The sequence below is a fragment of the Maribacter luteocoastalis genome (genome assembly GCF_048890225.1).
GTDB lineage: Bacteria > Bacteroidota > Bacteroidia > Flavobacteriales > Flavobacteriaceae > Maribacter > Maribacter luteocoastalis.
The window spans coordinates 57,672-115,342 of sequence record NZ_JBMFZG010000001.1 but is presented as its reverse complement, the minus strand read 5'-3'; the positions used below and the strand labels follow the sequence as shown (position 1 = coordinate 115,342).

Genomic DNA, 57,671 nt, shown 5'->3' with positions numbered 1-57,671 from the left:
GCATTTGATTTTGAAATTTTGATTTTAGTGGAGCCGGAGGGATTCGAACCCTCGTCCAAACAAGCAACGTCAGTGCTTTCTACATGCTTAGGATCTGTTTGGTTTTCGATGTGTACCTGACCAGAAACCGCCTAATACACACTTATCTTCTTTAGGTTTTAGAGGTGTCGCCAAAGCGAGCGGACACCCTTGTGTTGACTTTTCTGGTGCTCCTAAATGAATCGCCGTCAACAAGGGCTATTCAGGAACATCTCGCTTCCCTACCTTGTAGGGACGAGGCTAATCCTACTATAATTCGGATTAAGCGGCAAGAGCGTAATTATTTTCGCCAATTAAAAGTGTGAAGTATGATATTAACGAGCTGTACCCCAGCGCTCGGCATGCTTACATTGCCATTGGTCTCGCTGTCAAAACCAGTCGGCCCCATAATGAAATAGTAAATCCTAGATTTACGTAATTGAATTATGACCTGTGTACTTCGTCTATGCTCAACATAAACTACGTTGAAGGTCCGAATTCATCCCACTTTATTTTCAAAGAACATTTTCCTAATTTTAAAAGGGCGTTCCCTTTTTCAAAAGGTCGGGCTACCGGTAGTACACGCCTGCTCGTACCTAATGGTCCGTCCGGGCGGGGTACCTTCCTTTATCCCTAACGCGGGCCGCAAAGCTAACAAAAGTTTGTGAACCGCTATAATTCCCTTTACATTTATGCAATATTTATACCAAAGATCTTTATGAAGTTCGGAATCATCAGAGAACGTAAAAATCCACCAGACCTAAGGGTGGTACTGTCTCCAGAGGCCTGCCAAAAAGTCTTGAAGACTTATCCAGATGCCAAAATTGTAGTAGAACCTTCACCAATTCGAGCGTATCCAGATGAAGAATATAGCAAAGCGGGAATAGTGGTTAAGGCTGATATGGAAACATGTGATGTACTTCTCGGGGTCAAGGAAGTACCAATTATATACCTCATTCCTAATAAAAAATACTTTTTCTTTTCACACACCATTAAAAAGCAACCCTATAATCGCGATTTGCTTAGGGCCATTTTGGACAAAAACATAGAGTTATATGATCACGAAGTTATTACCAATACAAAAGAACAACGCTTGGTTGCCTTTGGTCGTTACGCGGGCATTGTTGGTGCTTATAATGGTTTTAGGGCATACGGACTAAAATTTGATTTGTTCCAATTACCAAAGGCCAATGACCTACCTAACCAAAAGGCACTTATCACCCAATTAAAAAAAATTAAACTTCCTAAGATTAAGGTACTCCTTACTGGAAGGGGTAGGGTAGGTAACGGTGCTAGGGAAATGTTGGATGGCATGGGGATGCGAAGGGTGAACGTTGCGGAGTATTTGGAAGAAAAGTTTAATGAGCCTGTATATTGCCAGATAGATGCTGGAGAGTACAATAAACGAAAAGATGGAGTTCGAGGTAACAAGGCCGATTTTTTCGCACACCCAGAGGAATATAAATCCAATTTTTTTAGATTCGCCAAAGTATCGGACTTTTATATTGCAGGTCATTTTTATGGTCAAGGTGCACCATATTTATTTACTCGGGAAGATGCTAAACATCCTGAATTTAATATTAAAGTGGTGGCAGATGTCAGTTGTGATATAGATGGTCCTGTAGCTTGTACCATACGACCTTCAACCATTGCAGATCCAATTTACGGTTATGACCCAATTACCGAAAAAGAAGTCAATTTTAAAGATGAAAATGCTATAGCCGTAATGGCTGTGGATAACCTACCCTGTGAGCTTCCGCGTGATGCTAGTGAAGGGTTTGGCGAGGCATTTGTAAAAAATGTGATTCCGGCATTTTTCAATAATGACAAGGACGGGGTGCTAGAACGGGCAAGGATGACCAAAAACGGTATACTCACTGAAAGATATTCATATTTGCAGGATTATGTTGATGGCAGGGAATAGGTATATTTTAAACGAAAACAAACAGGAAATAAAGCTTAATTTTACGTTTAGAGTTATTTTGAATTGTTTTTAATTTTTTAACCTTTGACTTTTAACTGGATTATTACCCCCGATACCAATGAAGAACAAAAGGAGCGCTATTTACATCTTGAATATCAATTGAGACACAAGATTACTAAATACCTATTGGAGCGTTTGGAGAATGAATGTGAAGGGGATTTTTCTTCTTTTTATTTTGATGTGGATATGCTTACCAAAAAAAAATCCATTTCAGAACAAACGCCACTGAAATATCGTAAAATACTGTTGCCAGATTTTGATCAAGAAATCAGTAAAAAGTGTTGTTGATCAATCCTTTGTCGTTTCAACAGTCCAAGTAATAACCGGCTGCACTTTTGGTGCAATAAAACAGCCTAAAGCTTTCAATTTTAATTCTATGGAAGACTTATGGTCCAAGGTTTTTAATAACAATGTTTTTGTTTGCCCAGCAGCGATGGTAAATACAGGGGAGCTATCATAAAAACTATAATCCATCTCATTTTGAAACAATAGGTCGCTACTGGATACATTTTTAAGAATGAGCTCCAAAACTTCAGATTTTGGTCTATAAATGGCTTTAGTTACTTTAACGCTGTTTTGTATTAGCGGTATTAAATATTCAGACTTACCAACCAATAGATTATTATACACAGCTACCGTTCTACCTGTAAATAAAGCTTCATGTAAACTTTCAAGGGTTTTTTCCTTGGCAAAGACCAAAGTAATAGGTCGGTGATTACCTTTTTCCGTATAGTCCCAATCTATTAATCCATGGATGTCACTTGTGCCCATTATAGTAAGATTTTCTTCTAGGGCCAAGGCCAAAGCTTCTTCAGAATAATCTGTTGTGTTTATTACTTCAATGCCGTGAAGTTCATTATGTTTTATTCTTTCTTTTTGGAATTCACTTAAAATTGGGGTGCCTTTTGGGCTTTGCGCATACCAAGCAGGATGGTTCCAAAATACAAAGGCATTTTGTTTTTTAGCTTCGGCAAAAGCTGTTTCTGCCTTATCTTGTAAAAGGGGATTTGCATTTTTAATAAAAACGGCATTGTTATGTCCCATTGGTGCCGAACGTGTAATTTCAGAACCATGCACAAGCAATAGATTATGTTCTTTGGCTTCTTCAAAAGCCAATTGATAAGACCTATTTCTAACAGGATGTGGAATATCTGTCGAATGGGGTTGATATTCCAAGTGCTCTGTTAAAGAAATGGCATCCAAATTTTCTCGTAAAGCTTCCATTACCCTGATATTTGGCCAAACATTCCCATCAGAGAAAACCGTATGTATATGTAAATCGGTTTTTAAGGTTTTATATCCTTCAATATCTGGGTACTTCATTGGTTTTGCGCCCCCATGTGAATGGTCTTGGGCGAAAAGGTTAATCTGTAATGTCAATGCAATAAAAAGTAGGGTTCTGGTCATTTTAGGACTTTTAAATAAAAATAACAAAAATGAACGCTAACTAATTATAAAAGAACATTAAGGAATTATGAATTTTATGTAGAAGTGGTCTAAAGGTTTCTAATACCCCTAAGAAATGGTTTAAGTACCCAGAAAGAAATCCAGATAAAGCTACCAAAACCAAACATCCAAAGCCTTGCTTCTGGTAGTAAAAGAGATTTAAAAATGCATTCTAGTAAAAATTGTGGTCTAAAAAATATATCCCATGAATTAAATCGCAGAAACCTTCCCAAAAATATGCCATAACCACTCAATAGCGATACCCCTAAAAGTATACCATTTGCAAGTATAGGATGATTGCGTTTTTGTAGATATGAGAAAACATCCATCATAGATAAAGTTCCCAATAATACACCATTCAAGGCAAAGACAAAAAGCATCAACAAATCTACCCATAAAGTTGGTTTTGAGGTGTCTAGATGCATTAAGTCGGTAATGATATATGGGCTATTGGGTAAAAATAAAATCCAGAAGAGTAAAGTAGCGAATCGTATATATTTTGATTTTTCTTGCCAGTTGTGAGTAGTTATTTGTTTAGAGATAAGGAGTGGAATTGTTGCCAAAAAGAGATTCCATAGCAAGAAAGTGAAATCTGAAGATTTCGTAATAAAAATACGGTATATCAAGATAACAATGCCTAACATGGATAATTGCAACAGTCTATTGTAGAACAGATTGGCTTTTAAAAAATGAAGTTGCATGGGTAACTATGGATTTGGCCCTATTCTACAAACGAATTATTGTTTATGATGTTGTAATACAAGTGTATTTTTGATGGTGCTCGTTAAATTTTTATGACCTAAAAAAGATTATTTCTTTTCAAAAACCAATAACGAATTATCCTGAACGGTCATCATTGCATCAAACAAAGACTTTAATTCTGTATATAGCTCAACGCTATAAAAGGTCTTTGCGAGATCAAACTCAAAGATGATTGACACTTGATTGTTGGATTCTTGACAAATAAATTTTAAGGTTGATAAATTATCGCCTAAAGTGTGAATTTTACTTTCAGGGAGTTCTTTTACTTTATACGCTTCAGGTAGTTTAATATAAATACGATACTTGTAATTTCTAGTATACCCAAAATCCACTGGATATGAGCGCTTTTCCATTATAAATGGATTTGCATCAAAAAATTGAAATAAAAATGGATTAAAGTACACAACATCGTTAGTGAACATGTCCTGTATTTCAAATTTTAATCTTTGTGATACTCTAGTATCATTAGATTTATCTTCATTTAACTCATATTCGGTTATTTCAATTATATCATTAGCATCATCTTCCAAACTATCTAGGAATTCCTGATCGTTGCTTTGGTCCAACATTTTTCGCATTGAAACGGCTTCATAACCATAACTATTTAAATCCAATACTCCTTTTGCTTTTATATCTTTTGTGTTGAAATCTATAAAACCATTAATTTGGATCATATTATCAGAATGCGCTTTTATATCATACCAATAACTTTCGTTTTTAAAATCCATTACCCTTCCGTAATAATTTAATGCCCTGTATGGCAGATATCCAAAAGGCAAATATTTGTCTGTGGCGTCCAATAAGTATTCTTTGCCATCAATAGTGGTTTTGGCAATCATATAATTAAAATCGGACATTACAGGGTGTACCTTTTTTGGAAGTCCTTCAGTACGTGTAGATAGCAATACTAGCTGTGTTGGTATTTCTGCAGCATTTAAAAGGTTGATTAGGGACATGTTTATTTCTCCAACGTTTCCTTTTTTTTCTTCATATGCTTCCTTTACCCTTACCTTGCCATAAATGCCATATTCCTCATTCCAAGTATATCGCTGTTGAATAAATTTAAAAATGTTTTTTGCCTTTGTTAAATCATCCCCATTACTCAAAAGTTCACTGGGAACATTTTTTTCAAAAAAATCCTTTTTGGTTAGTTGTCGTCCTATATCCTTATCGCTTCTAAATTCTTTATCAACATCATCCCAAGTTTTGGTATATCTTTCTAATCTACCATCAAACCTGCGTAATTCAGAGAGTTCAAAATCTAATTTAGACTTGTAATTGGACTCAGATAGCATGAAGTCTTCATCACCCGTAAATGCGGGAATATCACTCATGGCATATTTAAGAATCTCACAGTCGGCAGAATTAGGAAAACCAGGAACGTGGAAACAGTTTTTTTGTACTCTTGATTCATTGATATCAAGAGGTAGATTACCTATGAGTGCTCTGTTGTAAATGTAATTTCCAGGTATTTTAGCGTTAAATTCACTGTAAATTTTGGGTATGTCAGATTGGAATTCCCATCCATTAAAACCATATATAAAAGGAGAGTGTAACGTATACTTATATTCCAATATACTACCTACTTTAACTTTTGGAAAAGTAAAGGTTAGTACATTTCTGTTTTGGTTTAATTCTTTGGTATATATCTCATCTGGCAGCACAAAGGATTTTGTGCCATTATTATGGGTTACGGCTTCAATATTAATTATTTTTTCAGATGAATTGTCACTTTTATAAAAAGGAATGCTAATGGTTGCCTGATCAAACCCTTGTTCATTTAAGATTTTAACCTTTACATGATATTCTTTTACTAAACGAATGTAATTATTTACAACCTTGAAGTAATTGTTTCCAATTTCATAAAGAAATATGGCATTTGCCGATGGATCTTTTTCATAAATCACCAGCTCTTTTTCCTTATTGGTCACTTGGCCAAAAGGAATCTCACTTTGGGAGCATAATGAAAATGATAGAAAAAATAAGGCAACTATTGGGATACTCAGAATTTTGGAATTCATATGATTGGTTAGGATTCCTTTTTAGAACTCAAATTCATGAGATATATTATAATTGGTTAATAGTAGTTCTAATGGCCACCAAGTCTTTTAGTAATTTTTCAAGCAAACTTAAGTCCAGCATATTGGCCCCATCACTCTTGGCATTGGCGCAATCATAATGGGTCTCAATAAAAAGTCCGTCAACGCCTGCAGCAATTCCTGCTCGGGCCATAGTCCCAATTAAGGCTGGTCTACCTCCCGTAACACCTGACGACTGATTGGGCTGTTGAAGGGAATGTGTTACATCCAAAACAACTGGGGCATATTGTTTCATCGTGGGGACACCCCTAAAATCTACAATCATATCTTGGTAGCCGAACATAGTTCCACGATCTGTAATGATGGCCTGTTCGTTTCCAGTTTCAGTGACTTTATTTACGGCATGCTTCATGCTCTCCGGACTCATAAACTGACCTTTTTTAATGTTTACCGTCTTACCGGTTTCAGCTGCAGCAACAATCAAATCTGTCTGTCTGGCCAAAAATGCAGGGATTTGCAAAACGTCCACATATTCCGCGGCCATAGCTGCATCTTGCTCTGTATGGATATCTGTGACCGTGGGTATATTAAAAGTCTCAGATACCTTTTTCAATATTTTTAATGCCTTTTCATCTCCAATACCAGTAAAAGAATCAATACGACTTCTATTGGCCTTTTTAAAACTACCTTTAAAAACATAAGGTATTTCCAACGCATCGGTAATTTTCACAATATGTTCTGCAATACGCAGGGCCATATCTTCACCTTCAATTGCACAAGGGCCTGAAAGTAAAAAAAAGTTGTTGCTGTCGGTATGTTTTATCTGGGGTATTTTGGTAAGGTCCATTTCTTAAATTTTATATAAAGATAGTACTATTACATGATTTTGTTTTTAGATTTAAATCGAACATCCAACCTAAAACATGAAAAAAATAACTTGCTTCTTCTTTTTTATTGCCGGGTTTCTGGTGCAAGGTCAAGTTAGCGGAATTAATGAACAAGGCTCAGGAATTATCAATTTAGAAAGACATCAAATCGCCTTCAATTTGTTTGCGCCAGGGATATCCTATGAACTAGGGCTCTTTAGAAACCAAAGTGTTTCTAGCAGTTTGGGTCTTGGAATGGCCACTTTTGAGCCTGGGTATGTTATAGGTTTGGCTATGAACAACCGCTATCGGTACTATCATAATTTTAAAAGAAGGATTGATTCTGGGAAAAATGTCTCTGGAAATTCTGGTAATTATATAGCTGCAGCACAAGCTATATTATTTTCTCAATTAAGGCTTACAACAAACGTTCTTGGCCCTGATGATTTTAATCTTGGTTTTTATGGGATGGCGTATGGGATTCAGCGAACATATTCAAAAGGCTTTAATTTTACCGCTGAGATAGCTGCAGGGTATTATAAAGGTGATGGCATACCTTCCGGATTGGGTCCCATGTTATCATTAAATTTTGGCTGGGTTGCTACCAAACAAAAATCTAGAAAGCCAGTTTTTGATTGATGATGTTGGCTTGATAACTAATTTAATGGAATAAGTACAAATCTAACTTAACTGTAAAAGCTTAACACTTTTAATCGCTTTACTTTTAGGTGAATTCTATGTAAACGCACAATCTTCTTAAAGTGTGGATGACTGTCAAATAACAATAAATACCATATTTACTGGTGTTCTAAAAACAGGGTTTAACTTAAACAAAACGTAGCGTTTTGATGCCGGGGCTAGCAATTTGGAATCGGCTTAATATCTGTTGATTTTTCTGAATCTAATAGTTTCGTAACCCTTTTGGAATAGTATTCTGTGTACCCAAACTTGAAGGTTACCTTGGGCTGGATTATTGTTAATGAAAATTTAAAATAAATCGCTCATAATCAATAAGATAAAAATATCAAAAGAAAAACTGTAGCTAAAGAAAATAGAAGTATCTTTGCACGCTTAAAATAGACCTTATGTCCAATACAAAAAATATTGCGATCATCGCACACGTAGACCACGGTAAAACCACCTTGGTAGATAAGATTATGTATCACTGTAGTTTGTTTCGTGAAAACGAGAATACAGGGGATTTAATTTTGGATAATAACGATTTGGAAAGAGAACGTGGTATAACCATTACTTCCAAGAACGTTTCCGTTATATATAAGGATACTAAAATTAATATTATCGATACTCCAGGTCACGCCGATTTTGGTGGTGAAGTTGAACGTGTATTGAATATGGCAGATGGTGTTTTGTTATTGGTTGATGCTTTTGAGGGACCAATGCCACAAACAAGATTTGTACTTCAAAAAGCTATAGACTTAGGTTTAAAACCATGTGTCGTGATCAATAAAGTGGATAAGGAAAATTGTACTCCGGATGAGGTGCATGAAAAAGTCTTTGACCTAATGTTTGAGCTAGGCGCTGAAGAATGGCAGTTAGATTTCCCGACAGTTTATGGTTCGGCCAAGAATAATTGGATGAGTGATGATTGGCAGAATGAGACGGATAATATAGAGCCATTGTTGGATATGGTTATAGAGCATGTACCATTGTTTGAACCTAAAGAAGGGAACACACAAATGCTGATTACCTCTTTAGATTTCTCTTCCTTTACTGGGAGGATAGCTATAGGTAGATTACAACGTGGCACCTTAAAAGAAGGTCAGCCAGTTTCTTTGGTAAAAAGAAATGGCACTATAGTAAAATCTAAAATAAAAGAACTTTTCACGTTTGAAGGACTTGGTCGTAAGAAAGTAGAAAAGGTAGAAGCAGGTGATATCTGTGCCTTGGTAGGTGTGGAAGGATTTGAAATTGGTGATACTGTGGCTGATTTTGAAAATCCTGAAGCTTTAAAAACAATCGCTATTGACGAACCCACAATGAGCATGTTGTTTACTATTAATGATAGTCCGTTCTTCGGTCAAGATGGTAAATTTGTTACCTCGAGACATATCAAGGATCGTTTGAATAAAGAATTGGAGAAAAACCTTGCTTTACGTGTAAACGAAACAGATAGTGCCGATAAGTTTTTGGTTTTTGGTCGTGGTGTATTACACCTTTCAGTCCTTATTGAAACAATGCGTCGTGAAGGTTATGAACTACAAATTGGACAACCACAGGTTATTATAAAAGAAATTGACGGCGTTAAATGTGAGCCTATTGAGCATTTGACTATCGATTTACCGGAAGAAGTTTCAGGTAGAGCTGTTGAAATGGTATCTATCCGTAAAGGGGAGATGACTAAAATGGAGGCAAAAGGTGATCGTATGTTATGTGAATTTGAAATTCCATCACGTGGGATTATCGGTCTTCGTAACCAATTATTAACGGCTACTGCTGGGGAGGCGATTATGGCACACCGTTTCTTAGAGTATCAGCCTATGAAAGGTGATATTCCACAGCGTCAAAATGGTTCATTGGTATCTATGGAGAAAGGTAAGGCAATTCCTTATTCTATTGATAAACTTCAGGATAGGGGTAAATTCTTCGTTGATCCAGGTGAAGATATTTATGAAGGTCAAGTAATTGGGGAAAACTCAAGAGGTGATGATATGACCGTAAATATTACAAAAACCAAGAAGCTGTCAAACGTACGTTCTTCAGGAGCTGATGATAAAGCTAAAATTGTACCTGCCATAAAATTCTCATTAGAGGAAGCATTGGAATATATACAGAAAGACGAGTATGTTGAGGTTACCCCAAAACATCTTAGACTACGTAAAATATACCTTACGGAGAACGATCGTAAGCGTAACAAAATCGCATAATACATAAGCCCCATTTTATGGGGCTTTTTTTTACTATTTTTTTGGACCTTATTCAAGGAATTATCTCAATATTTAACTTGGAATCCTTTAAGTAGCTAATTGTACTTTACCTATCCATTCATAAATTTCAATTGGTTTTATGAAATTGTCAAAATTTTCACATCCATTTTAAATTCTTCGCAATAATTGTTTTTTAGCTATTTTATATGTGGGTCGCCTACATTTTTTATATAATTTAAATGATGCAAACCTACTCAGGTATAACATTTAAATCAAGCAGATACTACTATGCAATTGGCAGGAAAAAAAGTTTTAATTACAGGCGGTACCAGGGGTATCGGTAAATGTATTATTAATGAATTGGTGGATCAAGGTGTATCCCATATAGCGGTTATTGCCCGAGATAAAAAGAATATTAAGTTACTTTCGGAACAACATGAAAATGTCAAGTTTATAAAAATTGTAGGTGACATTGCCAATATTGATGTTTTGAGGGAAGCTGCCGCCCGTATTGAAGATAAATGGGGACATTTAGACCTCTTGATCAATAATGCTGGTATTGTTTCAGCAGGGCCCTTGGAAGAATTACCAGATGAGGAATTATATGATCAAGTGGCTGTGAATTTAACAGCTGTACTATTATTGACCAAATATTGTATTCCATTGCTCAAGACCTCCGGGGAAGGAGGTATCTTGAATATTTCATCGGGTTTAGGTTTGATAGGTATGCCATTTTATGCAGTCTACAGTGCAGCCAAAGCAGGTGTGAAACAGTTTTCAGATGCCATGCGCAGAGAATTGGCCCCAGACAATATTTGGGTCACCTGTTCATTTCCAACGGCTACCGATACCGAAATGATGCAAAAGTTTAAAGGTATGGAAATGGATAGCCCAGAAATGGTCGCAAAAAAGTCATTGGAAGCATTGTTGAAGAAGCAACCCCATGTCATCTTTGGTGGGGACGACCGCATTAACGAGAACATACTTAATTTTGAACAACCTCTAAAATTAGACGAAAAAATTCTCAAGAACTACGAGGACAGAAAAAGTGCCAGTTTAGATCATAAGGCCTTATAGTGGTTCTTTGTGTGTCAAAAATAATTTAAACTTTCGGTGAACTGTGAAGTGCCGCAGCTGCCGCTCCAATTATTCCAGCTTGGTTTCTTAATTCGGCAGGAATAACCGGGGTATCTATTTTAATGTATTTTTTGAATTTGTTAAAATCTTTGGAAGTGCCACCCCCTATAATAATTAGATCAGGAGCAATGATAAGGTCAACATATTTTAGAAACTTATTAAATCTTTTTCCCCACTTTGCATAACTCAAACCTTCGCGCTCTTTGGCTGAGGCTGCGGCCCAAAGTTCTATTTTCTTATAACCCTTATATGGAATTTGTCCCAACTCAAAATTAGGGATTAAACGACCGTCCAAGAAAGCACCACTTCCCAATCCAGTACCAATGGTAATCATAACCACTAAGCCCATTTTACCTTTCCCAATACCATAGGTCATCGTGGCATAACCAGCTGCATCCGCATCATTTACTACAGTAAAGTCTAGGCCCGTTTTTTCTTCAAATAATTTTTCAACATTTACATTTAACCAACTCTTGTCCAAATTACCTGGAGATTTGCAGACTCCTTTCTTTATAACCGTTGGAAAGCCACATCCAACTTTACCCTTATAGTCAAAATGGTCAACAAGTTGTTTGACAACCTCCGCCATTTCTTCTGGTGTTCTACTTTTAGGCGTATTTATTCTATATCTTTCAGTTAACATTTTACCTGTTTCCACATCTACAAGTGCACCTTTTATTCCAGATCCACCTATATCAATACCTAGTATAGTCATTTTGTCCATTTATAAGAGGTTACAAAGAAACGAAAAAAGAATGGCCCCATTAAATTTTAGTCATTTATCATTTTTTAGGGTGACTTTTAAGTGTAACAAGAGCACAAAAAAAAGGACCATAGGTCCTTTTGTACTTGTGTAGATACAAGTACTACTCTAGTTTCTTCAAAGATTCAATAGTAAATATTTCCAAGTCTTCATCATCTTCGTCTATATCGGTAGTATAAACTACTTGGAACAACATACCTTCGAATTTTTTATCGGTAAGGTCATAAACATCCAGTGCATCACTGGAAATATCTTGAAATTCAACGTTATTGCCTTCTTCATCCGTAAAAACATAAACCTCATTTGCATAATGGTTAAATGTACCGGTCATGGTTAAGGTTTCTTGCGAATACCTTGAAGTGATGGAAGATGCAATCAAAAAAAGTGTTACAAAAATAGTTTTCATAGTTATGGGATTATTTAATTATTTAGAATAATTATTTGGTAGAATACACGATAATTTAACTTCACGGGGAAGTTTGCTTATAACTACTTTTTATTTCATTGATTGTATAGGTTTAGTTGTACACTATAAATGTAGCGAATCACTTCATTCGGAAAAGTTAAATTTTCTATAGATATAAATATTTGAAACGTATAATAAATTGAGCTAATTGAGCACTTTACTAGATGAATTATTGTTAAAAATCAGTTATCTCTGGTACTTATTTGCTCAATAAGATTTGCCACTAAGGCGGTCCATCCTGTTTGGTGTGAGGCACCTAAACCTCTACCGTTTTCACCATGAAAATATTCATAGAACAAAATAAGATCCTTGAAATCATCTTTTTTGTAATGGCCATGGTATAGATCATTAATAGGCCTATTCCCATGTTTGTCCTTTTCGAACATATTTATTAATCGCTTACTTAACTCATCACTTATTTGGGATAAATTTAGTTTAGTGGGGCTGCCTGTTGGATATTCGAACATAAGCTCATCTCCACAATATTGGTGATATTCCCGTAGTGCCTTTATGAATAGGTAATTCATTGGCATCCAAACAGGGCCTCGCCAGTTGGAATTCCCCCCAAATAACGATACAGTAGATTCTCCAGGTTCATAATTAATGGAATAATGTACCCCATTGATATGTATTTCATATGGGGTTTGGTGTATTTTCGATAAGGATCTTATGCCATACGGGCTTAAAAATTCTTTTTCGTCCAAAAGGCTTTTGACCAACATTTGCATTCGGTCTCTAGGCACCAATGACAATAATAAGTCGTCACCATCCGTATATTCCTGAATAACGTTGTATTTTAAATTCTCCATCCTATATTTTTTGAACCAAAGCACACCTGCCTTAAATTTAGGGAACCTGTCCATGGTGCTCTTCTTAAGGTTAAGAACTGCCGCAATGGATAACATTCCTGCAATGGATCGAATTTTTATAGTGGTGGATTGTCCGTTTGGTAAAATTAATCGGTCATAGAAAAAACCTTCAATATCATCCCATGTGTTCGCTTTATTGGTATCCATCTTATTCAATGCTTCTGCTATAAAAATAAAATGCCCAAAATATTTTGTCGCCATATCTTCATAAGTGTCATCGTCCATGGCTATCTCTAGACTAATCTCCAACATATTCAAGCAATACAAGGCCATCCAAGCTGTACCATCTACTTGTTCAAGGATTCCATCTCCTGGTACACCATGGCTTCTATCAAAAACACCGATATTATCCAAGCCAAGGAAGCCACCTTGGAAAACATTGTTTTCATTTCTATCCAATCGGTTTACCCACCATGTAAAGTTCAATGACAGTTTATTAAACATGCGCTTAAGAAAATTAACGTCTCTTTTTCCTGTCATATCCCTATCGGTCTTAAAGATTTGTAGGGTTGCCCATGCCTGTACAGGTGGATTAACATCACTAAAGTTCCATTCATACGCAGGTATTTGCCCGTTAGGGGCCATATACCATTCCTTGGTGAACAATAGTAACTGGTCTTTTGCAAATTCTGGGTCAATGGAAGCAAAAGAGGCACAATGGAATGCGGAGTCCCAAGCGGCATACCATGGATATTCCCATGCATCAGGCATAGATAGTACATCATGGTTACGTAGGGTTTTCCAACCACTGTTTCTTCCATGGAGTCTTTCTGCTGGTGGGTTAGAATTTTTAGAGTCCCCTTCTAACCATTTTTCGACCTCATAATTATAATATTGCTTACTCCATAATAACCCAGCAAAAGCCTGTTTCAAAATAGCACGTTTGTCGTCCGATGCTTTAGGCGCTAAATTGTTGTAAAAAGTTGCACACTCCTCTTGCCTTTGGGTAAAGATGGTATCAAATTTGTCACCAAGGGGTTGGTTGGTTTTTTTATCTGTTAACCTAAGTTTTATAGTTATAGTTTCCCCGCCTTTGAGGCTAAGTTCGTAAAGCGGTGCAAATTTGGTTCCTTTCTTTTTTTTAGTAGCTATCTTATAATTATTGTTCACTACAGCGTGGTGAAAAAGATCCTTTTTAAAGGGATGGTTGTTGGTTTGCAGATAAACACTCTCCCTATTTGTTTCATTTTCAGTGAACAATAACTTATCTGCAGCATCAAAATAAAGTTTATAGTCACCAACATAAGGGTGCTCTACCGCTACATGTGGTTCACCTTTTTTAACCTTCTTTTTAATGATAGGTTTTTGCGACATATCCTTAAATGTCCAGTGATTTCTCATGGTTAAGGTTGGTAATAGATGCAGTTGTGCCTTTCTTTTGTTTCTGTTGGTGATGGTAATTTTTATTAAAATGTCCTTTTCATCAGCTTTGGCATATTCTGTAACCACATCAAAATAGGCATTGGTATCAAAAATTCCGGTATCCAATAATTCATATTCCAAATCATTTCTACCCCGTTTTTGGTTTTCCGATACCAACTTATCATAAGGGAACATTTTTTGTGGATACTTGTACAAATGTTTCATATAGGAATGTGTGGGTGTATTCTCTAAATAATAATAGAGTTCTTTTACATCTTCCCCGTGATTTCCTTGTGGTCCTGTTAAACCAAATAAGCGCTCTTTTAAAATAGGGTCTTTTCCATTCCATAAGGCAATATTGAAGCAGATATTACAATACCTATCGGATATTCCTGCAAGGCCGTCTTCGCCCCATCTAAAAATCCTACTCCTTGCATGGTCGTGTGGAAAATAGTTCCAAGCGTCACCATGTGCACTGTAATCTTCCCGAACGGTTCCCCACTGGCGCTCACTCAAATAGGGACCCCATTTTAGCCAGTCCTTTTCTTTGTTTTTATTTTGGGTGAGTCTATCTTTTTCTATATTGTTCATAATTGGAAGCTTTATGGCAATAGTTTTGCCGGCTTGATATACTAATTGAAAATATTATGGAATTACGATAAGATTATACAGCTCTTTGTACAACTTCAAAAACGCGATTGGCATCGCATTTAATGGTTTTGGATGGATATTTTAAAATGAGGGCATAATCATGTGTTGCCATTAAAATTGTGCGGCCAGATTTATTAATTTCTTGTAGGACTTTCATGACTTCAACGCTGGTTTGTGGGTCCAAGTTACCGGTAGGTTCGTCTGCCAAGATAAGTTCTGGGTCATTGAGCAGTGCCCTTGCAATGGCTACCCTTTGTTGTTCACCACCAGAAAGCTCATGCGGAAATTTAAAGCCCTTTGTCTTCATGCCCACCTTTTCCAGTACCTCTGAAACTTTTGCATCCATTTTGGCTATGTCTTTCCAACCTGTTGCTTTTAATACAAATAGTAGATTTTGGTTAATATTTCTGTCGGGCAATAATTTAAAATCTTGAAAAACGATGCCTAATTTTCTTCTTAAGAACGGAATATCTTTCTCTTTTAAGGTCTTAAGATTGAAGTTAACAATAGTGCCTTCGCCCTTTTTTAACGGCAAATCGCCATAGAGTGTCTTCATAAAACTACTTTTTCCACTACCTGTTTTTCCAATCAGGTATACGAACTCACCCTTAGATATCTCAATGGTTACCTCATTGAGTACGAGACTTTCCTTTTGAAAAATAGCGACATCTTTAAGTTCTAGAACGGTCTCTTCCATATTGTATTTGTTGACATAAAAGTAATAAGTTCCTGTTGATATCAAATAACGCTTCAACAAATTCTTTTCTTTTGTATGAAACATTTACATACTTAGGTACAATATTTGCCGTTATCCTTTGTAATACTACGGTAATTCAAAAATAGTTAGAGAACGCTATGCATAATAAAATGACCGCTTTTATTCCTATTTTCATAGGAATGGTTTGGATGGGTACTGCCCAAGAATCCAAAATTTATACTCACGCACAAAAAGAATTTCAAGATGCACTTACACTGTACAATAATGAACAGTATCAAGCTGCACAGACCATTTTTCAAAAGGTTAAGGCAACTACAAAAGACGAAGAAACGGCCGCTAATAGTGCTTACTATGAGGCCAATGCCGCGGTACGTTTAAACCAGCAAGGCGCCGACCGCTTAATGGAGGATTTCGTAGAAAAATATCCTACCTCAACTAAACGTAATTCGGCTTTTGCCGATGTGGCCGAATATTATTTTGAAACGGGAAAATATCCTTATGCCTTAAAATGGTACAATAAAGTTGATCAAAGTGCACTTTCTAGAGGAGAAATGGATAAGTTTAACTTTAATTATGGCTATTCCTTGTTTTCATCGAAAAAAACAAAGGATGCTGAAAAATATTTGGAGAAGGTAACCAATTCCCCAATATATGGTTCCCAAGCAAAATATTATCTGGGTTATATATCTTATCAAGAAGATGATTATGAAGCTGCTAATGAACGATTTGACCAAATCACAGATCAAAATGTTTTAGAGGAAAAATTGAGTTACTACCAGGCCGATATGAACTTTAAGCTTGGAAAATTTGAGGAGGCCATTGCTTTGGCTAAAAAACAGTTGGCAAAATCGGATAGAACGGAAGTATCTGAACTTAATAAAATAATTGGTGAAAGTTATTTTAATCTCAAACAATACGATAATGCCATTCCATATCTAGCAGAATATAAGGGTAAACGCGGTAAATGGAACAATACGGATTATTACTTTTTAGGGTACTGTTACTACATGCAAGGAGATTATGCCAATGCCATTGCCCAGTTCAATAAAATTATTGGAGGAACAAACAGTGTTTCTCAAAATGCCTACTATCATTTGGCGGAATGTTATCTAAAACAAGACCAAAAGCAAGAGGCCTTAAATGCGTTTAGAAATGCCTCACAGATGGAGTTTACACCTGAAATTCAAAAAGATGCATTTTTAAATTATGCCCGTTTAAGTTATGAGGTTGGCAATGCTTACGAGCCGGTTCCGCAGGTAATCACCAATTATTTACAGACGTATCCCAATGATACGCATCAAGAAGAAATGCAGACCTTATTGGTAGATTCTTTTATCACATCAAAAAACTTTGCTGGCGCTATGGAATTGTTGGAAAACAACAAAGGTTACGCCAGTAAGGAGACATATCAGAAAGTAGCCTACTACAGGGGTATTGAACTTTTTATGGATGCGGATTATATAGGTGCTTCAGAAAATCTAGGTAAGTCATTGTCCAATGCCGTAGATATTACATTTAAGGCACGTGCTAGCTATTGGAAGGCCGAAGCGGATTATTTGTTGAATAGGTTTGCTGATGCCGTATCCGGTTTTACCTCCTTTAAGCAAAATCCTAATACAGGTTTGATAGTGGAGGCTAAAGATGTAGATTATGATTTGGCATATTCTTATTTTAAACAAAAAGAGTATACGAATGCCATAACTTATTTTAATGCTTTTACTAATCAGAGTGGGAACGAGGTAGAGAAGCAAAACGATGGTTTTCTGCGTTTGGGGGATAGTTATTTTGTAACAAGGAAATATTGGCCCGCCATTGAAACGTACAACAAAGCTTTGGCGTTGTCGGGTCCGGAAAAAGATTATGCTTCCTACCAAAAAGCAATGAGTTATGGCTTTGTAGGAAGGGGAGCCAGCAAAATTGAAAATTTAGAACTTTTTGTCGCCCAATATTCAAGGTCTAGCCTTAAGGACGATGCCTTGTTTGAATTGGGGAATACCTATGTAAATGATGGTCAGGAAACAAAAGGTTTGGAAGCTTATGATAGATTAATAAAGGAATATAGGGGCAGTTCCCTTGTGCCACAAGCGTTAATGAGACAAGGTTTGGTACATTACAATGCCAATAGAAATGAGGAGGCCTTGGCCAAATACAAGACTGTTGTTAGGGATTATCCTAAAACCCAAGAAGCCATACAGGCGGTTGCATCCGCTAAATTGGTATATGTAGATTTAGGTAGGGTTAACGAATATGCAAATTGGGTGCGAGACTTAGACTTTGTTGAGGTTACTGATACTGAGTTGGACAATGCAAGCTTTGAGGCGGCACAAAAACAAAATAGGGATGGTAATGTTGATGCTGCCATCCGTGGTTATAGAAATTACATAACAGAATTTTCCAATGGCCTGCATGCTGTTGATGCTAATTTTAGTTTGGCACAGTTATATTTTGGTAAGGCTGATAAAGAGGCAGCCCTGCCACATTATAAATATGTTGCCGATAGAAGTGCAAGTGAATATGCTGAACAGGCATTGACAAGGGTTTGTGAAGTATATATTGGAAAACAGGATTATATTACTGCGGTGCCCTATTTGTTAAAATTGGAAAATCAAGCCAATATTCAACAGAATAGGACTTTTGCACAATCTAATTTAATGAAAGGATTTTATCAACAGCGGGACTACGCTAAAACCTTGGCGTATGCAGATAAGGTATTGTCCACGCCTAGTATAGATGATCGTATTAAGAGTGATGCACAAATAATGATTGCCAGATCTGCCATAGCCACCAATGATATTTCAAAGGCAAGAACAGCTTATGGTGAAGTACTTAAAATAGCATCTGGTGCAACGGCCGCGGAAGCATTGTACTATGATGCATATTTTAAAAATGGGGATGATGATTACGAATCCTCTAATATTTCAGTGCAAAAACTTGCCAAGGATTATGCAACTTATAAAGAATGGGGAGGAAGAGGATTAGTGCTTATGGCCAAAAATTTCTATGCCTTAGGTGATGCATATCAAGCCACCTATATTCTAGACAGTGTCATTGCCAATTTTGGGCAATATCCTGAAATCATAGCCGATGCAAAAGCAGAGTTGGCAATTATCAAATCAAAGGAATCACAAAGCAATTCCTCAGTAGACCCAAATCAAAATTAATGTACCATAGTAATAGAACACAGATGTACAAAAAAATAGCAACACTTATCATTATAATTATAATTGGTAATCAAGTGTCCATAGCCCAAGATAACGATACAGATGATTTGGGAACAGAGACGGTTACAGTCACCAAAGCATATACACCAACAGTTTCAGATGCCTTTAAGATTAAGTCGGTTCCTAACCTTAATGACTCCATCGTATTACAGAAAAAGAAAATAAACTATAGTATTTTTTCGGTACCCGTGGCTTCTACATTTACGCCATCAAAAGGTACTGCTTCCAGGGTAGAAAAAACACCACCACCGGTTCTTTTTAATTCCTATGCATCTGCAGGCGGAGGTAATCCTGCCAATATTATGGCGCAGTTTTACACGAGCCATGAGATCGATAGGGAATCTAGTTATACCATTGGCCTGGATCATAATTCTTCACGTGGAGACATAGCAGGGGTACAGTTAGATAATATTTTTTCCAATAGTAGTTTAGATGCTTCCTACATCAAACGTGATAGGGATTTGGACTGGGGAGCGGATATTGGTGTTCAACATCAGTTGTATAACTGGTACGGACTTCCAGACAGTGTTTATGATGAGACAACGGTAAATGGAATTGATGAGCGCCAAAATTATTTTATGGGTGAGGCTTCAATGCATGTTGACGTAGAAGAGTCCGTCTTTGAACATGCAGACGTAAAGTACCGTAGATTTTGGGATGCCGTAAAATCTGGAGAGAACCGGGCTATATTTAATGTAGGGTTGCAGTTTCCATTAAATGAAGAGGTTTTTGGCATTAAGGCAAAAGTAGATTATGTTGGAGGAAGTTTTGAAAATGCTTCTATAAATAATTCTACCAACGATGCCGGTATTAATTATGGAAATTTGCAAGTTGGAATAAATCCTAGATTGGTGATGCTTAGGGATAACCTGTCTTTAAACTTAGGCGTTAACCTTGTTTATGGAAAGGATTTAGAAAATAGTGAAAGTAATTTTTATATCTATCCGGCAGTAACTGCATCTTATAGGTTGTTGGATGAGACCGTAATTGCTTATGGTGGTGTTGAGGGAGAGTTAAGACAGAATTCTTATTATGATTTTGTAGAAGAAAATTCTTTTGTTTCCCCAACTCTTTCCATTGCACCGACAGATAGCCAGTATAATGCTTATGTAGGTTTAAAAGGTCAGTTGCTACCCAATCTTAGTTACAATATCAAAGGTTCCTATACCGCAGAGAATAACACACCATTGTTCAAGTTAAATGCCCAAAACAATTTTAGGGATGATGAGAAAGGGTATTATTATGGTAACTCTTTTGAAGTCTTTTATGATGACATAAAGACTATCGGAATATTTGGGGAATTAAATGTCGATGTAAATCGGAATTTTACTTTGGGGTTAAATGCTGAAGTATATGATTACAACACAGAAACAGATAACCCAGCGTGGAACTTACCTAATTTGACAGGTTCCTTATTTATGGATTATCAAATTGGGGAAAAGTGGTTTATGGGAGCAAATTTATTTTATGTAGGGGAAAGGGAAGACTTTTCTACCATAGCGGTTCAAAATGTTGCGCCTACCGAGTTTCCTGCAACTATTATAAAACTTGATAGCTTTTTTGATGCCAATGCACATGTTGGCCATAGGTTGAACAATCAATTGTCCGTATTTGTAAAGGCAGCCAATATTGCAAATACAAATTACCAACGTTGGGCCAACTATCCTGTACAGGGTTTACAGGTGTTGGGTGGTGCTACGTACAAGTTTGATTTTTAGCATTATTAAAAGTTAACTAAAAAGCCTTATCCTTTATGGGATAAGGCTTTTTTGATGGCCCAATAATCCTTAGTAGGGAAATTTAGTATTTTAGAGGGGAAGATCAAAAGATATGTTTTTCAATTTAATACAACAAAGCGCCTTAGTTTTTTTTATTTTAGGTATTTCTAGCAGTAGTTTTTCACAAAACTTGGTACTTAATCCAAGTTTTGAAAATCATTTAAATTGCCCTAAAATTTTGGGAAATCTAGAACAGGATGTGGCTCATTGGTCGTCACCAACCTTAGGTTCTACGGATTATTTTAATGGTTGTAGCGATGCCATGGGGACACCTAAAAATTTTAATGGGGAACAATCGGCGAATTTTGGAATTGGTTATGTTGGCCTTTATTTTTATGCACCCGAAGATTATAGAGAATATTTGCAGGCTACTTTATCCAGAAAATTAAAAAAAGATGAAGTTTATAAAATATCATTTTACGTGAGTTTGGCAGAGCGTTCAGATTTTGCCATACAGGAATTTGGAGTTCAATTTTCAGAAGTGCAAATAAAGGTGGAAACAAGAAAGACGTTGTCAAAAATGCATTTTTCCAGAGTGAATGGGGATGTCTCCAATTATATTGAAATTAGCTATGATGAGTTTTATTCCGATAAGAAGGATTGGGTGTTGGTGGAAAAGGAATTCAAGGCCAAGGGAACGGAAAATTATCTAATCATAGGCAATTTTAAGGACAATAAAAGTACACGCAAATTTAAGACGAAACGCAAAGCTACCCAAGGTTCCTATTACTATCTTGATATGGTAAGTCTTGTTCCGAAAAGTAATAGGAAGACCAATGCGGAAGTTTTGGAACCGGTCCTGTCCAATGAAAAGTATGAAATAGATAAGACCAATACTTTTAAAAATGTACTTTTTGGGTTTGATACCTATAATTTAAAGCCTGAAGCCAAAAAGGAATTGAACCAAATAGTTGCATTTTTACAGAAAAATGAAACATTGGTCATTACTCTTAAAGGTCATACCGACGCTATTGGTAATGAACAATATAACCAATCGTTATCCAAAAAACGAGCAGAGGCAGTGGCAAACTTTCTAATAAAAAAAGGTCTAGAAAAAGAAAGAATTACACATGCCGGTTATGGCAGTTCAAAACCAATAACTACCAATACAACTATAAATGGCCGTTATAAAAACAGGAGAGTGGAATTTGTGATTACCAATAAGATTTAATAGTCTGAATAATCGGTTGGATAAAGTAATAATATATCCGCCTTGTTCATATTATTTTTATATTGTTCATCATTCTTTAATGCTGTCCATTTGTCAGAAGTAAAAAAAGCTTCCCACAAAGCATCTCTTTTTTCCATTGTAGGAAATGTGGTCATATACATTAAATTGGGCATTTTGTCACCTGAAATAACCTCTGCATAAAATACCGCATTGAATCCCAAATTTTCGAATAGTTCTACCTCACCACCTTCATTGAACATAGCTACTTTGTTTTTATAAGTTGCCTCTGTAGGGGATTCATAACTTCTTAGTTCATAAACCCTTTCAGATTTTGGACCCGTTACTGTAGTTGGTTTCATCTTTGGCATTTCTGGAAATGCACGCATTAAAACAGAATTTATCCTTTCATAAGGAGGATTGTCATACTTGGCTGTTATATACTCCTTTCCTGCAGTTAAATGTGATTTGTCATTAGCTAATGTCGCCTCCATTGATTCAAATTGCGCCAAGGAATTATAGGGTGTTAAGACGTAAATTTTATTGGAAGGCATAAATTTATTTGGACGTAATTTAAATACCCCAATATTTGAAACACCATGCCTTTTTAGTGCAGGTAAATATGCATTTGCCAAATAATTGTCCAAACGGCTTTCTTGATCACTATTTTTAATAGTATAGGTTTTAAGCTCATAAAATTCTTTTTGAACTTCTTGCCCCTTTACAATCGTAAAAGAGAATATGGTAAGGATAATAATTAATACAGATAAAGAGGGATTATTTTTCATGATTTGTTTTTTTCAAGTTGGAAGTTACAGATAATCTTAAACATATATAAAAAGATCTGAATACTTTTAATGACGTTTAAAATCTATTTTATTTTGTAATGGTAATTTATACAAAATTGTAATAAGCAGTATCTTTTTCGTGGCTCCTTAACATGGCCTACCTTTATGCTTATAAAACACTATGGCAAAAATTTCCAAATATCAACTAATAGACCCAGCCAAAAGTCCCATTTTTTATGGTTATATAATTCTAGTAATGGGTACTTTGGGTATTTATTGTAGTATTCCTGGGCAAACTATTGGGGTTTCCGTCTTTACAGACCCAGTTAAAGAAGCGTTGGGCCTTACTAGGAACCAGTTTAGCAATGCCTACATGATTGGTACTATTGCTAGTTCTTTGGTGATAGGTAGGGCAGGTATTTGGTTTGATAGATATGGGGCCCGATATGTGGCATTCTTTGCCGCCTTGGTTTTAGGAATCACATTATTTCTTTGTTCATGGTCTGCCCAGATTAGTAGTTTTGTTGAGCAATTGTTATCCATTGATACTTGGATGATATCTTTCGTGGTTATAACGCTACTATTTTTCTTATTGCGTTTTGCGGGGCAGGGTGTGCTTACCATGGCTTCCCGTAACGTTATTATGATTTGGTTTGATAAGAATAGGGGTAAGGTAAACTCTGTTAGTAGTGTTGCCCTATCATTTGGTTTTTCATCATCTCCACTATGGATAAATGCTTTGATCGATGGTCATGGATGGCAACAAACGTGGCAGTTTTTAGGATTGGGTTTGTTGGTGTTCAGTATTTTTATTTTTATATTTTACAAGGTTTCTCCGGAATCACATGGTCTTTTGCCTGATGGTGCTAAGGAACATTTAGTTGATAAGGAAAATTCAAAGCCTGCCGCTAAGCAGTATACCTTGGGTGAGGCAAAAAGAACTAGGGCTTTTTGGATGTATGGGTTAACACTAGCTTTTAATAGTTTTTTTATTACGGGGCTAACTTTTCACATCGTATCCATTTTTGCCACTGAAGGTTTTCCAAAAGAAAAAGCAATTTCTATTTTTCTTCCAGGATCGGTGGTTGCCGTTACAATTTCTACTGTTTTTAATTTTTTGAGTGATTATCTATCCTTAAAACTTTATTTGTACCTAATGATTTTAGGAGGATTTTTTGCTTCTGTAGGCTTCCTTTTCTTATCTACAGCCATTGGTGTTCCTATGCTTATTATTGGCTTTGGAACTTTAGGTGGTTTTTTTGCGGTTCTAAATGCAATTGTTTGGCCCAGGTTTTTTGGAAGGTCGCACTTGGGTAGTATTACGGGTAAGGTAATGAGCTTTTTAATTTTGGCCAGTGCTTTGGCGCCAAGTATATTTAGTTTATGTCTTTCTGTATTTGGCTCTTATAAAATGGTAGGTTATTTAGGATTGGCATTTTTATTGTTCCTTGGTGTGGGCTCATTAAAAGCAAATAATCCGCAGTAATTACAGTTTTTTTAATGTGATTTTGGCCATAGACCTTTTAATCTACATGAAAGCTTCGAAAACAAGTTACCTTTACAAAAACCTTGAAAAATGGAATTAAACTTAGCGGTATTGATAGATGGTGATAACATTCCATCAGCATATGTAAAAGAAATGATGGAGGAGATTGCTAAATACGGCAACCCAACGATAAAACGTATTTATGGTGATTGGACAAATCCGCGCTTAGGGAAATGGAAGAACATATTGCTTGAGAATGCCATTACCCCAATTCAACAATACGGCTATACCCAAGGTAAAAATGCTACTGATTCTGCCATGATTATCGATGCTATGGATATTTTGTATTCTGGTAAGGTAAACGGTTTTTGTATAGTTAGTAGTGATAGCGACTTCACTAGGTTGGCCACAAGACTACGTGAAGCCGGGATGCAGGTATTTGGTATTGGTGAAAGAAAAACACCAAACCCATTCATTGTTGCATGTGATAAGTTTATATACATTGAGATTTTAAAAAACAATCTAGAAGAAGATGTTACTGATACTGCAAAAAAATCCAAGCCGGTTGAAAGTAGTATAGATAAGATTACACCAAAAGATTTAAAATTTATTTCTACAACAATTGACGATGTAGCAGATGATGATGGGTGGGCGTTTTTGGGCGATGTGGGTAGTCTACTTCAAAAAAAGCAGCCCAATTTTGATTCTAGAAACTATGGTTTCCGAAAACTAACGCCACTGATCAGTTCAATTTCCAATTTTGAAATTGAAAGGAGGGAAGACTCTAAAGGACGTAAAAAATTGATTTATGTAAGAATCAAGGAAAAGCAAAAATCCAAACCTAAATCGTAAAATGTAATCTAGGACTAAATGACATTGTTTATCTTTCTTTAAACATAGTAATTACTTCTAATGTTCAATTGGATTTTATTTTATCTAAGTCTATAATGACGTGGAATATTTTAATAATTTTAGCGTTCTGCATTAAACTAACTACTATAATTATGGGAAAAAGATTACGAATTGGAATAATTTCTTTTTTTGTTTCATTATCATTTGCATGGAGCTCGTTACCTATATCAGAAAACTTATGGGAAAACGCTACAATTGGTTGTATTGATACCTTAGAAAACAACCCTATAGGTGTTTGGGAGTATACTGTATTTGGGGCCGAGGCTCCCTATGAAAAGGGTGTGCTTTTTGTTGAAAATAACAATGGGGCCCATAAGGTTGATATTCAGTTAAGCAACGGTACACTTACAGGTCAAGATGTTGAGGTAAGAGAAAATACCATTAAGTTTAATATGAATATTGAAGGTATGGAGCGGGTTTCAGTAGTTCTATGGGTCTCCAACGACGATATTTCCGGAGAAGCATATTCCAATCAAGGGACTTTTAAGATTCAAGGGAAAAGAAAATTACCTGAGTATAAACAATAGTGCTCTTTATTTTTTAAATAGTATATGGTTTTCATTTATTACTATTTACATCTCAGGGGTCTATCTATTTGTTTTTAAACTAATCACTTACCATCTTTTAGGTTATGGTGAACCATTAAAAGAAAAAACCGGCCTTATCGTTTTTAATGCAACGTCTAGACGATGGATTAGGCTTTTACAAAAAATGAGGCTTTTACTATTAAGGATGTTGCATGTATATCCGTAGGTATTTCGGTGGATACTAACAATGTAAAGGCCGAAAAATATGTGTTGGGAGCAATCAGTATAAAAAAAACACCCTAACAAAGCTAGGGTGTAAATTATAGAAAAGTTAGATGTGTCAATTAAAACATCACGGGTATAGCAACTCTTACCTTGTCCCATCCCATTACCAAATGTGCACCACCTTCAACTTCTTTAAAAGCCATGGAAAATTCCTCTAAAGAATTCGCTTCTGTACTTGCCGCGGCCTTTACGCGAACAACATCATTACCCTCTTCATAAAAATAAGCACCCCATTGGTTAAGTCCATTATGCAATATTACCGTCCATTCATTTTCGCCAGGTATGGTCAATAAAGCATAAGTTCCCGCTTTAACATCTGCACCGGCAAATTTCACATCTTGATAAAAAGTAATTTCGGGAGCTTCGTTGGCACCGGTTCGCCATATTTTACCTGCTGGGGCAAGTTCTGTTAATGAACGCCCCTTTAATTGAGGTCTGCCATAGGTAACCCGTATCGCTTTTTCTGAAACTTTGTAATCTGTAGGAAAAGAAGCCATATCCATCGGGCTCATATCAACAGATGTAAATTTTTGGGCACTAACAGTTGTTGTTAAAACCAATGCAAAAAGAAATAGTGTACGTACAGATAATTTTTTCATAATGAGTTTAAGTTTTTATAGATTTTCAAAGCTAAGTAGAGCACCAAGCTTTTATTTATAAAAAGTCGTTAATTTTTTTCTGCCTTACAGAAATGAAAATTATTTATTGGGTAAATAAAATATTGTTTCATATTTGTTTTAAATAAACTTAAATTGTAAAAATATGTAATTGTAAATGCAAATTAGGTTTTAAATATAAAATAGTATACTCATATTTGCAATGAAATTGATATAACAATTAATATTATGTGTGGAATTGTATGTGCATTTGATGTCAAGGAAAGTACAGAAGTGCTAAGACCTCAATTATTGGAGATGTCTAAGAAAATTAGACATAGGGGACCGGATTGGAGCGGTATATATTCTGATGAGAAAGCTGTTCTGGCCCATGAGAGATTAGCAATTGTTGATCCCGCTTCCGGGAAGCAGCCATTGTTAAGTACAGATGGTAAATTGGTATTGGCCGCAAATGGTGAAATTTATAATCATAGGGAATTACGTAAGCAGTTTGAAGGTAAGTATGATTTTAAAACGGAATCTGATTGTGAGGTAATTTTGGCTTTGTACCAAGAAAAGGGAGTCCATTTTCTGGATGAAATGAATGGTATTTTTGGTTTTGCAATTTATGACACAGAAAGGGATGAATATTTTGTGGCACGTGACCATATGGGAATTATTCCTTTATATATGGGATGGGACCAGAACGGAACTTTTTATGTAGCATCAGAATTAAAGGCCTTGGAAGGCACTTGTACAAAAATAGAGTTATTTCCTCCTGGGCATTATTTGCACAGCTCGGAAGGTGAGTTAAAAAGATGGTACTCTAGGGATTGGATGGAGTATGATGCAGTTAAAGAGAATGAAACCAGCATACAGGAAATTAAGACAGCTTTGGAAGCGGCCGTTCATCGTCAACTAATGTCGGATGTGCCTTATGGTGTTTTACTTTCTGGTGGTTTGGATTCTTCAGTAACTTCAGCTATTGCTAAAAAATATGCACAAAAACGTATAGAATCTGGTGATACAACAGATGCTTGGTGGCCACAGTTGCATTCTTTTTCTGTTGGATTGGAAGGTTCACCGGATTTGGCGGCAGCACAGAAGGTAGCGGACCATATTGGAACGGTACATCATGAAATTAAGTTTACCATTCAAGAAGGTTTAGATGCGATTAAAGATGTAGTCTATAACTTGGAGACGTATGATATAACAACTATCCGTGCTTCAACACCTATGTATCTAATGGCTAGGGTAATTAAATCTATGGGGATAAAAATGGTATTGTCTGGCGAAGGTGCAGATGAGCTTTTTGGTGGATACCTTTATTTTCATAAGGCACCAAGTCCAAAAGATTTTCATGAAGAAACAGTTCGTAAGCTCGATAAATTGCACATGTACGATTGTTTAAGGGCTAACAAGTCACTAGCGGCATGGGGTATAGAAGGTCGTGTGCCATTCTTGGACAAGGAGTTTATGGATGTTGCAATGCGTATCAACCCTAAAGATAAAATGATAAATGGTGAACGAATGGAAAAGTGGGTGGTTCGTAAGGCATTTGAAGATATGTTGCCAGAAAGTGTTGCTTGGAGACAAAAGGAACAATTCTCGGACGGTGTTGGGTATAGTTGGATAGATACATTAAAGGAAATGGTCGCTTCTGAAGTAACTGATGAGCAATTAGCAAATGCTAAATACAGATTTCCTTTGCAAACCCCGACCAGTAAGGAGGAATTTTATTATCGTTCTATATTTGAAGAGCATTTTCCATCAGATGCAGCAGCTCTTTGTGTACCGCAAGAGCCATCAGTGGCATGTAGTACCAAAATAGCATTGGAATGGGATGAGGCCTTTAAGAATATGAACGATCCATCAGGTAGGGCAGTAGCCAATGTTCATGATGATGCCTATGTGAAATAAAATTATATTACCATATTAAAAATTCTGTTTACCAGTTTCATTGAAACTGAGCAGTTTTTATTTTTTAATTAGTCCAAAAGAGGCGTCATGAAAATGACGCCTCTAGTGCTTTTTAAATGTAGGTGATGTTCGTTGGCTTTGATGGAGATAAGTGTACAGTAAATCGTTTGAACAATTTGGTTAGGTGCCCAATTCCGAAATGTCTAATTTTCCACAATAATTGTTGATAACTTGATAATGACCAAAACCTATTAAGACTATATTTCATGGGGTATTGCGTATATTTGTAAGATTGCAAAATTTGAAATTAAAACAACCTTTAATTTATGAGCGAAGAAGCAAATAAGAAGCAGTATTCGGCGGATAGTATCCAGGCATTGGAAGGTATGGAACATGTGCGCATGCGTCCGTCCATGTATATAGGTGACGTAGGTGTGCGTGGTTTGCACCATTTGGTATATGAAGTAGTGGATAACTCCATTGATGAAGCAATGGGTGGACATTGTGATACCATTAGCGTTATCATAAATGAGGATAATTCCATCACTACCAAAGATAACGGTAGGGGTATTCCTGTAGATCTTCATAAAAAAGAAGGTGTTTCCGCACTAGAGGTTGTTATGACCAAAATTGGTGCTGGAGGTAAGTTTGATAAGGATTCTTATAAAGTTTCCGGTGGTTTGCACGGTGTTGGTGTATCCTGCGTAAATGCGCTTTCTGATCATTTAACGGCAACCGTATATAGGGAGGGCGTTGTTTGGCAGCAGGAATATGAAAGGGGAAAGGCATTATATCCAGTTAAACGAATAGGGGAGACCACCGAAAGAGGTACGGAAGTAACCTTTCATCCAGATAATACCATCTTTACCCAAACTATAGAATATAGTTACGACACTTTGGCCAATAGAATGCGTGAGCTTTCTTTTCTTAACAAAGGAGTGAGCATTAGTATTACCGATAAGCGCCAGAAAGATGAAAAAGGTGAGTATGTAAATGAAACGTTTTATTCTGATGAAGGTCTAAAGGAGTTTGTTAAGTTCTTGGATGGTAACCGTGAGTCGTTGATACAGAACGTCATCTCTATGGAAGGAGAGAAAAATGATATTCCTGTTGAAGTGGCCATGATCTATAATACCAGTTATACAGAGAATTTACATTCATATGTAAACAATATTAATACGCACGAGGGTGGTACACATTTATCCGGATTTAGGAGAGGTTTAACAACAACATTAAAGAAATATGCAGATGCTTCTGGAATGTTGGATAAGCTTAAGTTTGAGATTCAAGGGGATGATTTCCGTGAAGGACTTACTGCAATTGTTTCCGTAAAGGTAGCTGAACCTCAGTTTGAAGGGCAAACTAAGACCAAGCTTGGTAATAGGGAAGTTTCCTCAGCTGTAAGTCAAGCCGTATCAGAAATGCTTACCAATTACTTGGAAGAGCACCCAGATGATGCCAAGGTGATAGTTCAGAAAGTTATTCTGGCGGCACAAGCAAGGCACGCTGCGACCAAGGCACGTGAAATGGTACAGCGTAAAACCGTAATGAGTATTGGTGGACTACCAGGAAAATTATCGGATTGTTCTGAACAGGACCCAACTAAATGTGAAGTATTCCTAGTAGAGGGTGATTCTGCAGGTGGAACTGCAAAACAAGGTCGAGATAGGAATTTTCAGGCAATTTTACCTTTAAGAGGTAAGATTTTGAATGTTGAAAAGGCAATGCAACATAAGGTTTTTGAAAACGAGGAAATCAAAAACATTTATACGGCGTTGGGTGTTACTATTGGTACAGAAGAAGATAGTAAGGCATTGAACCTAGAAAAATTACGTTATCATAAGGTAGTTATCATGTGTGATGCCGATGTTGATGGTAGTCATATTGAAACATTGATACTAACCTTTTTCTTCCGTTATATGCGTGAATTGATTGAAGGTGGTCATGTCTATATCGCAACACCACCTCTTTATTTGGTAAAAAAGGGTCAGAAAAAGCAATATGCATGGAACGATGCAGAGCGTGACGCTATTGCCGATACCTATAGTGGGGGCGTAAGTATTCAACGATATAAAGGTCTTGGAGAAATGAACGCGGAGCAATTATGGGATACGACCATGAACCCTGAGTTTAGGACCTTAAGGCAAATTACAATTGAAAATGCAACAGAAACAGACAGGGTTTTTTCTATGTTAATGGGTGATGAAGTACCTCCACGTAGAGAATTCATTGAGAAAAATGCTGTTTATGCTAACATTGACACATAGAATTTACCACTTACACAACAAAAACCTGCGTCAATAGCGCAGGTTTTTTAGTTTTAGGAAAAATTTCAAAAAATGAAGAATTTACTTACAGGGATATTTTTATGTAGTATTTCCATAGGAATGGCCCAAACTGATTTTAATGATGTTTTTGCGGCGGGCGTAGAAGACGCAGAGCAATTCACCAATGATTATTTAGCCCCACTTTCTGAGAGTGCTATTTATAATTTTTCTACAGGATGGTACAATACGGCAGATGCTAAACCTTTAGGTGGTTTCGAAATATCTGTTGTGGGGAATATTACCGGTTTTAAAAATAAATCAGACAAAAAAGTTTTTGTACTAGACCCTAATGATTATCAGAATTTAGATTTTGTAGAAAACCCAGGAGTGGCTAGGGAAGTATCATCGGCGTTGGGTGATTTAAAAGGTATAAATGTCTTTGTAGAAGGACAAGTGGCAGGATTTAACGTTCGTACAGATTTCGAGTTGCCTACTGGTATTTCAGATGAAGGAATAGATTTTATACCCTCTGGGTATTTACAGGCAAGCGTTGGATTGATAAAAGGAACTGAAATAAAAGCCAGATTTTTACCAAAATTGGAATATGAAGGAGCGTCTGTGGGTTTGATTGGTTTTGGTATTCAACATGATTTTACCAAATTATTACCTGCTGATAAAATCTTGCCTGTAGCCATATCTGCTGTAATTGGATATACAAGTGTTAATGGAGATTATGATTTTACTGATGTAAGTACGATCGAGGGTGAAGATCAGCGTATGGAAGCAAGTATTAATACATGGACGTTCAATGCTGTAATTTCTACAAAATTGCCCATCATCAACTTTTATGGTGGGTTAGGGTATGTAACTGGTAAATCCGTTACAGATGTTTTAGGAACGTATAGGGTTACCAGTGGTCCTTTTTCGTCAGAAACATATACAGATCCTTTTTCTATAACTAAAAAGGCAAATGGGGTAACAGGAAATATAGGTGCTAAGTTAAAGCTTGGTTTCTTCAGATTAAACGCTGATTATACTTTGGGAACGTTTAATACAGTGACCTTTGGTATAAATTTCGGATTTAGATAATAGTTGTTTTTTATTAGACATAAAAATGCCCAGCTTTATAGCTGGGCATTTTTAGTTTCTATAAACAGTGTATTATACAAAAATGAAGGGCCCGTCCAGATTACTCCAGATAGGCCCTTACCCATGGCCCTGTAAAAATTGTTATTCCCTTATAGCAAGATAGTTGCCGTCTGCTTGTTCAAGAACAATGCCTTCCTTGGTTTCTACAATTCTCAATACTTGACTTGGTTTGTTTTCTAAACCACTGTACTCAATTGTATAAACACCATCCTGCGCGGACCATTTAAAATCTGTTTTTAGAGTAATTTTGTTATCGTTAATTTCATGATATCTGCCTAAATAAACGTCGTTAAAAATCCATTCTTTGCGTAAGTTGGATTTAGAGGTATTATCTGTAGTAAACGAATCTGCTTTAAACCATATACCAATGATAGGGTCATTGTTCTGTTCTATTCGGGAACAGTTAGCCGAAAAAATAATGGCACAGATAGCCATTAGGGAGAGGAACTTTTTCATTGTAAAGTAGGTTTTACTGGATTTGGGATCCAAAAACATACAACGCAAGGGTATAACTTCTTATTATTAAAATTCGATGTATGGTTAATAATTCTCTATTTCTTCGTTGAATGGTATATTTTTTTAACTTCTTTCTATAAATAACAATGCATTTTATATCAAAAATTGGATGTTATATTCATGCTTTCTTTCCCAATATTTTATCAATAAATACCTATTTTTGGAAACATTTTCTTTTTTACAAAATGAAATTATATTTAAACATTAATTCATAAAAATAAATAATAGATGAAAGTTACAGTAGTTGGTGCAGGAGCAGTGGGAGCAAGTTGTGCAGAATATATTGCCATAAAGGAATTTGCCTCAGAAGTGGTTATTTTGGATATTAAGGAAGGATATGCAGAAGGTAAGGCGATGGATTTGATGCAAACTGCATCGCTTAATGGTTTTGATACTAAAATAACAGGAAGTACCAACGATTATTCAAAAACCGCCAATAGTGACATTGCAGTTATTACTTCAGGCATTCCAAGGAAGCCAGGAATGACAAGGGAAGAGCTTATCGGCATTAACGCGGGTATCGTAAAAAATGTATCTAGCAGCTTAATTGAGTATTCTCCAAATGTGATTATTATTGTGGTCAGCAACCCTATGGACACCATGACCTATTTGGTTCATAAGACCACAAGTTTACCAAAAAACAGAATTATTGGTATGGGTGGTGCCTTGGATAGTGCACGTTTTAAGTATAGGTTAGCTGAAGCAATGGAGGCTCCAATTTCCGATATTGATGGTATGGTAATTGGTGGTCACAGTGATACTGGAATGGTTCCCTTAACCTCCCATGCAACAAGAAATAGTATCAAAGTATCTGAATTTTTGTCTGAGGAAAGATTACAACAAGTAGCGGAAGATACAAAAGTGGGTGGTGCTACATTAACCAAATTGCTTGGCACAAGTGCATGGTATGCACCCGGGGCAGCGGTGTCTGCCTTAGTTCAGGCAATTGCTTGTGACCAAAAGAAAATGTTCCCTTGTTCTACTTTATTAGAGGGTGAATATGGTTTGAACGATATTTGTATAGGTGTGCCGGTAATCTTGGGTAAAAATGGAATTGAGAAAATTGTTGATATTCCTTTAAGTGATGCCGAAAAGAATAAGATGCAAGAAAGTGCCGAAGGAGTTTCAAAAACCAACGGACTTTTAGAGCTATAATTTAGATACAGCTATGTATAATGGAAAACCTTTACAGTTCAACTGTAAAGGTTTTCTTTTTATAAGGTGATAGGCATCAGCTATATATTGTGGAAAATAAACTACCTAGTATAATCTTTCTTTTTATATTTGCCGCATGAATGCAAAATGGTGCATAAGTACCTTACTTATTATTCTATCCCTATTAGGGCTTAGTCAAGAGCAAACAAAAGCGTCTAATCAGCAAATTTTATTAAAATTTACTGAGGTAGAATTAGCTTCTGAAACGGCTCATGATGAAGTTTTGACAGCAATTACCAAAAAATTACAAATTTTAGGTATTGATGCTATTGAAATTGTAGAAAATGATGCTAAACAAGTAAGCATTCGCTATTATAGTGATGTCGATGCACTGAGCGTTAAGGAGTTTCTAACTCAAGATAACCAACATTCTTTAGCTTATGAAGGCGAAGTTCCTTTCGAACTTCCAAAAGAACCGCTTCCTGAAAAATACAATTTAGTAGTATCAGACCTGCAACAGAAAGCTAATAACGGGTTGAGTTTAAATGGAAATCTGGTTTTAGTACAAAAACAGGATTTTAATACATTTTTCAATCCCCTAATTCACCGTTTTAGTAATGCAATAGTTCTTGAACAAGCTGCTATTGTAAATGTTTCCTTCAGGATAAATAAAAACATTGCGATTGCAATAGATAATACTTCACAGAATATTCCAGAAGTAAGGGCAGGGCCCTATTCACATCGGAATAGCTAATTTTCAATGAAATTTTTTTGATGGAATGTAATTACTTTGCGTAAAGGTAATTTGTCCTAATTTTTTGAATCACACATTATCTTAATCAACATAAATTAAATAATCACTAAAATGCAGAACAAAGGACTTATAAAGCTTTTTGCTTTATTATTTGGGTTAGTTAGTATCTACCAGCTATCCTATACTTTCATTACAAGTAAAGTAGAAAAAGAAGCGGCAACATTCGCCGCTAGCCGTATTTCTGAGGCAGAAGACGATTATGTTTCCAAAAGAGAACTCTTAGAGGCGAGTTACTTGGATTCTATTGGTGGTAATACCGTTTTAGGGTATACCAATTATGATGAAGCCAAAAAGAAAGAGCTTAATAAAGGGCTTGACCTAAAAGGGGGTATCAACGTAACACTTCAGATATCTGTAAAGGATATTCTTAAAGGTCTAGCGAACAATACTAAAAATCCTGTTTTCAATAAAGCATTGGCTGATGCTGATGTTGCGTCTAAAAATAGTGACGATACTTATATTGATTTGTTCTTTGAGGCATTTGACAATATCAAAGGCGAGACAAAACTGGCTTCTCCTGATATATTTGCCAATAAGGGCTTAAGTGATGAAGTAAACTTTCAAATGACAGACGATGAGGTAAAACCTATCATTAGAAGAAAGATAGATGAGTCTATCGTTTCTGCATTCGAAGTACTCCGTGAGCGTATTGATGGTTTTGGGGTTACACAGCCCAATATACAACGAGAAGGTAATTCTGGACGTATTTTGGTTGAATTGCCAGGAGCAAGGGATATTGCCCGTGCGCAAGATTTACTGTCAAGTACCGCACAATTAGAATTTTGGGAAACCTACAAGCAAAGCAATACAAGCTTTAGTACTTTCCTAATTCAAGCAAATGAAAAATTAAAGGAAATTGTTAAGGTTGAAAAACCAGAACAAGTTAAAGAGGAAACTGAATTGGATTCCCTTTTATCTGATGTTTCTGCGGATTCTTTGGATTTGGCTACTCAGGTAAATCCATTGTATGAGCTATTGATTCCTGCAAATCCGGGAACCAACGCAATGTTTCGTGCTGCTATAAAGGATACGGCCACCATTGGTTCTTATTTAAGAATGCCAGAAATTAGAAGGTTGTTGCCAGCGGATATTCAATTTACCAAATTCGTTTGGGAGAGACCGTCTTCAGAAGAGATAGAGGTTATTGATTTATATGCATTGAAATCTAACCGTGAGGGTACTCCAAGAATTAGTGGGGATGTAGTGAGTGATGCTAGAGCGGATTTTGACCAATTTAGTAAGCCAGCAGTATCCATGACCATGAATACAAAAGGAGCTAAGGAATGGGAGAAATTAACAGGTGATGCCTATGCCAATCAAACGGGTATTGCTATTGTTCTTGATAACAGAGTGTATACGGCTCCTGGTGTTTCATCCGGTCCAATATCTGGTGGTAGGTCAGAAATCACCGGGAATTTTACAGTAAACGAAACAAAGGATATTTCTAATGTATTAAGAGCTGGTAAATTACCTGCTTCTGCTGAGATCATTCAATCGGAAATTGTAGGTCCGTCTTTAGGGCAGGAAGCAATTGATAGTGGTTTTATGTCCTTTATCATTGCTATGGCAATTGTTTTATTGTGGATGATTGTTTACTATGGTAAAGCAGGAGCTTTTGCAGATATCGCTTTATTGTTGAATATCTTATTGATATTTGGTGTTCTTACAAGTTTAAACGCTGTATTGACCTTACCTGGTATTGCAGGTATCGTTTTGACCATAGGTATGTCTGTTGATGCGAACGTCCTTATTTTTGAGAGAATCAAGGAAGAATTGGCCAAGGGTAAGGGTAAAAGTCAAGCTGTGGCAGATGGTTTTGGTAATGCACTTTCTTCCATCTTAGATGCGAATATTACGACAGGTTTAACAGCAATTATTCTTTTTGTATTTGGTTCTGGACCAATTAAGGGATTTGCCACCACATTATTGATAGGTATTCTTACATCTTTGTTCACAGCTATTTTCATTACTAGATTGTTGGTTGATTGGTACATTGGTGGAAAGGGAAGGTCTTTGGATTTCTCTACAAGTGTTACCAAAGGGCTATTCAAGAATATGAATATCGATTTCTTGATAAAAAGAAAGATAGCTTATGTGATATCTGGTATTTTGGTCGCTATTGGTTTGTTCTCATTGTTTTTTGGACCAGGTTTACAACAAGGTGTGGATTTCGTTGGAGGACGTTCTTATACCGTTCGTTTTGAACAACAAGTGAACCCATCGGAGATTGCTTCAGAATTAAATACCGTTTTTGGTAGTGGAACTAATGTGAAAACATATGGTGATGCCAACCAAATTAAGATTACGACACCATACAAGGTAGATGTTGAGGGTGTAGAGGTTGACAATGAAATTCAAGATAAATTATATACTAGTTTGCAAAAGTACTTGCCAGATGGTATCTCAAAAGATGCGTTTGTGGTGGGTAGCGATGATAAGGCTTTAGGTATAATGCAATCTGTTAAGGTTGGACCAACTATTGCAGATGATATTAAGAACAATGCATTTTTAGCAATTTTAGGTTCTTTAGCCGTGGTGTTCCTGTACATACTTATAAGATTTAGAAGATGGCAGTTTTCATTAGGTGCAGTGGTAGCGGTTTTTCATGATGTGTTAATTGTGTTGGGTGTATTCTCAATTCTTGGTAAAATCATGCCATTTAACATGGAAATTGACCAAGCGTTCATAGCGGCCATACTTACTGTAATTGGTTACTCGTTGAATGATACCGTGGTTGTGTTTGACCGTATTCGTGAGATTATTGCCGAGCGCGGTTGGAAAGGCGGGGAGAATATTAATTCTGCTATAAACAGTACATTGGGTAGAACCTTGAATACCTCGTTGACTACCTTGGTAGTGCTATTGGCTATCTTTGTTTTTGGTGGTGAATCCTTAAGAGGATTTATGTTCGCAATGATAATAGGTGTAATTATTGGTACCTATTCTTCAGTATTTATTGCAACACCAATTATGTATGATGCATTGAGTAAAAAGATTACAAAAGGTTCCAATTAAGGAACAATTAATAAACTAAAAAGGGGCCACAGATAAAACTGTGGCCCCTTTTTAGTTTAAAGATTTTGGATAGACCCATAGGAGCCTTGTTGGGTGGTTTTTAGCTCGAATATTTTCTTGGGTTCCAGTCCTGGTTCTTTTCTATGTGAAACAAAAATTATAGTGGTCTGTGTTTCTTTGGCAATTTTGTTTGTAAGTGCAACTAAAATTCGAGCAGATATATCATCCATGCCTGTAGTAGGTTCATCTAAAATAAGTAGTGGCGGATGCTTTACCATGGCCCTAACAGTCATTATTAATCGCTTTTGGCCAAGGGAAATTTCCCTAAATAACGCGTTTCTTTTATCCCATAAGCCCACTAACATCAGCCATTCCTTTATGATTTTTAATTGTGCCTCGGTGGGTTTAATATAAAGACCAATGGAATCTGTAAGTCCGGAAATAAGCATATTTTCTACAGAGTGTCTTCCCGTAAATTTGTCGGTCATAGCAGGGGTAAAATAACCCAATTTTTTTTTAATATCCCAAACGCTCTCACCAGTTCCTTTTTTTTGTCCAAACAAAAATAAATCTTGTCCGTAACCCTTAGGATTGTCCCCGGTAATCATAGAAAGTAAGGTTGTTTTTCCAGAGCCATTTTTTCCAATAAGTTGCCAAAATTCCCTTTTTTTTACCGTCCAATCAATATGGTTTACAATTTTCTTATTTCCATAGGCAACAGAAACATCTTTAAATTTAACCAAGATGTCATCCTTAATTTCAATGGTTTCCAAAGCTTTAGGAATTGGGCCGCTAAGGATGATTTTTGAATTTTCATCTTTATTGCCTTCAGTATTTTTCGAATCTATTTGATTGGTAAAAACGTGTTGTTTTAATGTTCCAAAATTCGTAATAAAGGGAAGTAGATCATCTTTTCTACTTACCAATTGAACGAAACAAATTTGATTCGAATATTTTAGGAACATGACTTTTAATTCTTGTTGAAAGTCAATATCTAAATTGTCAAATGGATTATCTAATATGATGTAATCTGGATTACTCTTTATAATGTAATAGAGTAAAGCCTTCTTCTGTTCCCCGCTGGATAAGCTTTTTAGTGGTTGATTAGAATTTACCAGAAATTTATGTTCATGTCGTTCTTCTTCATCAATAAATTTATAAAGACTAATCGGAGAAAATAATGCCCCTTTTTTTGTGTTTAATTGTTCAAAATGAGGATTTACACCTTTTAAAATAGAGTCTATAAAATCCTTTTTATGGGAATTGTTGTCAGTGAAAATTGCCCAATGTGTAATCATGCTAAATCTATTCTAAAAATATGTACCGTATTGTTTTTGTATGAAGTGGTTTTTTCAATCTTCATTCCATTCTTTTCTGCTACTCGCTGTGAGGGAGAATTATCAATTTGAATAATCGAGATAAGATGTGAGGCCCATTTATTTTGTTTGGTAACTTCTTTATATTTCATCGCCGCTTCTGTAGCAAAGCCAAGTCCCCAATATTTTGGTAATATAGAATACCCTATTTCTAATTCCTTGGAGCCATCGACTTCTTGGACTAAAAGTCCACATAATCCTACCAAAACATTATGTTCTTTAAGGATTAGGGCATTCATGCCGCCAGTTTTGTTTTTATGGCGAAGAAAAATGTTTGTGAACTGTTCTTCGCATGCTGCTTCTGGATTAGGTTGAGTACCATCCCAATATTGGGTGCTTTTAGGTTCCTGATGAAAAGGTAGCCAGGAATCGTAATCTGAAGGAAGTACTTTTCTAAATAATAATCTGGCTGTTTCTTCTCCTTCCAGCAAATAGTCCATATATCAATTTCTGACGAATTCAACGGTATCACCAACTTCCAATGACCAATTATCTGAAAGTCCAGCGTTAATTTCAAGAACATATTTAACGGGTACCAAAGAAGATAATCCACGTTCATTTAAAGGTTGTGCGTTTTTCTGGAAACTGGCAATTTTTAGATGCTCATCTATGAAAATAATATCGAGGGGAAACTCAGTGTTCTTCATATAAAATGAATGCATGCTTACCTTTGGAAAAATAAAAAGCATTCCTTGTTTGGTTTCCATTCCTTTGCGATACATAAGTCCCGTTTGGGTTTCATAATCGGTTTCAGCAATTTCAATATCCAGGTTAGCTCGTAAAGAATCTGTTTCTTTTTTAAATATCTGTAGCGTACCTTCTTTGGTAAAACTTACAGGCTCTGTTTTAATTACCTTTTTAGTTTCTTGCTTACAGCTGGCAACCACAAATACGCAGAAAAGAGATGCGTAAAACAATTTTAGATATTTCATGGAATTTTCTTATGTTACGCCTTTTTAACAGGTTTAAACATTAAATAAAGACCAATTAGAATAAACGGGATACTTAGCCATTGTCCTGTTGAAAGGAGCCCTAGGGACTCCTCAAAACCACCTTGGCTTTTCTTTACAAATTCTACAAAAAATCTTATGGTCCATAGTAATACTAAAAACAATCCTAACAAGTAACCAGATTTGTTCTTTTTGTCGGTTTTCCAATATAGAAAATACAATAGGATAAACACGAAAATATAGCACACCCCTTCATATAATTGCGCTGGATGACGATAAGGAATCTCAGCTAGGTATTGGGAGAACTCTGGATTATTCTCTATGGCATCGTAGGCTGCATTCAAGGTCTTTTCCTTGGTGATACCTAATGCTTTAGATGGATGTAAATCATCTGAATCGCGAATAAATCGAGTGGCAAAAATAAAAGACTCATCCACTACCTTACCATTGATTTCTGAATTGAAGAAATTGCCCAAGCGGACACAAAATGCACCAATTGAAAATGGAACTACCATACGGTCTAAAATCCATAATAAACTAAACTCAGGGTATTTGCGGGTGTATAAATACATTCCTACAATGACACCTATAGTAGCGCCGTGACTAGCGAGGCCAGTAAAACCAGTAAATTCATAACCATCAATAAGACCAAAAAGTAAACTACCGGTATCACTTTCCCTAATTGGTAAAAGTATTTCAGCCAAATGATTCTTGTAATAGGGCCAATCATAGAAAAATACATGACCTAATCTGGCGCCTAACATTGTACCCAATACCGTATGAATAAATAGGGAATCTAATTGTTCTATAGACTTTTTCTCATGGGTAAATATTTTTTTCATGAGATACCATCCTAACGCAAATGCTATAATCCATAGAAGATTGTAGTATTTTATTTGAACAAAACCAATGTTGAATAATGTCTCGTTGGGATTCCAGGTAATTCCTAAGAAGTGCATATTTTTTATTTTGAAGAGCTAAGATAAGTAAATAGCAAAGATTTTTTAATCGAAACTGATTACTGATTTTTAAATTTAAGGAACAGGGTCATATCCTTTGCCGCCCCAAGGATTACAGCTGAATATTCGTTTTAAGGCCAGCCAGCCGCCTTTAAACAAGCCATATTTTTTAAGTGCCTCCAAAGTGTATTGCGAACATGTTGGTGAATACCTACATGTGGCTGGTGTATATGGTGAAATTACCGTTTGGTAGAAACGCACGAGGAAGATAAATGGTGCTATTAGAATTTTTTTAATACTGATTTTCAAAATACTTTTTTACACATACTAAGTTACTATATTTAGTAGAATTGAAGTCAAAGAAAGGAGGCTGTCTTAAAAACCTAAAATTAGCACTATTGTCATATCGAGCGCAGTCGAGATTTATTAAAAATCAAAGGCTTATAGTTCTCGACTGCGCTCGAACAGACAACAAAATAGGATTTTTAGACAGCCTCAATTGTTTATTTCTTTTTTATTCCCCAACCCTAACAGGTTCTAATTGTTCTGCTTCAGTTGGTGTAAAAAGTCTAGACTTAATAATAAAACGAAGACCAAGGGGTATTTCCAAGGAAAAGCTAGCGCCCCTGCCAGGGGTTACATCAATGGTTAATTGGGTGTGTTTCCAGTATTCAAACTGATCTTTAGAAATATGAAAGTCACACCCCTCAATGCTGCCTAGCCAAATATCATTGTCGTCTAATAGTAGCTCACCCTTTGGAAAACACATTGGTGCGGAGCCATCACAGCAACCGCCACTTTGATGAAACATTAACTTTCCGTGAGTTTCTTTCAATTTTCTAATAACAATGGCTGCGTCATCACTTACCAACACCCTTTTCGTTTTCATAAATTTATTTTTAAAAGAAGCCCATGGCATTCTTATCGTAAGAAATAAGCATGTTTTTGGTTTGGCGGTAATGTGATAACATCATCTTATGGTTTTCCCTTCCAATTCCTGATTTTTTATAACCGCCAAATGGGGCATGTGCAGGATAAAGGTGATAACAGTTTACCCAAACCCGACCAGCTTTTATGGCCCTGGAAATCTTATAGGCTTGATGTGTGTCCCTTGTCCAAACTCCCGCACCTAGCCCATATAAGGTATCATTTGCGATTTCTATTGCTTCGGCCTCATCTTTAAAAGTGGTGACACATACCACAGGCCCAAAAATTTCCTCTTGGAAAACACGCATTTTATTATTCCCCTTTAATACAGTTGGTTGAATGTAGTAACCACCTTCCAGACCTTCATTATAAGCTTGTCCGCCACCGGCAAGTACCTCACAACCTTCTTCTTTTCCAATTTCTATATAGCTAAGTATTTTTTCAAATTGGTCATTAGAGGCTTGGGCGCCCATCATAGTGTTTGGGTCTAAGGGGTGTCCCATTCTTATAGCCTTTGTTCTTTCTAAAACCCTTTCCATGAATTTCTCAAAAATGCTTTCCTGAACTAACATACGGGAAGGGCAGGTACACACTTCACCCTGGTTAAGGGCAAACATATTTGCGCCTTCTATGCATTTGTCAAAAAATTCATCATCGGCCTCCATAATACTTTCAAAGAAAATATTTGGAGACTTACCTCCCAGTTCCAAGGTTACGGGAGTTATATTTTTGGAAGCATATTGCATTATTAATTGACCCGTAGTGGTTTCACCGGTAAAAGCAATTTTATTTATTCTTGGGTTGGAAGCAAGAGGTTTTCCAGCTTCTACCCCAAACCCATTAACAATGTTCAATACTCCAGCAGGAAGTATATCCTCAATTATTTCCATAAGAATTAAGATTCCTACAGGTGTCTGTTCAGCCGGTTTTAACACCACACAGTTTCCTGCGGCCAATGCAGGTGCTAATTTCCAAACAGCCATGAGGATAGGAAAATTCCAAGGAATTATTTGTCCAACTACACCAAGTGGTTCAGTTACGTTTAGGGCAACTGTATTATTGTCCAATTCGCTTACCGAACCTTCTTCTGCCCTTATAACCCCAGCGAAATAACGGAAGTGGTCAATGGCCAAGGGTAAATCGGCTGCTCTCGTCTCTCTGATAGCCTTACCATTATCCCATGTTTCTGCTCTAGCCAATACTTCGAGATTTTGCTCCATTCTGTCCGCTATTTTTAACAGCACATTACTACGCTCGGTAGCCGAGGAACTGTTCCAGGAAGGTGCTGCTTCCCATGCAGCATCTATCGCTTTTTCAATATCTTCTGACGTTGATCTTGGTATTTTTGTAAAAGATTTTCCATCTACAGGAGAGCTATTCTCAAAATATTCGCCTTTTACAGGACTTGTCCATTTACCACCAATAAAGTTTTCATATTGGTTCTTAAATTTAGGTTTTTGTAGCACATCTTGCACCACAGTCGCGGTATTGCCCATATTGTTTCCTTTTAAGGGTTTATATTAGTTTATTGTGAATTTTTTTCACTCTTCTAAAAGTAACATACCTGATTATCAATAAACTGACCTATACTATTAATAACATGAACAATCCTATCATTATTTGTGAATATGATTTTTATTCGACTAATATTTTGTAAATTTCTTAATCATACAGATAGATTAATGATACATCATAGAATATGATACAGTTGTCCAATGATTTTTTAAAAGGGAGAAAGTTAGAGACCATGGTTGAGAACCAAACGTCCTATACCTTAAAGAATGCTGCTATGCATGTTTTTGAGACACACCAACAAGCGGAGAAGGTTTTACTGAAATTTGAACAACCAGTATTGGCCAGTATGATACAAGGCAAGAAAATTATGCATTTACGAGATTATGAATCCTTTAATTTTTTACCGGGAGAATCTTTGGTTTTACCGGCTAATGAAACCATGTGTATAGATTTTCCTGAGGCAAAAACCAAAAATCCTACCCGTTGTTTGGCCATGGCCATATCAGAGGAAAAAATCAAAAATGTATTACAGTTCATGAATGAAAGTATGCCTAAGGATGATAAAAGGCAATGGGGGTTAATGGATTATAATTTCCATTTTGTAAACGACCAGGGTATTTTTCAAATATTACAGCGATTACTGTTTTTATTTTCTGAAGATCATCCGTCTAAGGACTTTTTTGTTGATAATATGTTACGCGAGCTAATTATTAGAATATTACAAACCAATGAGCGCAAAATTTATACGAATTCTACAATTGCCATAAGTAGTGATAACCGCTTGTCCCATGTTGTACGCTATATTCGAGAGCATTTATATGAGTCCTTGGATGTGGAATCTCTAAGTAGAAAAGCTTGTATGAGCCCTTCCCATTTTCATAGAGTCTTTAAAACGGAATTAGGTATTTCCCCAATTGAGTTCATTAATAACGAACGTATAAAACTCGCGGTAGGTTTATTGCGAAATCCAGAAACAACCATTAAGGATATTTACATGCAATGTGGTTTTGAAAGTAGATCCTACTTTAATAGGGTATTTAAAACAAGACATCATCTGTCGCCAGGTGAATATCAGTCAAAAATACAAAAGCTGAAATTCACAGATTAGTGTTATAAACTGTAGGTTGTACCTTCTTTTCCGTCTTTAAGTTGAATTCCCAAAGCTGCCAATTGGTCTCGTATTTTATCAGATGTAGAAAAATCCTTGTTCTCTCTAGCTTCCTTTCTAAGATTGATCAATAACTCTACAACACCGCCTAACTTCTCCGTATCGGCATCGGAACTACTTTTGTTTTCCAAACCTAAAACGTCAAAAACAAAACTAGCTATGGTTTCTATTAGAAGAGCTTTGTCAACTTCCGTAATACTTTCGGTTCCTTCTTTAATAAGGTTGATATGTTTTACGGCATCGAATAATTTAGCAATGAGAATTGGACTATTGAAGTCATCGTTCATGGCATCATAACACGATTGCCTCCAACCAACTACATCAAAATCTGTAGCAGAACCTGTGTGTAAGGATTTTAAAGTGTTGATTGCTTCCATTAGTTTGTTGAAACCTTTTTCGGAAGCTAGTAATGCATCATTACTAATATCTAGAATGCTTGTGTAATGGGCCTGCATCATAAAAAAACGGACCAAAGAAGGGGAGAACGGTTTACTTAAAACAGCATTGTCACCAGAAAAAATCTCTCCGGGAAGAATACTGTTCCCTGTTGATTTGGCCATTTTTTTCCCGTTAAGTGTTAACATGTTGGCATGTAGCCAATATCTAACAGGAGTTTTTCCGTTACACGCTTCGGCTTGGGCAATTTCACATTCATGGTGTGGAAATTTCAGGTCCATGCCACCACCGTGAATATCAAAAGTCTCACCTAAATATTTGGTACTCATGGCTGTACACTCTAAATGCCACCCTGGAAAACCATCTCCCCAAGGAGAAGGCCAACGCATTATGTGTTGCGGTTCGGCTTTTTTCCAAAGTGCAAAATCTTGCGGGCTTTTCTTTTCATCTTGGGCGGTAAGTTCGCGTGTGTTTGCAATCATATCCTCTAACTTACGGCCACTTAATTTTCCATAGTCATTGGATTCATTGAATTTTACAACATCAAAATAGACTGAACCATTAATTTCATATGCATATCCTTTCTCTAGAATTTCCTTGATAATCTCAATCTGTTCTATGATATGACCAGTTGCGGTAGGTTCTATGCTAGGTGGCAGAAAATTAAATTTCTCCAAAATATTATGAAAGTCAACCGTGTAGCGTTGAACAACCTCCATAGGTTCCAACTGTTCTAAACGGGCTTTTTTTGCAATTTTATCTTCACCATCCTCGGCGTCATCTACCAAATGGCCAGCATCGGTAATGTTTCTAACATAGCGAACTTTATATCCTAAATGGCGAAAGTACCTAAATATCATGTCAAAGGACATGAACGTGCGGCAATTGCCCAAGTGTACATTACTGTACACTGTTGGCCCACAGACATACATACCTATGTGGCCCTCATTTAACGGAGTGAAAACTTCTTTTTTGCCGGTAAGGGAATTGTGTACTTTTAGGGTTTGTTGTTCGTGCAATTGCATTATAAAGGAGATAATTAGAAATTAGTATCCATGTTAATGTACTCCAAGAATTCTTTTCGTACTGCTTCTTCCTTAAATTTACCACCATATTCTGCAGTAACAGTACTACTTTCAATATCCCTTATTCCTCTAGAGTTCACACAAAGATGTTTGGCATCAATGACACAAGCTACGTCTTTTGTTCCTAATACGTTTTGTAGCTCTCTTACAATTTGTATGTTTAGTCTTTCTTGCACTTGTGGTCTTTTTGCAAAATAATCTACAATACGGTTCATTTTGGACAAACCCACAACAGTTCCATTAGATATGTAGGCTACGTGAGCTCGGCCTACTATGGGTAAAAGGTGGTGTTCGCAAGTTGAGTATAATGTTATGTTTTTTTCAACAAGCATTTCACCATACTTGTACTTGTTGTCAAAAGTAGAGGACTTTGGTTTTCTATCTGGGTGCAGTCCACCAAAAATCTCTTTTACGAACATTTTTGCAACTCTATTCGGTGTGCCTTTTAAGCTATCATCCTCCAAATCTAGACCAAGAGTCAACATTATTTCACGAACGTTGTCTTTTATTCTTTCAATTTTTTCATCATCACCTAAAACAAAAGCATCTTTACGTAATGGGGTTTCTTCAGATGAGGAAATGTGGTCATCTCCCAACTGCTCAAAATGATCTTCCAATGTACCCTCTATTTTCATTTTATATTATCTAAAAGTGGCGTCAAAGATATACAATATGTGGCACTTTATAGCACTTCAGGGGTTTTACACAACATAAATTAGTGTTAAGGCTGGGCTGGTCTTATTTTTAGTTTTACAAATCATAAAATCACTATGACACGATTTAGTGTTGCTTTTGCCATACTTTTTTTAACTGGTTTTTTAAACCTAAAGGCACAGGTATCGCCAGATTGTTCGAATGCTGTCCCTATTTGTTATAATACTCCAATAAATGGGGGGACCAATGGCTATGGTATAGATGATTTTTATGGTTCTTCTGTTACAGGGTGTATTGCACAGGCAACGGCACCTATTGAGTCTAATTCCGCTTGGTATCGTTTTAGGACAGGTGAAAGAGGACAATTGGGAATTAACATTGGTTTTGATATTTCGGAAGATTGGGATTTTGCCTTATACAGGGCAAGTGATTGTAATACCCTTGGAGATCCTATAAGATGCAATTATTTTGATAATTCTGATAACAATACGTATACAGGTTTTGGGGTAGACCCTACAGGTGCAGATAATTTCCAATATGATGATTGGTTGGATGTAGAATCTGGGGAGGATTACTATCTTTTTATAAATAATTTCAGTAATAATAATTCTGGTTTTTCTATCCAGTTTTCCGGAAGTATTTTTATTGAGTTTCCCAATACAGCACTGGATTGTTCAATTATAAATAACCTATTGGGTCCGCCAATAGCTGCCTGCGATGATGATAATGTGGTCTTAGATGCTACTACGTTGGGAGCCATTGATTATGAATGGTTTTTGGATATTGGCAATGGTTACCAACAAATTCCTGCAGAGAACAGTTCCATTTTGACTGTTGCAGTTTCGGCAATGTACAGGGTTTTGGTAATTATGCCTACAGGGGATAATACTATTAGCGAGGTGCAAGTTGCTTTTTCACCAGTACCAACTACAGCGCAAATAAGTGATGAATTGGTCTGTTTGGAGGGTGCACCTATAGATTTTACCACTAAAAGATTGGAAGCACTAGGAGTACAAAGTGCGAATGAGTTTCAAGTAAATTTTTATAGTTCTTTGGATGATGCCATTAATAATATAAATGCATTGCCAGATGTGTTCATACCAACCATGGCTTCCCAAACAATATTTGTCAGGACAACATCGGTACAAAATCAGAAATGTTTTGATGTTTCCAAATCATTTGAGATTAATGGACTGGAGGTTCCTGGACTTAATTTTGCTACTTCAGTTTATATCTGTGAAGATACTCCCATTGCTACTATTGGTGAACGAATTCCAAATCCTAATTATAGTTATTCTTGGGATTCAGGACAAACATCATCACAAATAACGGTAACACAGGAAGGCACCTATACCTTAAACGTCTCAAATACCTTTGGAAGTCAGAATTGCACAACAGAACGTTCTGTTACTGTAGTCTTTTCTGGTCAACCTGTTATAACTGATGTTGAAATATCATATCAGGATAATGCAAATACAGTTGAGGTGATTGTAGAAAGGGTTGGGGAACTTGAATACCAACTGGATGGTAATCCTTCGCAGAAAGAATCAATATTTTATAATCTTTCTCCAGGAGCACATACGGTAACGGTTAGTGATGTAAATGGTTGTGGTTCTATTTCAGAAGATATTGTAATTGTTGGTTTTCCCAAATTTTTTACACCCAATGGAGATGGTGTAAACGACTTTTGGACAGTTGGCGGCATGAGTGTATTACATAATCCAGTAGTTCATATTTATGATAGATTTGGAAAGTTACTATATCAATTGCGTGAAAATGATCCAGGTTGGAACGGAACTATTAATGGAGTGCTACTTCCTGCTGCCGATTATTGGTTTAAACTAACCTATGCAGATAGTGAAGGGGGTACAGTTACCGCAAAATATATCAACAACCACTTCAGTATCAAGCGATAAAATTGATTTTCAGATTAAGTTACAAAGGTATTTCATCGATTACATACATAAAAATTCTATAAAGAATACTAAACTAACACGAACCAAGTTATTATATACGTTAAAGTATGTAAATAGCCCCATATTCTATGCGAACACTTATTTGTGTATTCTATTGTTTGTTTCTTTTTGCTTGGAATAGTAACGCCCAGAACTCACCGGATTGTAGAACCGCTATTCCTGTTTGTGCCGATCAACCAATAATGGGTCTGGCAGATGGGGCGGGGGATATAGATGATTTTGACCCTGAGCTAATTAGGCAAACGGGTTGTTTGGAGAAAGGTAGCGTAAGTTCTGCCAATATAGAAAACAATACTTCTTGGTTTGTATTTAGGGCAGGTACAGGCGGTCAAGTTGGTTTTGACATTGAAGCTTTGCCAACAGGGGGTAATAGTAATCCTACGGCAGAATGGGATTTTGCAGTTTATGGACCTTATGAGGAAACTGGTGGACAAAACTTTTGTACTATTATTGGTGATGGCTTATCTGAACCTATACGATGTAATTACGAGGTAAACAATACGAACTTTACGGGTGTTGGGGTTAATCCAGAAAACGGACAGGAGGGTGCACCATTTTTGATAGGTAGTCAAAATACCTATGATGAATGGTTAGATGTACAGCCAGGTGAGATATATTATATCTTGATAAATAATTTCAATACTAATTTTGATGGTAATCCCGAACCCTATATGTTGACCTTTACTGGAAGTTCTGTGCAGGATAATCAAAATACGGCATTGGACTGTACCTTACGGGATGAATTTTTAGGTTTTGATATTGATGCTTGTGAAAATGATCCTGATATTACCTTGAGTGCTTTAAGTTCACCCGCTGGTAGCGATATTGCTTCTGTAGAATGGACAGTTGATTATGAAAATGACGGTACCGTAGATGCTACTTTGGCCGGTTCTGGACCTTTTGGCGCAGAGTTAGTGGTGTCGAGCCCCAATTCTGGAAGATATTTTGCCACAATAACAACCGTTTCAGGTACCCCACCCACCGTTGCCGATGTTGGTGGAATTTTAATAACATTTTACGGAGTGCCCATTTTGGATAGTGTGGATATTTTAGATACTAATCTTGCAATAGATCCAGATGCCAATAATGTAGAGTTTATAGTGGCAGGAAATAGTGATTATGAGTTTTCTGTTAATGGTGGGGCCTTTCAAGACAATCCCATATTTTTAAATATTCCTCCTGGTCTGAACACGGTAATCATAAATGACAAAAACGGATGTGGAACTACCGAGCCAATTGAATTTTTAGTGGTGGCCTATCCAAAATTTTTCACACCAAACGCTGATGGTATTAATGATTTATGGAATATTAAGGGAATAGAGACCCTATCGAACCCAGTGGTCTTTATTTTTGACCGTTATGGTAAGTTGTTAAAACAATTGAATTCTATAGGAGGTTGGGATGGTACTTTTAATGGAAGACCAATGCCGTCAACGGATTACTGGTTTAGATTTGAATATGAAGAAGATGATGCTGGGCTGCTGGTTGCTAAAACAAGAAAAACACATTTTACATTAAAGAGATAAAAGAAGACCGCTGAATAGCGGTCTTCTTTTTTAAATCTATATTTTTCTAAAAATTCAAAGTATAGGTTAGGGTAGCATTGGTGTTTATTCTATTTACCATAGCAGGTGTTGTAATGCCCGTACTAAATAAACGCTCGTTAACATTTTGCTCTGTGCTATTTATAGCGAAGTCTAATTTGCTTCCGCCAAAATTAAATCCTATACCTGTTGAAATACCATTTAAATCTTCTATAGTATTACCATTGGCATATGGGCTTTGTTCAAAACGATAGCCAGCCCTTAAACTAAACATCTTAATTCTATATTCCCCTCCCAATCTAAAAGAAGACACACCGCTTAGTTCATTGGAAATTAGCGAATTAACATTTTGAAAATTGACATCATTTTTAGGTCTTAATTCAGCATTTGAAAAATCCTGATATCCATAATCAAAACTTATTAATCCGTTTTTGCCAAATATAAGGGCTATGCTTCCAGTTAATTTTGCTGGAGTCTTAATAGTGTAGGTATCAAATAAATTAACAACGTTGAAATTGATGAAATCAATATCTTGATCGGCGAGGTCAGAATTAATACGTTGAGAGAAATCATCGGTTAGCCTATACCAGGTAGGGGATTGGTAACTACCTCCCAATCTTACATTTTCATTAAGTTTGGCAATGGCTCCTAGACTAAAGGAAAACCCGCTTCCTTGTGATCTAAGAAAATTGTCAAACGTGGTTCTTTGTATTTCTGATTCTGTAGCGTAACCCGTTTCTGTAAATTCATCATATTGGTCGTAAAGTACATCATGAAAGTTTAATGACGCTCCCAAGTACAGATTATCCCCGTACTGTGATGCTGCATTTAAGGTAAATTTACTATTGTACCCAACTGTGCTTCTTGAAAATTCTTGATTAACATTGGAGTAGGTAGCGTTACTAAAATAATCGGTATTGTTATCACCGGTACTTTGTGGGTCTAATATGCCGCCATAATAACCTAGGAAAGCCTGTTGTTCCCTAAATCCTTGACTACTTCCAATATCTAAATAGGCATCTTCAATATATTCGCCATCCTGTAAAAGGATTGAGCCAAAAGGAACACCTTGTGAGAAGTTTAAAAAGTAATTATCGATTCCTTGGTTACTGGTACCTGAAGCGTAAAATTCATTATCAAAATTTTCTACTACATCGTAGTTGAACGCCAGGGTAAATTTTTTCCATTCAGAATTACTATCCGTGCTTCTAAAAACAAAGGCACCGCCGATCTGGTTAAAATCAACATCACTGAGTGTTGTATTGTTTAGTGTACCAAAGTAATTTGCATCATTGTCCCGAAAATAATTTGTCCCAGAAATGGTAATAAGGCTGTTATTAAAGACAGCGGAACCGGCTGGGTTCACATTTAAGGAAGAAAGATCGCCTCCAAGTGCGCCAAAAGCGCCTCCCATTGATTGAAAGCGTGCTGTACCCTGAATATTCTCATTGCTATAACGCAATACATCGTTTATGTTTTGTGCACTACCCACTAGACATAGCGATAGCAGTATGAAAGTAAAATATATTTTCATTACAATTTTTTTAGAATTAAAGCGAACTTTGAGTTATTGTCTTCTGCCACTGCTTGATGACGACCTTCCTGAAGAGGACCTAGAACTGCTGCTTCCAGAAGAGGACCTAGAGCTACTGCCAGAACTTCTATAGCTACTACCACTACTACTAGAACTTCTTCCTGAACTTCTATAACTGTTTCCTGAAGATCTAGAACTACTTGAACTTCCAGAGCTGCTGTAACTGCTACTGCTACGACTACTTCTTCCGGTACTATAGCTACTTCCTCTTGAAGTACTAGAGGATCCGCGATATGTAGATGTTCTAGGTGTGGTAGACCTACTGGTACGGTATCCAGAATTACCTGTTCCACTGTTATAACCAGATGTTCTAGGACTGGCGCCTGAGTATGATTGACCACTTCTAGAAGTACTGGAATATCTTGGTGCCGTTCTAGTACTACGACTAGTTCTATATGCCCTATTTTGGTCAACACCGACAGTTCTTCTATTGGTTGCATAACCATTACCAGTTCTTGAATATGCTGAGCTCCTGGCAGTTGAAGCCCTGTTCGTTGTGCTTCTATATCTAGGTGAAGTGCCTCGTGTATTTACATTAGACCTTCCTCTTAAAGCTGTAGCTATACCGCTGTTATTGGAGGATGGACTGTTGTAATAGCCTCTTCTGGAGTTATTGTATGCGTAGTGTCTATTAGAAGGGAATCTGGAATAGCCATATCTTCCGTATCCGTATCTATTGATACCGTAATATCCACCCCAACCATAATATCCGGCATAACCCCAATTGTTCCATCTATTCCATCGCCAAAGGTTGTTCCAGCCCCATCCGTAATCATAATATCCGCCATAACCCCAGTAGTTCCAGCCCCAAACAGGGTTAGCCCAGCCCCAATAGGCATTATTCCATCCCCAGCTGTTGTCATAAATATTTACCACTACATTGGTTGCATTGTCGCCCCAACCACCATAACCTATGTAATCATTCTCATTATTGTAATAATCAGTTAACTGACCTTGGTTTATACTATCATTAACAATAGTACTGGAGTAGGAATCCACATCGGTGAAAATTTCATTTTCAAGTATTTCATCATATTGATTTGCTTTTTGACCAAAGTAATCAGAATACGTATCGGATTCTGAATTTTGTTGGGCATGGTTGGTCCTTTCAGGCCTTCTTTCCGTAACCCGGGTTCCGTTATCAGAATAAATACCATCATTGTCATAATACGATGCTTGCTGATAAGAACCACAAGAAATTGTTAACAATGATAATATGGCCACAAATGCGGCATAATAATATTTTTGGTGGGGTAAAGAATATATCATTGGTCTAAATTTATATTGTTGAACATGCTAAAAATAACTAGTTTTACCGAATTATTTTTTCTTTAATAGACACAAGTTTTGTGCCAAACTATATATAATGGGTAAAAATTTGACCAAGAGAAGTGAGGACTATTCCAAATGGTATAATGAGCTAGTAGTAAAGGCCGATTTGGCTGAAAATTCAGGCGTTAGGGGATGTATGGTTATTAAACCTTATGGGTATGCTATATGGGAAAAAATGCAAGCCGCCTTAGATAAAATGTTTAAGGAAACTGGTCATGAAAATGCCTATTTTCCGCTTTTTATTCCTAAATCTTATTTGAGTAAAGAAGCAAGTCACGTAGAAGGTTTTGCAAAGGAATGTGCGGTAGTAACCCATTATCGACTTAAAAATGCAGAAGATGGAAGCGGTATTATTGTTGATCCTGATGCTAAATTGGAAGAGGAGCTCATTGTAAGGCCAACTTCTGAAACCATTATTTGGGATACATATAGAAAATGGGTACAGTCATATAGGGATTTGCCATTATTGATCAATCAATGGGCTAATGTGGTGCGATGGGAAATGAGAACACGTCTTTTTCTTAGAACAGCTGAGTTTTTATGGCAGGAAGGTCATACTGCACATGCTACGGAAAAAGAAGCCATTGAAGAGGCGGAATTAATGATGAACGTCTATGCAAATTTTGTAGAAGGCCATATGGCAGTGCCAGTAATAAAAGGTGTTAAGACAGCAAGTGAACGTTTCGCCGGAGCATTGGAAACCTATTGTATAGAGGCTTTAATGCAGGATGGTAAAGCGCTTCAGGCTGGTACATCACATTTTCTAGGACAGAATTTTGCGAAGGCTTTTGATGTAAAATTTGCCAATAAAGAAGGTCAAAAAGAGTATGTTTGGGCTACTTCTTGGGGAGTTTCAACAAGGCTAATGGGTGCTTTGGTTATGACGCATAGTGATGATAACGGATTGGTACTTCCGCCAAAATTGGCTCCAATACAAGTGGTTATTGTTCCTATTTACAAAGGTCTAGACCAGTTGGATATTATTTCTGAGCGAGTAGAGCCTTTGGTTAAGGAATTACAATCTATGGGTATTTCCGTGAAATTTGATAATAGGGACACACATAAACCCGGGTTTAAGTTTAATGAATATGAGCTAAAAGGTGTTCCAGTGCGTTTGGCAATTGGTCAACGAGATATGGAGAATGGTACTTTTGAAGTGGCACGTAGAGACACATTGGAAAAGAAAACCGTTGCGCAAGATAAAGTTGTTGCTGAGATAGAGTTCTTGTTAGAGGATATTCAAAAAAACATCTACCAAAAAGCTTTGGATTATAGGGCGGGACATATTACTAAAGTGGAATCTTATGATGAATTCAAAAAGGTACTTGAAGAGAAAGGTGGCTTTATCTCCGCTCATTGGGATGGTACTTCGGAAACAGAAGAGCAAATAAAAGAGGAGACTAAGGCAACTATTAGGTGTATTCCAATTGATGTTGAAAATGAGGATGGTAGGTGTGTAGTTACTGGGAAACCGTCAACAAAAAGAGTACTTTTTGCCAAGGCTTACTAATTTTTTTAAAAAATAATATCTTGTAGTTGCGATAGTGAAAAATAATTGTATTTTTGCATCCGCAATTATGCAAAGCACGGTCCGTTCGTCTAGGGGTTAGGACGCCAGGTTTTCATCCTGGTAACAGGGGTTCGATTCCCCTACGGACTACGAAAGTTTGGGAGTTAGCTTCCAATATTGAAATTATGGCCCGTTCGTCTAGGGGTTAGGACGCCAGGTTTTCATCCTGGTAACAGGGGTTCGATTCCCCTACGGGCTACTTGAATTAAACGGATAAATAAGTCCAAAAGAAATAATAGTTTAGAAGATGGCAAATCATAAGTCGGCATTAAAGAGAATCAGAAGAAATGAAGCTGTTCGTTTACGTAACAGATATCAGCATAAAACTACGCGTAACGCAATTAAAAGATTGCGTACTGAAGAGAATAAAAAGGATGCTGAGGCTCTTTTGCCAAGTGTTGTGAGTATGATAGATCGTTTAGCAAAACGTAATATCATTCATGATAACAAAGCAGCTAATCTTAAAAGTAAATTGGCAAAGCACGTTGCTGCACTTTAAGACAATAATTTTATAAACAAAAAAGCCTTCCAATTTGGAAGGCTTTTTTGTTTCTTAATATCTATAACTACTTCTCGCTTTATAGATGAAAATTAAATAAAAGCTCTTTTCTTACCTTTAAGAAATCCTATTATAATAAAAGAATACATAATGAGTATAAGTATTTTTAAAACACTTCTTAAATCATATTTCTCCCATACATAATAATCCAAATAACCAATTAAAAATAGGAAAGGGAAAATAGTATAAAATATTAAAAGACCTATACTTATCCAGAAGACTAGATTGTTTGGTTGTATTAGTTTTATATTCTTAATACTTATATTATCATGGAAGTAAAGGCCAATACAAAAAATTAGCGCCCATGAACCAAGCGCTACAGAATAAAAAAGATCGGTGCTGAAGGGGTTTTGAAAAAAACAACTAACAACAAATGATACTAATGTTACTGTAGATGCAATAATTACCCAGCTCTTATATTTTGGGTTCAAAATCAATTGCCAATACACGAAATAGAAATAAGCAAAAAATATTACGATATAAATATTGTAAAGGATTTGATTAAATGAGGCGTATTTTATTTCATTGAAAAAAGAAAAAGAAGGGTATTCCTTAATTAAAGTTCCCAAGAGTTCATTAAAAAAGGTGTAAGCAATAAGCATGGGAAAATATTTTAATATGGTATCAAAATATTGACGGTACTTAAGTATACTTATAACCAGTGCCATAAAATAAACTGGTATAAAATAATTTTCACTTATAAATCTTAACAATTCTTGGGGCATAAATCTAATTAAAAATCAGTTTTTGGTGGTGGACCTGACCCTCCATGATTTAATGTTAAGCTACCACCGTCATAAAGACTTGGTGCGGATGAAAAATTAGGCATAAAAGAAGCCTCTGATTTTTGTTTATCCCCTTCACCGGCTTTTTGCTGTTCTTTAATCCAATCGCGAACCAATTTAGCTTTACCATTACTATCAATATAAACACCTCCATAGTCCCCATTAACATTAGCGGTAGGTAAAAGAAATACTGTATTCCTTCTTGCGTTTTTTTTGTTTTCTTTACCGTAATTTCCAAAATAAATACGAAGGCTATCCGCTTCTGTACCTCCTTTTCTTGCTTCTTGCTCTACATACCCAATATAATTTTTGAGTACATCAATGTCAAAAGAAACAAATTGGGTAGGTACAAATGGTTTTCTATCTTCTTGATACGCTGCTTCCATCTCAATAATATTGGATGCTCTTCTATTTTTATAATTTACAAAGAGTGAATCCGCCTCTTCAAGGGATATTATTTGTTTGGGAGTTTCAAAAACAACTTCGTCAATTCCTTTGGCCGATTCTTCTTGGTTTCCTTTTTTGGGTTTTTCTTGACAAGCCGAAAACAAAATAGTTAGTGTCAAAAATGACGAAAGTCTAATAGTGTTTTTCATACATTATGAATTAAAGGTTATAATTATTTGGGGAAACAAGGATAAAGATATGTTTTTATTTGAACGCTATCAATAGAAAGGCCCAACGAAACTTCGTTGGGCCTTAACTGTAACTATTATAATGTATAGCAGTTTACTGATTCATTGTCATCAAAAATTCTTCATTGTTTTTGGTCTGCTTAAAGCGCTGTTCAATAAATTCCATTGCTTCCACCGGATTCATGTCTGCCAAGTATTTACGCATAATCCACATACGTTGTAAAGTGCTTTCGTCTAATAAAAGATCATCGCGTCTTGTACTTGAAGAAGTAAGGTCAATGGCTGGGAATATTCTTCTATTGGCTATCTTACGATCTAATTGAAGCTCCATGTTACCAGTTCCCTTAAATTCTTCAAAAATAACCTCATCCATTTTAGAACCAGTCTCTGTAAGGGCGGTAGCTATTATAGATAGAGATCCACCTCCTTCTATGTTACGTGCGGCACCAAAGAATCTTTTTGGCTTGTGAAGTGCATTGGCGTCAACACCACCACTAAGTACTTTTCCAGATGCCGGTTGTACAGTATTATAGGCTCTTGCCAAACGTGTAATAGAATCCAATAGAATAACAACATCGTGACCGCACTCAACCAATCTTTTTGCTTTTTCCAAAACGATATTGGCAACACGCACATGTTCGGTGGCTTCTTTGTCGAAGGTAGAAGCAACAACTTCCCCTCTAACGTTTCTTTGCATATCTGTTACTTCCTCTGGACGTTCATCAATCAATAGTATAATCTGATAAACCTCTGGATGATTGGCCGCAATACCATTGGCAATGTCCTTTAATAACATTGTCTTACCGGTTTTGGGTTGGGAAACAATCATGCCTCTTTGCCCTTTTCCTATAGGTGAGAAAAGATCTATTATTCGGGTAGAGATAGTACTTTGTCTTTCCGCTAGGTTAAATTTTTCCTTAGGAAAAAGGGGCGTTAAGTGTTCAAAAGAAACCCTGTCCCTAACTATTTGTGGATCTATACCATTAATCTTGTTTACCTTGATTAGTGGAAAGTATTTTTCACCTTCTTTTGGAGGTCTTACATTTCCTAATACCGTATCTCCTGTTTTTAAACCAAATAATC

Annotated in this window: 46 protein-coding genes, 2 tRNA genes and 1 other RNA gene (1 of these 49 only partly in view); 24 read left to right on the top strand and 25 right to left on the bottom strand. The window is 36.4% G+C overall.

What is annotated here, in order from left to right; translation table 11 throughout:
* Positions 1–25: 25 nt before the first annotated feature.
* Positions 26–425: a transfer-messenger RNA gene (gene ssrA, locus ACOCEA_RS00490) on the bottom strand.
* A 311-nt stretch (positions 426–736) separates the two neighbouring features.
* Here ssrA and ACOCEA_RS00485 point away from each other — a divergent pair.
* Both ACOCEA_RS00485 and ACOCEA_RS00480 read left to right on the top strand, forming a co-directional pair.
* Positions 737–1,942: an NAD(P)-dependent oxidoreductase gene (locus ACOCEA_RS00485; protein ID WP_420754232.1), complete on the top strand. Its 1,206-nt coding sequence runs from the start codon at positions 737–739 to the stop codon at positions 1,940–1,942.
* Positions 1,943–2,026: 84 nt separating this feature from the next.
* The gene (locus ACOCEA_RS00480) at positions 2,027–2,290 is read left to right on the top strand and encodes a hypothetical protein (protein ID WP_420754231.1); all 264 of its coding nucleotides are present in this window, start codon (positions 2,027–2,029) and stop codon (positions 2,288–2,290) included.
* On the opposite strand, the gene ACOCEA_RS00475 is transcribed toward ACOCEA_RS00480, so the two are convergent.
* The 4 genes from ACOCEA_RS00475 to kdsA all read right to left on the bottom strand — a co-directional run bounded on the left by ACOCEA_RS00475 (position 2,291) and on the right by kdsA (position 7,096).
* A complete protein-coding gene (locus ACOCEA_RS00475; RefSeq protein ID WP_420754230.1) occupies positions 2,291–3,409 on the bottom strand; it encodes an Sb-PDE family phosphodiesterase in 1,119 nt (372 codons plus the stop codon). It abuts the gene before it with no gap.
* An 89-nt stretch (positions 3,410–3,498) separates the two neighbouring features.
* Entirely contained in the window at positions 3,499–4,149 is a 651-nt protein-coding gene (locus tag ACOCEA_RS00470; RefSeq protein WP_420754229.1) for a DUF1361 domain-containing protein, read from the bottom strand.
* Between the two features lie 108 nt (positions 4,150–4,257).
* Positions 4,258–6,231 (bottom strand): DUF3857 domain-containing protein, encoded by a 1,974-nt coding sequence (locus ACOCEA_RS00465; protein WP_420754228.1) that lies wholly within the window; start codon positions 6,229–6,231, stop codon positions 4,258–4,260.
* Between the two features lie 46 nt (positions 6,232–6,277).
* A complete protein-coding gene (kdsA, locus tag ACOCEA_RS00460; RefSeq protein WP_420754227.1) occupies positions 6,278–7,096 on the bottom strand; it encodes a 3-deoxy-8-phosphooctulonate synthase in 819 nt (272 codons plus the stop codon).
* A 76-nt stretch (positions 7,097–7,172) separates the two neighbouring features.
* Between kdsA and ACOCEA_RS00455 the strand changes: the two genes are divergently transcribed.
* The 3 genes from ACOCEA_RS00455 to ACOCEA_RS00445 all read left to right on the top strand — a co-directional run bounded on the left by ACOCEA_RS00455 (position 7,173) and on the right by ACOCEA_RS00445 (position 11,077).
* The gene (locus tag ACOCEA_RS00455; protein WP_420754226.1) at positions 7,173–7,754 is read left to right on the top strand and encodes a hypothetical protein; all 582 of its coding nucleotides are present in this window, start codon (positions 7,173–7,175) and stop codon (positions 7,752–7,754) included.
* Positions 7,755–8,200: 446 nt separating this feature from the next.
* Positions 8,201–10,000, top strand: a complete 1,800-nt coding sequence (typA, locus tag ACOCEA_RS00450; protein WP_420754225.1) for a translational GTPase TypA — start codon at positions 8,201–8,203, stop codon at positions 9,998–10,000.
* A 288-nt stretch (positions 10,001–10,288) separates the two neighbouring features.
* Entirely contained in the window at positions 10,289–11,077 is a 789-nt protein-coding gene (locus ACOCEA_RS00445) for an SDR family NAD(P)-dependent oxidoreductase (protein WP_420754224.1), read from the top strand.
* A 25-nt stretch (positions 11,078–11,102) separates the two neighbouring features.
* Here the strand turns inward: ACOCEA_RS00445 and ppgK are convergent, their stop codons facing one another.
* The 4 genes from ppgK to ACOCEA_RS00425 form a co-directional block, all read right to left on the bottom strand.
* Positions 11,103–11,852 carry a polyphosphate--glucose phosphotransferase gene (gene ppgK, locus ACOCEA_RS00440; RefSeq protein ID WP_420755024.1) on the bottom strand — a complete coding sequence of 250 codons (750 nt, stop codon included), beginning with the start codon at positions 11,850–11,852 and terminating at the stop codon, positions 11,103–11,105.
* Positions 11,853–12,003: 151 nt separating this feature from the next.
* Positions 12,004–12,306 carry a hypothetical protein gene (locus tag ACOCEA_RS00435; RefSeq protein WP_420754223.1) on the bottom strand — a complete coding sequence of 101 codons (303 nt, stop codon included), beginning with the start codon at positions 12,304–12,306 and terminating at the stop codon, positions 12,004–12,006.
* A 242-nt stretch (positions 12,307–12,548) separates the two neighbouring features.
* Positions 12,549–15,188, bottom strand: a complete 2,640-nt coding sequence (locus ACOCEA_RS00430) for an MGH1-like glycoside hydrolase domain-containing protein (protein WP_420754222.1) — start codon at positions 15,186–15,188, stop codon at positions 12,549–12,551.
* A 73-nt stretch (positions 15,189–15,261) separates the two neighbouring features.
* Positions 15,262–15,945: a cell division ATP-binding protein FtsE gene (locus tag ACOCEA_RS00425; protein ID WP_420755023.1), complete on the bottom strand. Its 684-nt coding sequence runs from the start codon at positions 15,943–15,945 to the stop codon at positions 15,262–15,264.
* Positions 15,946–16,103: 158 nt separating this feature from the next.
* Between ACOCEA_RS00425 and ACOCEA_RS00420 the strand changes: the two genes are divergently transcribed.
* The 3 genes from ACOCEA_RS00420 to ACOCEA_RS00410 all read left to right on the top strand — a co-directional run bounded on the left by ACOCEA_RS00420 (position 16,104) and on the right by ACOCEA_RS00410 (position 22,136).
* The gene (locus tag ACOCEA_RS00420) at positions 16,104–19,127 is read left to right on the top strand and encodes a tetratricopeptide repeat protein (RefSeq protein WP_420754221.1); all 3,024 of its coding nucleotides are present in this window, start codon (positions 16,104–16,106) and stop codon (positions 19,125–19,127) included.
* A 23-nt stretch (positions 19,128–19,150) separates the two neighbouring features.
* Complete coding sequence (locus ACOCEA_RS00415) at positions 19,151–20,905, top strand: TonB-dependent receptor (RefSeq protein ID WP_420754220.1); 1,755 nt, start codon at positions 19,151–19,153, stop codon at positions 20,903–20,905.
* Positions 20,906–21,017: 112 nt separating this feature from the next.
* Positions 21,018–22,136, top strand: a complete 1,119-nt coding sequence (locus ACOCEA_RS00410) for an OmpA family protein (protein ID WP_420754219.1) — start codon at positions 21,018–21,020, stop codon at positions 22,134–22,136.
* On the opposite strand, the gene ACOCEA_RS00405 is transcribed toward ACOCEA_RS00410, so the two are convergent.
* Entirely contained in the window at positions 22,133–22,921 is a 789-nt protein-coding gene (locus tag ACOCEA_RS00405; RefSeq protein WP_420754218.1) for an NIPSNAP family protein, read from the bottom strand. The two genes, ACOCEA_RS00410 and ACOCEA_RS00405, sit on opposite strands and share 4 nt — an antisense overlap.
* Positions 22,922–23,102: 181 nt before the next feature.
* On the opposite strand from ACOCEA_RS00405, the gene ACOCEA_RS00400 reads away from it, so the two are divergent.
* From ACOCEA_RS00400 to ACOCEA_RS00390, 3 genes are all read left to right on the top strand, one after another.
* Positions 23,103–24,407: an MFS transporter gene (locus ACOCEA_RS00400; protein ID WP_420754217.1), complete on the top strand. Its 1,305-nt coding sequence runs from the start codon at positions 23,103–23,105 to the stop codon at positions 24,405–24,407.
* Between the two features lie 90 nt (positions 24,408–24,497).
* Positions 24,498–25,259, top strand: a complete 762-nt coding sequence (locus ACOCEA_RS00395; RefSeq protein WP_420754216.1) for an NYN domain-containing protein — start codon at positions 24,498–24,500, stop codon at positions 25,257–25,259.
* A 152-nt stretch (positions 25,260–25,411) separates the two neighbouring features.
* Entirely contained in the window at positions 25,412–25,846 is a 435-nt protein-coding gene (locus ACOCEA_RS00390) for a hypothetical protein (RefSeq protein WP_420754215.1), read from the top strand.
* A 344-nt stretch (positions 25,847–26,190) separates the two neighbouring features.
* Here ACOCEA_RS00390 and ACOCEA_RS00385 read toward each other — a convergent pair whose 3' ends face one another.
* Positions 26,191–26,730 (bottom strand): DUF2911 domain-containing protein, encoded by a 540-nt coding sequence (locus ACOCEA_RS00385; protein ID WP_420754214.1) that lies wholly within the window; start codon positions 26,728–26,730, stop codon positions 26,191–26,193.
* 246 nt (positions 26,731–26,976) lie between these two features.
* On the opposite strand from ACOCEA_RS00385, the gene asnB reads away from it, so the two are divergent.
* The 3 genes from asnB (at position 26,977) to ACOCEA_RS00370 (ending at position 32,003) form a co-directional block, all read left to right on the top strand.
* On the top strand, positions 26,977–28,647 hold the full coding sequence (gene asnB / locus ACOCEA_RS00380; protein ID WP_420754213.1) for an asparagine synthase B: 1,671 nt from the start codon (positions 26,977–26,979) through the stop codon (positions 28,645–28,647).
* A gap of 326 nt (positions 28,648–28,973) precedes the next feature.
* Positions 28,974–30,914: a DNA topoisomerase (ATP-hydrolyzing) subunit B gene (gene gyrB / locus ACOCEA_RS00375; protein ID WP_420754212.1), complete on the top strand. Its 1,941-nt coding sequence runs from the start codon at positions 28,974–28,976 to the stop codon at positions 30,912–30,914.
* A 72-nt stretch (positions 30,915–30,986) separates the two neighbouring features.
* Positions 30,987–32,003, top strand: coding sequence for a DUF6588 family protein (locus ACOCEA_RS00370; protein ID WP_420754211.1), 1,017 nt, complete (start codon positions 30,987–30,989; stop codon positions 32,001–32,003).
* Positions 32,004–32,144: 141 nt separating this feature from the next.
* Here the strand turns inward: ACOCEA_RS00370 and ACOCEA_RS00365 are convergent, their stop codons facing one another.
* Entirely contained in the window at positions 32,145–32,519 is a 375-nt protein-coding gene (locus ACOCEA_RS00365; protein WP_420754210.1) for a hypothetical protein, read from the bottom strand.
* A 288-nt stretch (positions 32,520–32,807) separates the two neighbouring features.
* Between ACOCEA_RS00365 and mdh the strand changes: the two genes are divergently transcribed.
* The 3 genes from mdh (at position 32,808) to secDF (ending at position 37,563) form a co-directional block, all read left to right on the top strand.
* Complete coding sequence (mdh, locus tag ACOCEA_RS00360; RefSeq protein ID WP_420754209.1) at positions 32,808–33,734, top strand: malate dehydrogenase; 927 nt, start codon at positions 32,808–32,810, stop codon at positions 33,732–33,734.
* A 136-nt stretch (positions 33,735–33,870) separates the two neighbouring features.
* Complete coding sequence (locus tag ACOCEA_RS00355; protein ID WP_420754208.1) at positions 33,871–34,488, top strand: hypothetical protein; 618 nt, start codon at positions 33,871–33,873, stop codon at positions 34,486–34,488.
* A 111-nt stretch (positions 34,489–34,599) separates the two neighbouring features.
* Positions 34,600–37,563, top strand: a complete 2,964-nt coding sequence (gene secDF / locus ACOCEA_RS00350) for a protein translocase subunit SecDF (RefSeq protein ID WP_420754207.1) — start codon at positions 34,600–34,602, stop codon at positions 37,561–37,563.
* Between the two features lie 56 nt (positions 37,564–37,619).
* Here secDF and ACOCEA_RS00345 read toward each other — a convergent pair whose 3' ends face one another.
* From ACOCEA_RS00345 to exaC, 7 genes are all read right to left on the bottom strand, one after another.
* Positions 37,620–38,861: an ATP-binding cassette domain-containing protein gene (locus tag ACOCEA_RS00345; RefSeq protein ID WP_420754206.1), complete on the bottom strand. Its 1,242-nt coding sequence runs from the start codon at positions 38,859–38,861 to the stop codon at positions 37,620–37,622.
* A complete protein-coding gene (locus ACOCEA_RS00340) occupies positions 38,858–39,379 on the bottom strand; it encodes a GNAT family N-acetyltransferase (RefSeq protein WP_420754205.1) in 522 nt (173 codons plus the stop codon). Before ACOCEA_RS00340 ends, ACOCEA_RS00345 begins: the two co-directional genes overlap by 4 nt.
* Positions 39,380–39,382: 3 nt before the next feature.
* Complete coding sequence (locus tag ACOCEA_RS00335) at positions 39,383–39,871, bottom strand: DUF192 domain-containing protein (protein WP_420754204.1); 489 nt, start codon at positions 39,869–39,871, stop codon at positions 39,383–39,385.
* Positions 39,872–39,885: 14 nt separating this feature from the next.
* Positions 39,886–40,848, bottom strand: coding sequence for a prolipoprotein diacylglyceryl transferase (lgt, locus tag ACOCEA_RS00330; protein ID WP_420754203.1), 963 nt, complete (start codon positions 40,846–40,848; stop codon positions 39,886–39,888).
* Between the two features lie 75 nt (positions 40,849–40,923).
* On the bottom strand, positions 40,924–41,145 hold the full coding sequence (gene yidD, locus ACOCEA_RS00325) for a membrane protein insertion efficiency factor YidD (RefSeq protein ID WP_420755022.1): 222 nt from the start codon (positions 41,143–41,145) through the stop codon (positions 40,924–40,926).
* Between the two features lie 217 nt (positions 41,146–41,362).
* A complete protein-coding gene (locus ACOCEA_RS00320) occupies positions 41,363–41,737 on the bottom strand; it encodes a DUF779 domain-containing protein (protein WP_420754202.1) in 375 nt (124 codons plus the stop codon).
* A gap of 10 nt (positions 41,738–41,747) precedes the next feature.
* Positions 41,748–43,271 carry an acetaldehyde dehydrogenase ExaC gene (exaC, locus tag ACOCEA_RS00315; RefSeq protein ID WP_420754201.1) on the bottom strand — a complete coding sequence of 508 codons (1,524 nt, stop codon included), beginning with the start codon at positions 43,269–43,271 and terminating at the stop codon, positions 41,748–41,750.
* Positions 43,272–43,474: 203 nt separating this feature from the next.
* Here exaC and ACOCEA_RS00310 point away from each other — a divergent pair, with 203 nt between their 5' ends.
* The gene (locus ACOCEA_RS00310) at positions 43,475–44,398 is read left to right on the top strand and encodes an AraC family transcriptional regulator (protein ID WP_420754200.1); all 924 of its coding nucleotides are present in this window, start codon (positions 43,475–43,477) and stop codon (positions 44,396–44,398) included.
* A 2-nt stretch (positions 44,399–44,400) separates the two neighbouring features.
* On the opposite strand, the gene cysS is transcribed toward ACOCEA_RS00310, so the two are convergent.
* Positions 44,401–45,879, bottom strand: coding sequence for a cysteine--tRNA ligase (gene cysS / locus ACOCEA_RS00305; protein WP_420754199.1), 1,479 nt, complete (start codon positions 45,877–45,879; stop codon positions 44,401–44,403).
* A 14-nt stretch (positions 45,880–45,893) separates the two neighbouring features.
* Positions 45,894–46,574: a GTP cyclohydrolase I FolE gene (gene folE / locus ACOCEA_RS00300; protein WP_420754198.1), complete on the bottom strand. Its 681-nt coding sequence runs from the start codon at positions 46,572–46,574 to the stop codon at positions 45,894–45,896.
* Between the two features lie 135 nt (positions 46,575–46,709).
* Here folE and ACOCEA_RS00295 point away from each other — a divergent pair, with 135 nt between their 5' ends.
* A complete protein-coding gene (locus tag ACOCEA_RS00295; protein WP_420754197.1) occupies positions 46,710–48,509 on the top strand; it encodes a T9SS type B sorting domain-containing protein in 1,800 nt (599 codons plus the stop codon).
* Positions 48,510–48,637: 128 nt separating this feature from the next.
* Positions 48,638–50,095 (top strand): T9SS type B sorting domain-containing protein, encoded by a 1,458-nt coding sequence (locus ACOCEA_RS00290; protein ID WP_420754196.1) that lies wholly within the window; start codon positions 48,638–48,640, stop codon positions 50,093–50,095.
* A gap of 46 nt (positions 50,096–50,141) precedes the next feature.
* Here ACOCEA_RS00290 and ACOCEA_RS00285 read toward each other — a convergent pair whose 3' ends face one another.
* Positions 50,142–51,647, bottom strand: coding sequence for an OmpP1/FadL family transporter (locus tag ACOCEA_RS00285; RefSeq protein WP_420754195.1), 1,506 nt, complete (start codon positions 51,645–51,647; stop codon positions 50,142–50,144).
* A gap of 33 nt (positions 51,648–51,680) precedes the next feature.
* Positions 51,681–52,976 carry a hypothetical protein gene (locus ACOCEA_RS00280; RefSeq protein ID WP_420754194.1) on the bottom strand — a complete coding sequence of 432 codons (1,296 nt, stop codon included), beginning with the start codon at positions 52,974–52,976 and terminating at the stop codon, positions 51,681–51,683.
* A gap of 97 nt (positions 52,977–53,073) precedes the next feature.
* Between ACOCEA_RS00280 and proS the strand changes: the two genes are divergently transcribed.
* The 4 genes from proS (at position 53,074) to rpsT (ending at position 55,108) form a co-directional block, all read left to right on the top strand.
* Complete coding sequence (proS, locus tag ACOCEA_RS00275) at positions 53,074–54,549, top strand: proline--tRNA ligase (protein WP_420754193.1); 1,476 nt, start codon at positions 53,074–53,076, stop codon at positions 54,547–54,549.
* Between the two features lie 78 nt (positions 54,550–54,627).
* Positions 54,628–54,699 (top strand) — tRNA-Glu (locus ACOCEA_RS00270).
* Between the two features lie 37 nt (positions 54,700–54,736).
* A tRNA-Glu gene (locus ACOCEA_RS00265) sits at positions 54,737–54,808 on the top strand.
* 48 nt (positions 54,809–54,856) lie between these two features.
* Positions 54,857–55,108 (top strand): 30S ribosomal protein S20, encoded by a 252-nt coding sequence (rpsT, locus tag ACOCEA_RS00260; protein WP_420754192.1) that lies wholly within the window; start codon positions 54,857–54,859, stop codon positions 55,106–55,108.
* 793 nt (positions 55,109–55,901) lie between these two features.
* Here the strand turns inward: rpsT and ACOCEA_RS00255 are convergent.
* The gene (locus ACOCEA_RS00255; RefSeq protein ID WP_420754191.1) at positions 55,902–56,549 is read right to left on the bottom strand and encodes a hypothetical protein; all 648 of its coding nucleotides are present in this window, start codon (positions 56,547–56,549) and stop codon (positions 55,902–55,904) included.
* Positions 56,550–56,682: 133 nt separating this feature from the next.
* A protein-coding gene (gene rho / locus ACOCEA_RS00250) for a transcription termination factor Rho (RefSeq protein WP_420754190.1) crosses the window boundary here: on the bottom strand, positions 56,683–57,671 show its 3' portion. Its footprint extends 601 nt past the window's final position; 989 of the gene's 1,590 nt are visible here — the last part of the coding sequence; the start codon falls outside the window, past its right edge; it ends in the stop codon at positions 56,683–56,685.

Excerpts from the sequence above, each read along its gene's own strand:
- ACOCEA_RS00485 (WP_420754232.1), top strand. The coding sequence starts at position 737 with ATGAAGTTCGGAATCATCAGAGAACGTAAAAATCCACCAGACCTAAGG.
- ACOCEA_RS00475 (WP_420754230.1), bottom strand. The coding sequence starts at position 3,409 with ATGACCAGAACCCTACTTTTTATTGCATTGACATTACAGATTAACCTT.
- ACOCEA_RS00470 (WP_420754229.1), bottom strand. The coding sequence starts at position 4,149 with ATGCAACTTCATTTTTTAAAAGCCAATCTGTTCTACAATAGACTGTTG.
- ACOCEA_RS00465 (WP_420754228.1), bottom strand. The coding sequence starts at position 6,231 with ATGAATTCCAAAATTCTGAGTATCCCAATAGTTGCCTTATTTTTTCTA.
- kdsA (WP_420754227.1), bottom strand. The coding sequence starts at position 7,096 with ATGGACCTTACCAAAATACCCCAGATAAAACATACCGACAGCAACAAC.
- ACOCEA_RS00455 (WP_420754226.1), top strand. The coding sequence starts at position 7,173 with ATGAAAAAAATAACTTGCTTCTTCTTTTTTATTGCCGGGTTTCTGGTG.
- typA (WP_420754225.1), top strand. The coding sequence starts at position 8,201 with ATGTCCAATACAAAAAATATTGCGATCATCGCACACGTAGACCACGGT.
- ACOCEA_RS00445 (WP_420754224.1), top strand. The coding sequence starts at position 10,289 with ATGCAATTGGCAGGAAAAAAAGTTTTAATTACAGGCGGTACCAGGGGT.
- ppgK (WP_420755024.1), bottom strand. The coding sequence starts at position 11,852 with ATGACTATACTAGGTATTGATATAGGTGGATCTGGAATAAAAGGTGCA.
- ACOCEA_RS00435 (WP_420754223.1), bottom strand. The coding sequence starts at position 12,306 with ATGAAAACTATTTTTGTAACACTTTTTTTGATTGCATCTTCCATCACT.
- ACOCEA_RS00430 (WP_420754222.1), bottom strand. The coding sequence starts at position 15,188 with ATGAACAATATAGAAAAAGATAGACTCACCCAAAATAAAAACAAAGAA.
- ACOCEA_RS00425 (WP_420755023.1), bottom strand. The coding sequence starts at position 15,945 with ATGGAAGAGACCGTTCTAGAACTTAAAGATGTCGCTATTTTTCAAAAG.
- ACOCEA_RS00420 (WP_420754221.1), top strand. The coding sequence starts at position 16,104 with ATGCATAATAAAATGACCGCTTTTATTCCTATTTTCATAGGAATGGTT.
- ACOCEA_RS00415 (WP_420754220.1), top strand. The coding sequence starts at position 19,151 with ATGTACAAAAAAATAGCAACACTTATCATTATAATTATAATTGGTAAT.
- ACOCEA_RS00410 (WP_420754219.1), top strand. The coding sequence starts at position 21,018 with ATGTTTTTCAATTTAATACAACAAAGCGCCTTAGTTTTTTTTATTTTA.
- ACOCEA_RS00405 (WP_420754218.1), bottom strand. The coding sequence starts at position 22,921 with ATGAAAAATAATCCCTCTTTATCTGTATTAATTATTATCCTTACCATA.
- ACOCEA_RS00400 (WP_420754217.1), top strand. The coding sequence starts at position 23,103 with ATGGCAAAAATTTCCAAATATCAACTAATAGACCCAGCCAAAAGTCCC.
- ACOCEA_RS00395 (WP_420754216.1), top strand. The coding sequence starts at position 24,498 with ATGGAATTAAACTTAGCGGTATTGATAGATGGTGATAACATTCCATCA.
- ACOCEA_RS00390 (WP_420754215.1), top strand. The coding sequence starts at position 25,412 with ATGGGAAAAAGATTACGAATTGGAATAATTTCTTTTTTTGTTTCATTA.
- ACOCEA_RS00385 (WP_420754214.1), bottom strand. The coding sequence starts at position 26,730 with ATGAAAAAATTATCTGTACGTACACTATTTCTTTTTGCATTGGTTTTA.
- asnB (WP_420754213.1), top strand. The coding sequence starts at position 26,977 with ATGTGTGGAATTGTATGTGCATTTGATGTCAAGGAAAGTACAGAAGTG.
- gyrB (WP_420754212.1), top strand. The coding sequence starts at position 28,974 with ATGAGCGAAGAAGCAAATAAGAAGCAGTATTCGGCGGATAGTATCCAG.
- ACOCEA_RS00370 (WP_420754211.1), top strand. The coding sequence starts at position 30,987 with ATGAAGAATTTACTTACAGGGATATTTTTATGTAGTATTTCCATAGGA.
- ACOCEA_RS00365 (WP_420754210.1), bottom strand. The coding sequence starts at position 32,519 with ATGAAAAAGTTCCTCTCCCTAATGGCTATCTGTGCCATTATTTTTTCG.
- mdh (WP_420754209.1), top strand. The coding sequence starts at position 32,808 with ATGAAAGTTACAGTAGTTGGTGCAGGAGCAGTGGGAGCAAGTTGTGCA.
- ACOCEA_RS00355 (WP_420754208.1), top strand. The coding sequence starts at position 33,871 with ATGAATGCAAAATGGTGCATAAGTACCTTACTTATTATTCTATCCCTA.
- secDF (WP_420754207.1), top strand. The coding sequence starts at position 34,600 with ATGCAGAACAAAGGACTTATAAAGCTTTTTGCTTTATTATTTGGGTTA.
- ACOCEA_RS00345 (WP_420754206.1), bottom strand. The coding sequence starts at position 38,861 with ATGATTACACATTGGGCAATTTTCACTGACAACAATTCCCATAAAAAG.
- ACOCEA_RS00340 (WP_420754205.1), bottom strand. The coding sequence starts at position 39,379 with ATGGACTATTTGCTGGAAGGAGAAGAAACAGCCAGATTATTATTTAGA.
- ACOCEA_RS00335 (WP_420754204.1), bottom strand. The coding sequence starts at position 39,871 with ATGAAATATCTAAAATTGTTTTACGCATCTCTTTTCTGCGTATTTGTG.
- lgt (WP_420754203.1), bottom strand. The coding sequence starts at position 40,848 with ATGCACTTCTTAGGAATTACCTGGAATCCCAACGAGACATTATTCAAC.
- ACOCEA_RS00320 (WP_420754202.1), bottom strand. The coding sequence starts at position 41,737 with ATGAAAACGAAAAGGGTGTTGGTAAGTGATGACGCAGCCATTGTTATT.
- exaC (WP_420754201.1), bottom strand. The coding sequence starts at position 43,271 with ATGGGCAATACCGCGACTGTGGTGCAAGATGTGCTACAAAAACCTAAA.
- ACOCEA_RS00310 (WP_420754200.1), top strand. The coding sequence starts at position 43,475 with ATGATACAGTTGTCCAATGATTTTTTAAAAGGGAGAAAGTTAGAGACC.
- cysS (WP_420754199.1), bottom strand. The coding sequence starts at position 45,879 with ATGCAATTGCACGAACAACAAACCCTAAAAGTACACAATTCCCTTACC.
- folE (WP_420754198.1), bottom strand. The coding sequence starts at position 46,574 with ATGAAAATAGAGGGTACATTGGAAGATCATTTTGAGCAGTTGGGAGAT.
- ACOCEA_RS00295 (WP_420754197.1), top strand. The coding sequence starts at position 46,710 with ATGACACGATTTAGTGTTGCTTTTGCCATACTTTTTTTAACTGGTTTT.
- ACOCEA_RS00290 (WP_420754196.1), top strand. The coding sequence starts at position 48,638 with ATGCGAACACTTATTTGTGTATTCTATTGTTTGTTTCTTTTTGCTTGG.
- ACOCEA_RS00285 (WP_420754195.1), bottom strand. The coding sequence starts at position 51,647 with ATGAAAATATATTTTACTTTCATACTGCTATCGCTATGTCTAGTGGGT.
- ACOCEA_RS00280 (WP_420754194.1), bottom strand. The coding sequence starts at position 52,976 with ATGATATATTCTTTACCCCACCAAAAATATTATTATGCCGCATTTGTG.
- proS (WP_420754193.1), top strand. The coding sequence starts at position 53,074 with ATGGGTAAAAATTTGACCAAGAGAAGTGAGGACTATTCCAAATGGTAT.
- rpsT (WP_420754192.1), top strand. The coding sequence starts at position 54,857 with ATGGCAAATCATAAGTCGGCATTAAAGAGAATCAGAAGAAATGAAGCT.
- ACOCEA_RS00255 (WP_420754191.1), bottom strand. The coding sequence starts at position 56,549 with ATGAAAAACACTATTAGACTTTCGTCATTTTTGACACTAACTATTTTG.